Annotated in this window: 51 protein-coding genes; 28 read left to right on the top strand and 23 right to left on the bottom strand. The window is 71.6% G+C overall.

What is annotated here, in order from left to right; all coding sequences use genetic code 11:
* The first annotated feature begins 172 nt into the window (after nucleotides 1-172).
* Nucleotides 173-661, top strand: a complete 489-nt coding sequence (gene soxR, locus RM479_RS26015; RefSeq protein ID WP_274810448.1) for a redox-sensitive transcriptional activator SoxR — start codon at nucleotides 173-175, stop codon at nucleotides 659-661.
* Nucleotides 662-714: 53 nt separating this feature from the next.
* Here the strand turns inward: soxR and rnhA are convergent, their stop codons facing one another.
* Complete coding sequence (gene rnhA, locus RM479_RS26010; protein ID WP_311514325.1) at nucleotides 715-1170, bottom strand: ribonuclease HI; 456 nt, start codon at nucleotides 1168-1170, stop codon at nucleotides 715-717.
* A gap of 205 nt (nucleotides 1171-1375) precedes the next feature.
* Between rnhA and RM479_RS26005 the strand changes: the two genes are divergently transcribed.
* Nucleotides 1376-1723, top strand: a complete 348-nt coding sequence (locus RM479_RS26005) for a VOC family protein (protein WP_311514324.1) — start codon at nucleotides 1376-1378, stop codon at nucleotides 1721-1723.
* Nucleotides 1724-1782: 59 nt separating this feature from the next.
* Here RM479_RS26005 and def read toward each other — a convergent pair whose 3' ends face one another.
* Entirely contained in the window at nucleotides 1783-2442 is a 660-nt protein-coding gene (gene def / locus RM479_RS26000) for a peptide deformylase (RefSeq protein WP_311514323.1), read from the bottom strand.
* Between the two features lie 91 nt (nucleotides 2443-2533).
* Nucleotides 2534-2977, bottom strand: a complete 444-nt coding sequence (locus RM479_RS25995) for an SMI1/KNR4 family protein (RefSeq protein WP_274810452.1) — start codon at nucleotides 2975-2977, stop codon at nucleotides 2534-2536.
* A gap of 207 nt (nucleotides 2978-3184) precedes the next feature.
* On the opposite strand from RM479_RS25995, the gene RM479_RS25990 reads away from it, so the two are divergent.
* The gene (locus tag RM479_RS25990; RefSeq protein ID WP_311514322.1) at nucleotides 3185-4456 is read left to right on the top strand and encodes a sensor histidine kinase; all 1272 of its coding nucleotides are present in this window, start codon (nucleotides 3185-3187) and stop codon (nucleotides 4454-4456) included.
* On the top strand, nucleotides 4408-5055 hold the full coding sequence (locus RM479_RS25985; protein WP_311514321.1) for a response regulator transcription factor: 648 nt from the start codon (nucleotides 4408-4410) through the stop codon (nucleotides 5053-5055). The genes RM479_RS25990 and RM479_RS25985 overlap by 49 nt, the downstream gene beginning before the upstream one ends.
* A 45-nt stretch (nucleotides 5056-5100) precedes the next feature.
* On the opposite strand, the gene RM479_RS25980 is transcribed toward RM479_RS25985, so the two are convergent.
* The 5 genes from RM479_RS25980 to RM479_RS25960 all read right to left on the bottom strand — a co-directional run bounded on the left by RM479_RS25980 (nucleotide 5101) and on the right by RM479_RS25960 (nucleotide 10910).
* Nucleotides 5101-7068 (bottom strand): AMP-binding protein, encoded by a 1968-nt coding sequence (locus RM479_RS25980; RefSeq protein ID WP_311514320.1) that lies wholly within the window; start codon nucleotides 7066-7068, stop codon nucleotides 5101-5103.
* A gap of 207 nt (nucleotides 7069-7275) precedes the next feature.
* Complete coding sequence (locus tag RM479_RS25975) at nucleotides 7276-8547, bottom strand: multidrug effflux MFS transporter (RefSeq protein WP_397223191.1); 1272 nt, start codon at nucleotides 8545-8547, stop codon at nucleotides 7276-7278.
* Between the two features lie 170 nt (nucleotides 8548-8717).
* Complete coding sequence (locus RM479_RS25970) at nucleotides 8718-9158, bottom strand: DUF3037 domain-containing protein (protein WP_274810456.1); 441 nt, start codon at nucleotides 9156-9158, stop codon at nucleotides 8718-8720.
* On the bottom strand, nucleotides 9155-9820 hold the full coding sequence (locus RM479_RS25965) for a HipA family kinase (protein WP_311514326.1): 666 nt from the start codon (nucleotides 9818-9820) through the stop codon (nucleotides 9155-9157). The genes RM479_RS25970 and RM479_RS25965 overlap by 4 nt, the downstream gene beginning before the upstream one ends.
* Before the next feature lie 373 nt (nucleotides 9821-10193).
* Nucleotides 10194-10910, bottom strand: a complete 717-nt coding sequence (locus RM479_RS25960; protein ID WP_311514319.1) for a hypothetical protein — start codon at nucleotides 10908-10910, stop codon at nucleotides 10194-10196.
* Between the two features lie 154 nt (nucleotides 10911-11064).
* On the opposite strand from RM479_RS25960, the gene RM479_RS25955 reads away from it, so the two are divergent.
* The 5 genes from RM479_RS25955 to RM479_RS25935 all read left to right on the top strand — a co-directional run bounded on the left by RM479_RS25955 (nucleotide 11065) and on the right by RM479_RS25935 (nucleotide 15727).
* The gene (locus RM479_RS25955) at nucleotides 11065-12129 is read left to right on the top strand and encodes an AAA family ATPase (protein WP_311514318.1); all 1065 of its coding nucleotides are present in this window, start codon (nucleotides 11065-11067) and stop codon (nucleotides 12127-12129) included.
* Between the two features lie 7 nt (nucleotides 12130-12136).
* Nucleotides 12137-13105 (top strand): DUF58 domain-containing protein, encoded by a 969-nt coding sequence (locus tag RM479_RS25950; protein ID WP_311514317.1) that lies wholly within the window; start codon nucleotides 12137-12139, stop codon nucleotides 13103-13105.
* 34 nt (nucleotides 13106-13139) lie between these two features.
* Nucleotides 13140-14087, top strand: a complete 948-nt coding sequence (locus RM479_RS25945; RefSeq protein ID WP_311514316.1) for a VWA domain-containing protein — start codon at nucleotides 13140-13142, stop codon at nucleotides 14085-14087.
* 141 nt (nucleotides 14088-14228) lie between these two features.
* Entirely contained in the window at nucleotides 14229-14957 is a 729-nt protein-coding gene (locus tag RM479_RS25940; RefSeq protein ID WP_311514315.1) for an HAD family hydrolase, read from the top strand.
* Nucleotides 14954-15727: an NUDIX hydrolase gene (locus RM479_RS25935; protein ID WP_311514314.1), complete on the top strand. Its 774-nt coding sequence runs from the start codon at nucleotides 14954-14956 to the stop codon at nucleotides 15725-15727. Before RM479_RS25940 ends, RM479_RS25935 begins: the two co-directional genes overlap by 4 nt.
* A gap of 40 nt (nucleotides 15728-15767) precedes the next feature.
* Here RM479_RS25935 and RM479_RS25930 read toward each other — a convergent pair whose 3' ends face one another.
* A complete protein-coding gene (locus tag RM479_RS25930) occupies nucleotides 15768-17039 on the bottom strand; it encodes an APC family permease (RefSeq protein ID WP_311514313.1) in 1272 nt (423 codons plus the stop codon).
* Between the two features lie 237 nt (nucleotides 17040-17276).
* Complete coding sequence (locus tag RM479_RS25925) at nucleotides 17277-17783, bottom strand: dsRBD fold-containing protein (RefSeq protein WP_274810465.1); 507 nt, start codon at nucleotides 17781-17783, stop codon at nucleotides 17277-17279.
* 139 nt (nucleotides 17784-17922) lie between these two features.
* Here RM479_RS25925 and RM479_RS25920 point away from each other — a divergent pair, with 139 nt between their 5' ends.
* The 4 genes from RM479_RS25920 (at nucleotide 17923) to RM479_RS25905 (ending at nucleotide 21953) form a co-directional block, all read left to right on the top strand.
* Entirely contained in the window at nucleotides 17923-18573 is a 651-nt protein-coding gene (locus RM479_RS25920) for a class I SAM-dependent methyltransferase (protein WP_311514312.1), read from the top strand.
* A gap of 163 nt (nucleotides 18574-18736) precedes the next feature.
* Nucleotides 18737-19297, top strand: coding sequence for a TrmH family RNA methyltransferase (locus RM479_RS25915; protein WP_311514311.1), 561 nt, complete (start codon nucleotides 18737-18739; stop codon nucleotides 19295-19297).
* Nucleotides 19298-19563: 266 nt separating this feature from the next.
* Nucleotides 19564-20946 carry a hemolysin family protein gene (locus RM479_RS25910; RefSeq protein ID WP_311514310.1) on the top strand — a complete coding sequence of 461 codons (1383 nt, stop codon included), beginning with the start codon at nucleotides 19564-19566 and terminating at the stop codon, nucleotides 20944-20946.
* Entirely contained in the window at nucleotides 20943-21953 is a 1011-nt protein-coding gene (locus tag RM479_RS25905) for a hemolysin family protein (protein ID WP_311514309.1), read from the top strand. The genes RM479_RS25910 and RM479_RS25905 overlap by 4 nt, the downstream gene beginning before the upstream one ends.
* A gap of 183 nt (nucleotides 21954-22136) precedes the next feature.
* Here RM479_RS25905 and RM479_RS25900 read toward each other — a convergent pair whose 3' ends face one another.
* The 3 genes from RM479_RS25900 to amaB all read right to left on the bottom strand — a co-directional run bounded on the left by RM479_RS25900 (nucleotide 22137) and on the right by amaB (nucleotide 24776).
* Entirely contained in the window at nucleotides 22137-22565 is a 429-nt protein-coding gene (locus tag RM479_RS25900) for an organic hydroperoxide resistance protein (RefSeq protein WP_311514308.1), read from the bottom strand.
* Nucleotides 22566-22625: 60 nt separating this feature from the next.
* Nucleotides 22626-23093, bottom strand: coding sequence for a MarR family winged helix-turn-helix transcriptional regulator (locus RM479_RS25895; RefSeq protein ID WP_311514307.1), 468 nt, complete (start codon nucleotides 23091-23093; stop codon nucleotides 22626-22628).
* Nucleotides 23094-23231: 138 nt separating this feature from the next.
* Nucleotides 23232-24776: an L-piperidine-6-carboxylate dehydrogenase gene (gene amaB / locus RM479_RS25890; RefSeq protein WP_311514306.1), complete on the bottom strand. Its 1545-nt coding sequence runs from the start codon at nucleotides 24774-24776 to the stop codon at nucleotides 23232-23234.
* Between the two features lie 192 nt (nucleotides 24777-24968).
* Between amaB and RM479_RS25885 the strand changes: the two genes are divergently transcribed.
* Nucleotides 24969-26030, top strand: a complete 1062-nt coding sequence (locus RM479_RS25885) for a pyroglutamyl peptidase (RefSeq protein WP_311514305.1) — start codon at nucleotides 24969-24971, stop codon at nucleotides 26028-26030.
* 83 nt (nucleotides 26031-26113) lie between these two features.
* Here the strand turns inward: RM479_RS25885 and RM479_RS25880 are convergent, their stop codons facing one another.
* The gene (locus RM479_RS25880) at nucleotides 26114-26572 is read right to left on the bottom strand and encodes a hypothetical protein (RefSeq protein ID WP_311514304.1); all 459 of its coding nucleotides are present in this window, start codon (nucleotides 26570-26572) and stop codon (nucleotides 26114-26116) included.
* A 167-nt stretch (nucleotides 26573-26739) separates the two neighbouring features.
* On the opposite strand from RM479_RS25880, the gene RM479_RS25875 reads away from it, so the two are divergent.
* Both RM479_RS25875 and RM479_RS25870 read left to right on the top strand, forming a co-directional pair.
* Entirely contained in the window at nucleotides 26740-28275 is a 1536-nt protein-coding gene (locus RM479_RS25875; protein WP_311514303.1) for a polysaccharide deacetylase family protein, read from the top strand.
* 133 nt (nucleotides 28276-28408) lie between these two features.
* Nucleotides 28409-29143 carry a polysaccharide deacetylase family protein gene (locus RM479_RS25870; protein ID WP_311514302.1) on the top strand — a complete coding sequence of 245 codons (735 nt, stop codon included), beginning with the start codon at nucleotides 28409-28411 and terminating at the stop codon, nucleotides 29141-29143.
* A gap of 1 nt (nucleotide 29144) precedes the next feature.
* On the opposite strand, the gene RM479_RS25865 is transcribed toward RM479_RS25870, so the two are convergent.
* Nucleotides 29145-30602 carry an aldehyde dehydrogenase family protein gene (locus tag RM479_RS25865; RefSeq protein WP_311514301.1) on the bottom strand — a complete coding sequence of 486 codons (1458 nt, stop codon included), beginning with the start codon at nucleotides 30600-30602 and terminating at the stop codon, nucleotides 29145-29147.
* Nucleotides 30603-30657: 55 nt separating this feature from the next.
* Here RM479_RS25865 and RM479_RS25860 point away from each other — a divergent pair, with 55 nt between their 5' ends.
* The 10 genes from RM479_RS25860 (at nucleotide 30658) to RM479_RS25815 (ending at nucleotide 38535) form a co-directional block, all read left to right on the top strand.
* Complete coding sequence (locus tag RM479_RS25860) at nucleotides 30658-31278, top strand: TetR/AcrR family transcriptional regulator (RefSeq protein WP_274810478.1); 621 nt, start codon at nucleotides 30658-30660, stop codon at nucleotides 31276-31278.
* 484 nt (nucleotides 31279-31762) lie between these two features.
* Entirely contained in the window at nucleotides 31763-32986 is a 1224-nt protein-coding gene (locus tag RM479_RS25855) for a hypothetical protein (RefSeq protein ID WP_311514300.1), read from the top strand.
* A 172-nt stretch (nucleotides 32987-33158) separates the two neighbouring features.
* Nucleotides 33159-33335, top strand: coding sequence for a hypothetical protein (locus RM479_RS25850; protein WP_311514299.1), 177 nt, complete (start codon nucleotides 33159-33161; stop codon nucleotides 33333-33335).
* Nucleotides 33332-33580 (top strand): hypothetical protein, encoded by a 249-nt coding sequence (locus tag RM479_RS25845; protein ID WP_311514298.1) that lies wholly within the window; start codon nucleotides 33332-33334, stop codon nucleotides 33578-33580. The genes RM479_RS25850 and RM479_RS25845 overlap by 4 nt, the downstream gene beginning before the upstream one ends.
* Before the next feature lie 289 nt (nucleotides 33581-33869).
* On the top strand, nucleotides 33870-34262 hold the full coding sequence (locus RM479_RS25840) for a GatB/YqeY domain-containing protein (protein ID WP_311514297.1): 393 nt from the start codon (nucleotides 33870-33872) through the stop codon (nucleotides 34260-34262).
* A 179-nt stretch (nucleotides 34263-34441) separates the two neighbouring features.
* Nucleotides 34442-35272, top strand: a complete 831-nt coding sequence (locus RM479_RS25835; RefSeq protein WP_311514296.1) for a SecDF P1 head subdomain-containing protein — start codon at nucleotides 34442-34444, stop codon at nucleotides 35270-35272.
* A 178-nt stretch (nucleotides 35273-35450) separates the two neighbouring features.
* Nucleotides 35451-35828 (top strand): VOC family protein, encoded by a 378-nt coding sequence (locus RM479_RS25830; RefSeq protein WP_311514295.1) that lies wholly within the window; start codon nucleotides 35451-35453, stop codon nucleotides 35826-35828.
* 254 nt (nucleotides 35829-36082) lie between these two features.
* Nucleotides 36083-36721, top strand: a complete 639-nt coding sequence (locus tag RM479_RS25825; protein WP_274810490.1) for a CHRD domain-containing protein — start codon at nucleotides 36083-36085, stop codon at nucleotides 36719-36721.
* A gap of 314 nt (nucleotides 36722-37035) precedes the next feature.
* The gene (locus RM479_RS25820) at nucleotides 37036-37872 is read left to right on the top strand and encodes a metal-dependent hydrolase (protein WP_311514294.1); all 837 of its coding nucleotides are present in this window, start codon (nucleotides 37036-37038) and stop codon (nucleotides 37870-37872) included.
* A 252-nt stretch (nucleotides 37873-38124) separates the two neighbouring features.
* The gene (locus RM479_RS25815) at nucleotides 38125-38535 is read left to right on the top strand and encodes an ester cyclase (protein WP_311514293.1); all 411 of its coding nucleotides are present in this window, start codon (nucleotides 38125-38127) and stop codon (nucleotides 38533-38535) included.
* Nucleotides 38536-38737: 202 nt separating this feature from the next.
* On the opposite strand, the gene RM479_RS25810 is transcribed toward RM479_RS25815, so the two are convergent.
* From RM479_RS25810 to RM479_RS25775, 8 genes are all read right to left on the bottom strand, one after another.
* The gene (locus tag RM479_RS25810) at nucleotides 38738-39373 is read right to left on the bottom strand and encodes a maleylpyruvate isomerase family mycothiol-dependent enzyme (RefSeq protein ID WP_311514292.1); all 636 of its coding nucleotides are present in this window, start codon (nucleotides 39371-39373) and stop codon (nucleotides 38738-38740) included.
* A 178-nt stretch (nucleotides 39374-39551) separates the two neighbouring features.
* Entirely contained in the window at nucleotides 39552-42128 is a 2577-nt protein-coding gene (locus tag RM479_RS25805) for an ABC transporter permease (protein ID WP_311514291.1), read from the bottom strand.
* Nucleotides 42125-42943, bottom strand: a complete 819-nt coding sequence (locus tag RM479_RS25800; protein ID WP_311514290.1) for an ABC transporter ATP-binding protein — start codon at nucleotides 42941-42943, stop codon at nucleotides 42125-42127. Before RM479_RS25800 ends, RM479_RS25805 begins: the two co-directional genes overlap by 4 nt.
* 1040 nt (nucleotides 42944-43983) lie before the next feature.
* Nucleotides 43984-45204, bottom strand: coding sequence for a fumarylacetoacetase (fahA, locus tag RM479_RS25795; protein WP_311514289.1), 1221 nt, complete (start codon nucleotides 45202-45204; stop codon nucleotides 43984-43986).
* Between the two features lie 66 nt (nucleotides 45205-45270).
* Nucleotides 45271-46116 carry a hypothetical protein gene (locus RM479_RS25790; RefSeq protein ID WP_311514288.1) on the bottom strand — a complete coding sequence of 282 codons (846 nt, stop codon included), beginning with the start codon at nucleotides 46114-46116 and terminating at the stop codon, nucleotides 45271-45273.
* Nucleotides 46113-47318 (bottom strand): homogentisate 1,2-dioxygenase, encoded by a 1206-nt coding sequence (locus RM479_RS25785; protein WP_311514287.1) that lies wholly within the window; start codon nucleotides 47316-47318, stop codon nucleotides 46113-46115. Before RM479_RS25785 ends, RM479_RS25790 begins: the two co-directional genes overlap by 4 nt.
* A gap of 31 nt (nucleotides 47319-47349) precedes the next feature.
* Nucleotides 47350-49026, bottom strand: coding sequence for an FAD-dependent monooxygenase (locus tag RM479_RS25780; RefSeq protein WP_311514286.1), 1677 nt, complete (start codon nucleotides 49024-49026; stop codon nucleotides 47350-47352).
* 164 nt (nucleotides 49027-49190) lie between these two features.
* Nucleotides 49191-50153 carry an MBL fold metallo-hydrolase gene (locus RM479_RS25775; protein WP_274810501.1) on the bottom strand — a complete coding sequence of 321 codons (963 nt, stop codon included), beginning with the start codon at nucleotides 50151-50153 and terminating at the stop codon, nucleotides 49191-49193.
* Nucleotides 50154-50628: 475 nt separating this feature from the next.
* Here RM479_RS25775 and RM479_RS25770 point away from each other — a divergent pair, with 475 nt between their 5' ends.
* Nucleotides 50629-51168: a MarR family winged helix-turn-helix transcriptional regulator gene (locus RM479_RS25770; RefSeq protein ID WP_274810502.1), complete on the top strand. Its 540-nt coding sequence runs from the start codon at nucleotides 50629-50631 to the stop codon at nucleotides 51166-51168.
* 120 nt (nucleotides 51169-51288) lie between these two features.
* Entirely contained in the window at nucleotides 51289-52341 is a 1053-nt protein-coding gene (locus RM479_RS25765) for an aminotransferase class V-fold PLP-dependent enzyme (protein WP_311514285.1), read from the top strand.
* Nucleotides 52342-52377: the final 36 nt, after the last annotated feature.

The raw sequence follows: 52377 nt of genomic DNA, 5'->3' as shown, positions 1-52377 counted from the left end.
ACCCACACCCACACCGCCGACCGCGTCCTGCTCCTGCACCGCGGACGCGTCGCCGAGAGCGGCACCCACCACCAGCTCCTGGTCCGCGGCGGCGCCTACGCCCGCCTGTACGCCCTGCGCGGCACCCACCGCCCCTGACGCCCCGGGCCCAGAACGCCCTAGGATGAGGACCGTGCCGCCCATCGTCAAGGAACTCACCGTCGGACAGGTGTCCCAACGCTCCGGCGTCGCCGTCTCCGCCCTGCACTTCTACGAACGCCAGGGGCTCATCCACAGCCGCCGCACCGCCGGCAACCAACGCCGCTACCGCCGCGACACCCTGCGCCGCGTCTCCTTCATCCGCGTCTCCCAACGCGTGGGCATCCCCCTGGCCCGCATCCGCCAGGCCCTGGACCGGCTCCCCGACAACCGCACCCCCAACCGCGCCGACTGGGCACTGGTCTCCGAACAGTGGCGCGACGAACTCGACGCCCGCATCGCCCAACTCGTCCGCCTGCGCGACGACCTCACCGGCTGTATCGGCTGCGGGTGCCTGTCCCTGGAATCGTGCGTGCTGTTCAACCCCGACGACGCCCTGGCCGCCGACGGCTCCGGACCGCGTCGCCTGCTCATCGCCGACGACCCCGAGAACCACGAGGGGGCCCGGGCCGAGACCGCCTGAGAGCACACGAAAGGGCACCCCGCCCGGGGTGCCCCCTACCGGTGCCGGCCGACTCAGCGCGGCGCCGCGGCCTCATCACGCCCGCGCCGGGCCAGTTCGTCGGCGCGCTCGTTGCCCTCGTCTCCGCTGTGCCCGCGTACCCACCGCCACTCCACGTCGTGCCCTGCGGCCACCTCGTCCAGCCGCTGCCACAGGTCCACGTTCTTGACCGGCTTCTTGTCCGCGGTGCGCCATCCGCGCCGCTTCCACCCCGCCACCCACGACGTGATCCCGTTGCGCACATAGGACGAATCGGTGTAGACCACCACCGGCACCGGCTTGGTCAGGCTCTCCAACGCCCGAATGGCCGCCATGAGCTCCATCCGGTTGTTGGTGGTCTGCCCCTCACCGCCGTAGATCTCCTTCTCGTGCCCGCCGTAGCGCAGCCACACCCCCCACCCCCCGGGGCCGGGGTTCCCGCTGCACGCCCCGTCGGTGTACACGATCACTTTGCGTTCCCCGTCGTTCATGCCGGGCAATCTACCGCCCCGCACGGTAACAAAAAGACCACACACCTTCCCAAAGGTGCCACTTTCAGGGCCAAAACACCCAGTGGAGCCCCACCGGACCCCCTCCCGGCCCCGAGAACCCGCCAAAGGCACCCCCGCGCACCCCCACCCGGGTCCACGCCACCCACCACCATCGAATCGAACACACGAACGAAAGAGGCCCGACATGCGGATCCACGCCCTCACCCTCGACTGCACCGACCCCCTCGCCCAGGCCCGCTTCTGGTCCGCCGCCCTCCACGCACCCCTGGCCCCCGACAGCGACGACGACGAGGCCTACATCCCCGCCCACGGCACCACCCCCGCCCTCCTCTTCGTCCGCGTCCCCGAGACCAAGACCGCCAAGAACCGCCTCCACCTCGACCTCCAGGCCCCGCCCCACTCCACCCGCGACACCGAGATCACCCGCCTGCGAACCCTGGGCGCCCGCCTCCTGGCCGACCGCCGCCACCCCGACGGCACCGGCTGGGCCGTCCTGGCCGACCCCGAGGACAACGAGTTCTGCGTCGGCTGACCCCGCACGAGAAAAGGGGCGGGGGGCCCTCAGGCCCCCCGCCCCCATGACCTCACGGACTAACCGGCGAACTCCCGCTCCAGCTCGGCCGCCCGCTCCTCACGACGCGCGAACACGTCGTGGGACATCTCGTCCATCTTCTTCAACACCCGCTTGCGCTCACGCGCCGACAACCGATCGATGTACAACCGACCCAACGTGTGATCGGTCTCGTGCTGAAGACACCGCGCGAAATACCCGCTCCCCCTCAACACGACCTCCCCACCGTCCCGGTCCACACCCCGCACCGTCGCATGCTCGGCCCGCCCCAACTCCGCGTGCGGACCCGGAACCGACAGACACCCCTCGCCCTCCACCACCACGACGTCCTCGGGGTCCCGCTCGTCCAGCACCGGATTGATCACATGCCCCACATGACGCACACCGTCGTCGTCCGGGCAGTCATAGACGAACAGGCGCAGATCCACACCCACCTGATTCGCGGCCAACCCCACACCCTCGGCCGCGTACATCGTCACGAACATGTCGTCGATCAGCCGATGCAGCTCCTCGCCGCCCAACATCTCCGCCGGCACGTCCCGATTACGACGGTGCAGCACGTCCTCACCCGTCACCGTGACCCGCCGCACCGACCCCCGCGCCGCCTCCGGCGCCAACTCCGGGAAGTCCGCCACCTCACGACCCTGAACGACGGCGGCCACCTGCGACTGATCCGGCATGTCCCACTCTCACAAAGCGATCAACGGCGGCGAACACCGCCGCACCACCCCGCAAAATAGCACGGAACACCAGGTAACCGACCACACACCGTCAACGGAACCAGGCGTTGCCCTGCAACAGACACCGCGCCAGATAGTCCCGCAGCGACACCACCACCAACCGACGACGATCCGTCTCATGATCCCACACCACGACCCCCGGACCATAGTCGGTGTGCACGTAGGCGAACTGCGGCCCCATGTCCGAATCACCGAAGAAGATCATCTCATCGAACGGCGCGTACAACTCCAGATAATCCGGCTCCTCCCGCATCGCCAGATTGTCCTCCACCAGCCGGGCAGCACTCCACACCACCGCATCCCCGTACTCGTTGACCACACCATCGGTCTCCCGCAGCAATGACGCCAACTCGAACGGCAACGGCAGCGTCAAACGCTTCTCGACCTCGGCCAAGGTCGCCTCATCGGCCGGATCACGCAGATCGGCCTCCGGATACAACTCCAGGATCAGTTCACGCCACACACTCCCGATCATCACAGGTCATGCCAACCCACGGGAAATCGCCGGCGGCGAGTTGCGCCAAAAACCCACACCCACCGAGCCCACAAACCCCCAAACCACCCCAGTCCCGACACCTCCGCACACCCGCCCGCAGGGGAGCCACCACCACCGACCACCCCGCCACCCACCCGCCACAATGAAAGAGACCACCACCCGCCACCGGAAGAGGCAGCGAACACCATGGCCACCGCACCCCACCACCGCGCAGGCCCCCTCACCACCTTCGCCCACCTCTTCCTCCTCCTCTCCCAGAACATCGCCGCCCTCCTCCTCCTCCCCCTCGTCATCGCCTCCGCCGTCCTCACCCTCATCTGGGTCGGCCTCCCCTTCGTCATCCTCACCGGACACCTCCTACGCACCCTCGCCGAAAGCCAACGCCGCACCATCGGCCACCTCCACCACCAACCCCCCATCCCCTCCGGCTACCGCCCCCTCCCCACCACCGGCATCAACCGCCGCGCCAGCACGATCATCACCGACCCCGCCACCTGGAAAGACCTCCTCTGGCTCATCACCGGCACCGTCAACATCCTCATCATCACCACCCCCGCCACCCTCCTCACCCACGGCACCTACCAGACCCTCCACGCCCTCGGCCTCCCCCCCGGCGACAACGGCCTCTACGGCACCAACATCCCCCACAACCTCACCGAACAACTCCTCCTCCTCATCCCCGCCACCCTCCTCACCACCCTCGGCATCACCCTCCTCAACCCTGCGATCCGCCTCTACACCGCCTTCAACCGACTCCTCCTCCAACCCTCCGAAAAAGCCCGACTCACCGCCCGCGTCGCCCACCTCGCCACCAGCCGCGCCAACACCATCGACACCCAGGCCTCCGAGATCCGACGCATCGAACGCGACCTCCACGACGGCGCCCAAGCCCGCCTCGTCGCCCTCGGCATGCACCTCGGCATGGCCGAACAGATCGTCGAACACGACCCCGCCACCGCCCGCACCATGCTCACCGAAGCACGCGAGACCACCCGCACCGCACTCATCGAACTCCGCGACCTCGTCCGCGGCATCCACCCACCCGTCCTCGTCGAACGCGGACTCCACGGCGCCGTCCACGCCCTCGCCCTCACCCACCACCTCCCCATCACCGTCACCATCGACCTCCCCGGCCGCCCCGCCGACCCCGTCGAATCCGCCGCCTACTTCGCCATCGCCGAACTCCTCACCAACACCGCCAAACACGCCGACGCCACCCACGCATGGGTCCACGTCAACCACGGCCGCGACCGCCTCGTCATCACCGCCACCGACAACGGCCACGGCGGCGCCGACGCCGCACCCGGCAGCGGCCTCTCCGGCATCCGCCGCCGCATCGACGCCTTCGATGGCACGATGAACATCACCAGCCCCCCGGGCGGACCCACCATCGTGACCCTGGAGATCCCATGCGCGTTGTCATCGCCGAAGACCTCGCCCTCCTCCGAGAAGGACTGATCAAACTTCTCCAATCCCACGACTTCACCGTCGTCGCCGCCGTCGACAACGGACCCGACCTCCACAAAGCCCTCACCGAACACCGACCCGACGTCGCCGTCGTCGACGTCCGCCTCCCCCCCACCTTCACCGACGAAGGACTCCAGGCCGCCATCGCCGCCCGCGCCCAGATACCCGGCCTGCCCATCCTCGTCCTGTCCCAGCACGTCGAACAGCTCTACGCCCGCGAACTCCTCTCCGACGACACCGGAGGCGTCGGCTACCTCCTCAAGGACCGCGTCTTCGACATCGGCCAATTCATCGAAGCCGTCCGCCGCGTCGCCGCCGGCGGCACCGCCATGGACCCCGCCGTCATCTCCCAGCTCCTCGCCCGCCAGAACAACCAGGGCCCCCTCGGACAACTCACCCCCCGCGAACGCGAAGTCCTCTCCGAAATGGCCGAAGGCCGCTCCAACTCCGCCATCGCCGGACGCCTCTACATCACCGAGAAAGCCGTCAGCAAACACATCAACAACATCTTCACCAAACTCGACCTCCCCCCCTCCTCCGACGACAGCCGCCGCGTCCTGGCCGTCCTCGCCTACCTCGACGGACAATGACGAAAGGGCCCCGGGACACCACGCCCCAGGGCCCTCCCCCACGAACTACTGATCCCGCCGCACCCGGTACAACCCGTCGATCTCCTCCGAGAAAGCCCGCAACACCGCGTCACTGCGCAACTCACCCGACGGATGCACCAACCCCGACTGCACCGTGAACTCCTCCGCCAACACATGGAACGACCGCACCGCCAAATGCCGCGGCACACTCCGATTGGCCTCGTACACCAACCCCTGCACCTCCCGCAGAAGATCCCGATCCCCCGCGATCTCCTCCGGCGCCATCGACAACGGCCGCCCGTTCACCAACCGCCAGTACTCCAACTGATCCCGCACCAACGTGATCAACGCACTCGCGAACGGCCGCCCCTCCACGATCACCAACACCTGACTGATCAACGGATGCGACCGCAACCGCGCCTCGAACCCCGCCACCAACTCCGCGTCCGAACGCACCTCCGGCTCCACCAACGCCGGCAACGCCTCCGTCACCGCCACATCCGCCTCGGCCACCACCTCCACCTCCGGCTCCGGGTCCGGCGCCGCCTCCACCGCGGCCACCGCCCCACCACGCCCCCCCACCGAGAACCGCCCCGGCACCTCCACCACCGACGCCTGCGGCCGCACCCGACCACGCACCGACACGAACCCGTCACCGTCCACCGACGCCGCCACCCCCGTGGCCAACCACCCCTCACGGAACGCCGACGACGTCGCCTCCCCATCCCCCCAATAACCCGAGAACACCGCACCACCCCGCACATGGGCCTCACCCTCACGCGAGACCCACACCTCACGCCCCTCCAACGCACGCCCCACCGAACCCGGCACCCGAGCCCCCACCGCGTTCGCCGCGAACACCCCCGCCGTCTCCGCCGTACCGAACACCTGCATCACCGGAACCCCCACACCCCCGTAGAAGGAGTCCAAACGATCCGACAACCCCCCACCCCAACACACCACCAAACGCACACGATCACCCAACACCTCGCGCACCTTCGCGAACTGCCAGTCGTACATCGACCGCGACAACCGCTGCCAAGCACCCTTCTTCGGCGACCGATCGAACTGCACCGCCGCCTCCACCGCCGAATTGAACGTCCCCAACGAGTCCCACCCCGTCGACCGAGCGCTCCCCCGCTCCCCCTCGAAGACCTCCTCCAACAACGAACTCCCGCACACCAACACCGACGGACGCACCACCCGCACCCGCTCCAAGAACCGACCCGAGCCCCCCAACCCCAACCGGACCCGACCCACCACACACGCCACCAACGACGCCAGACCCTGGAACTGCGACAACGACACATCCGCCAACGCCGACGCCTGACCCGAACCCGACCCCGCCACCTGCGGACCCAACCGATCCACCAGATCCGCCGCCGCGGACAACAACGCACCGTGCGACAACGCCACACCGCGCATCCACCGCGACGCCGTGCTCATCGGATACAGCACCACCGCCGCGTCCTCCGGAGCCGTCGCATCCCGACGGAACCGCACCGACGAGGCGTCCATGTACGCCCCCAACGACACGATCTCCCCCGACCCCGCCTCACAACGCCACACACGGCCCAGATCCGGCAACTCACGCTGCAACGCCGTCACCACCCGCAGCGCCCGCTCACCCTCCACCACGGCCGCGGCGGGACGCGTCTGACGCACCGCGTGCACCACACGCTCCGGCGAAGCCGACACCGGCAACGGCACCAACACCGCCCGCACCGACCACACCGCGAACGCCATCCGCACCCAGTCCAGGCGATCCGAGCACACCAACAACACCCGATCGCCCTCACCCACACCGGCGGCCACCAACCCCTTGGCCACCGCCGTCACATCCGTGGCGAACGCCCCCGCGCTCACCCGCGCCCACCGATCGCCCCGGCCACCCTCCTCCGGAACCGAGAACAACTCCGCATGCGCGTCGTCGGTCGCCATCTCGTAGACCAGGTCGCTCAACCCGGACAACCCCCGGGCCCACCCACCGGGACCGACACTCGCCTCGCCCATGACCACAGACCACTCATCCTCAAAGCCGCGTCGAAAAGCACGGACCACACTGGCCCGTACAGGAAAGACATCCCGCACCAAGGGGGGAGATAGTTCCCCTACAATGCCCAACCTCACCACCACACGGCAACATGGAGAGAACTACGAACAAAGGCCCCATGACCCCCCTCTACATGGGGTCATGGGGCCTTTCCGTGCCCGCGACCATCACACCCGAACACGCACCGCCGACCGCACCGTCCACACGTACGACACCATCGCCAACACCGCCGCGCCCAACATCACCGTCGCCATGCTCACCAACGACGCCTCACCCGACGGGGTCAACCCCGCCAACGCCGCCACACCACCACCCAACGCGAACTGCAACGCACCCATCAACGCCGACGCCGTACCCGCCACCGCCGCAGGCTGACCGTCCAACGCCGTCACCGTCGCGTTCGGCATGATGAACCCCGTGCTGAACATCATCAGCGCCAACAGACCCACCACCAACCACAACGAAGCCGCACCCACGACCGCCGACACCAACAACGCCGACACCGCACCCAACCCCAGGAGCAGACCCAACCCCAACCGCCGCAGCGTCTCCATCCGACCCACCAGGAACCCGTTCACCTGCGTACCCGCCAACATCCCCAACGAGTTCACCGCGAACAACCACGCGTACGTCTGCGCCGACACACCCAGCTCATGCTGGGCCACGAACGAGAACGCCGAAACGTACGTGAACAACATCCCGAAACTCAGACCCAACGTCAGCACCGGCCCCAGGAACCGCGACTGCCGCGCCAGGACCGCCACCGTCGACGCCAACACCCGCGGCCCCTGCGCACGACGCTCACCCACCGGCAACGACTCCGGCAGCCAGAACAGCACCAGCACGAAACTCACCGCCGACATCACCGCCAGCACCCAGAAACTCAACTGCCACGGACCCACCAGCAGCAACTGCGCACCCGCCAACGGGGCCAACAACGGCGCCAACATCATCACCAGGGCCAACCGCGAGAAGAACCGCACCGCGTCATCGCCCTTGAACAGGTCCCGCACCACCGCCCGCGAGATCACCGCACCCGCGGCACCCGCCATGCCCTGCACGAACCGCAACGCCACGAACAACGTCACGTCCGGCACGAACACGCACAACACCGACGTCACCGTGAACACCGCACCGCCCACCAGCAGCGGAACCCGCCGCCCCCAGGCGTCGCTCATCGGACCGATCACCAGCTGACCGACCGCCAACCCCAACATGATCGAGGTCAACGTCAACTGGATCTGCGCCTCGGAGGCCGACAGATCCTCCGCGATCTGCGGGAACGCCGGCAGGTACATGTCGGTCGCCAACGGACCGACCGCCGCCAGCACACCCAGCACCAGGACCAACAACACCACCGACCGCCGCGCGCGGGGCGCCGCCGCGTTCTCGACGAGCACCGGCCGGGAAGCCGTGTCGGGGGAGTTCGGGGATAGCACAGGACACTCCAAATCTCGACGGGGTCGAGCCAGAAGGAACGGGACACGGAAAAGGGCCCCGGCGCGTGGGAGCGCGCCCGGAGGGACCACTCCATACCAACACCGAGACCCGTGGAATATCTCCTCGATTAACCCCGAAAGGCCTGTGACATCCGTTACTGCACGACCCGCTACCTTACGAGCCGGTCCAGCAACCGCTCCAGCTCGGCCTCCGGATCCTCCGTCAACCCCCCGTGGATCGGCCCCGGCTGCACGATCGTGCTCCTCGGCGCCGTCAACCACCGGAACCGCCGCCCCGGCCGCTCACGACCGGCCGCACCCGCCGACGCACCGCCCCGGCACAACGCCTCCACCGCGGCCAACGCCCGACGCACCCCGTCCACGTCCACCCCGGGGTCCAACGCGGACAACCGGGCCTCGTCCAGCTCCGCCCGGGCCCCCAGGAACGCCCGCTCCTGGCAGTACACGATCACCCCGGCGTTGACGCACTCACCGCGCTCCACCCGCGGGATCACCCGCAACAGCGCGTACTCGAACACCGCCCGGTCGCGCTCCTCACCGACCCGACCCGTCGTCACCGCGTCGCTGTACCTGCGCACGCCGCCGCTCATCGACCCACCTCCGGCAACCACGAACGATCGGTCGCACGGGCCGCCAGGTGGCGCACATAGGCCTCCCGGACCTCATCGGGCGAGGCGAACCCGGGCTCCTCCGCCAACCACACGTCGGGCACCAGACCCACCACGTCGCGCAGCAGCCCCTCGGTGACCAGCGGCGCGAACGCCGCGTCGGCGGCGGCCAGATCGGGCGCGGACGACGACAGCACGTGATCGGAGGCGTCGTAGGCCCGCCCGACGAACCGGTCGGCGTTGGCCCACGAGTGGTGGAAGATCAACGTGGCCCCGTGGTCGATCAGGTACGGCGCACCGTGCCAGACCACCATGTTCGGGTTGCGCCAGGACCGGTCCACGTTGCCGGTCAGCGCGTCGAACCACAGCACCCGTCCGGCGAGGTCGGAGTCCACCTCGAAGGCGAGCGGATCGAACCCGAGCGACCCCGGCAGGAAGTCCATCCCGAGGTTGAGCCCACCGCTGGCCTTGAGCAGCTCCTGCACCTCCTGGTCGGGTTCGCCCCGCGCGATGACCGCGTCGAACTCCACCAGGGCCAGCTCGGGAACGGGCAGCCCGAGCGCGCGTCCCAGTTCGCCGGTGATGATCTCGGCGATCAGGGTCTTGCGCCCCTGCCCGGCTCCGATGAACTTCACGACGTACATGCCGAGGTCGTCGGTCTCGACGAGCCCCGGTAGCGAACCGCCCTCGCGCAGCGGCAGGACGTACCGCGTGCCCGTCACTTCTCTCAGCGCCTTCAACACGTCGACCAGCCTAGGACCTCGCCGACCCTTCCCATCACCGGCGGAGTCCGCTCCCGGGCCCGCTACGGGACGCTGAACACGTTCCAGCCCCGAACGGGGATCGGCCACGACACGCCGACACCCCTCCGGGGCGGAACCATGGGAGGGGTGTGCGGCGTAGCCGCACTCGATCTCTTTTCAGGGGCTTTTCATAGAAAAGACCCGCTGCCTTTACGACGTAGATTTAAAGACGATCACGGATGCCTCCGAAACGGGCGAGCACGCGCGCCTCCCGTCAGAGGTTGTCCTGGGGATCCTCGCCCCAGCCCTCGCCGCCCTCGCCCTCCCCCGGGGACGGGAACACCGGGACGGCGGGCTCCTCCCCCTCTCCGTCCTCCTCCGGTTCGGCGCTCGGGTCCTCCCCCGGTCCCGAGGACGGCCCCTCCTCCGGCACCGGCTGCCCCGGCGCCGGCATCTCCGGCTGCGGGAACTGCAACATGAACCAGTACAGCAGCGCCACCAGCGCCAGGATCAGCAGCAGGACCGCGCCCAGTCCGCCGATGAGCCACCAGTTGCCGCGCCCCTCCTCCACCGCGCTGTCACGCCGCCCCGACCAGGGTTCCCACGGCACCGCCGTGCCCGCACGGCTCCCCGCCCAGTGCGGCATCACCGTCGGCCCCCGGCCGGCGGTCCGCCCGGGGGTGCCGGCCTCGGTCAGGAACTCAGCGGCGTCCGGCCCCTCTCCGGCGACCGCCACCCACAGCACCGAACGGCCCTTCGTGCGCGCCGACAACACACGGGGGTCGGCGCGCACCGCGTCCGCGAACCGCTCCCTGGCCCGGGGGTCGGCCACCGCGCCCGCGTCGAGCACGGCCACCTCCACCCGCCCGCCCTCGCGATCGCGGCCCGCGTAGACCACGCCCAGCGCGGACTCGTGCACCCGGCCCTCCAGCCGGAAGGCACCGAGCTGGCGCGGGTCCCCCGCGTTCAGACCCATCAGGGGAGCCGTCACGCTCCCACCCCCTTCATCGCCCCGCGTCCGCTCCGTCCCCTTCGGCGCGTTGTGCACCGGACCGATGGTCCCGGAGCGGGTAGTCTCGCCCACAGGTGAGTGATCCACAACCTATCCGGCGTCCCGGCGGGGCGGCGGGCCTGGAAGGCGGAACATGGCACAGTCCTCACCCGGCAACGGCGCCTCCCCCCCGGGGACCGAGAGCGCCCCGGGCGAGCCCACCCGACTGCTGCGCGCCGCGCTGCACGAGGTGTCCACGGTCATCGTCGGGCAGGAGCGCATGGTCGAGCGCTCCCTGATCGCGCTGGTCGCCAAGGGCCACTGCCTCATCGAGGGCGTACCCGGCATCGCCAAGACGCTGGCGGTGTCCACCCTGGCCAAGGTCACCGGTGGCTCGTTCGCCCGCGTCCAGTTCACCCCCGACCTGGTCCCCTCCGACATCGTCGGCACCCGCATCTACCATCCCTCCACCGAGAAGTTCGACGTGGAGCTGGGCCCGGTGTTCGCCAACTTCGTGCTGGCCGACGAGATCAACCGCGCACCCGCCAAGGTGCAGTCGGCCCTGTTGGAGGTCATGGCCGAACGGCAGGTCTCCCTGGGCGGGACCACCTACCCCCTCCCTTCCCCGTTCATCGTCATCGCCACACAGAACCCGGTGGAGTCCGAGGGCGTCTACCCGCTGCCCGAGGCCCAGCGCGACCGCTTCCTGATGAAGGTGGAGGTCGGGCACCCCAAGGCGCACGAGGAGATGGAGATCCTGCGCCGGATGTCCGCCACTCCGCCCACCGCCCACCAGATCCTGGACCCGGTCACCCTGGGCGAGTTGCAGACCGACGCCGAACAGGTGCACGTCCACCAGCTCATCGCCGACTACGTGGTGCGCCTGGTCATGGCCACTCGCGAGCCGGAGGCCCACCAGATGCCCGACCTGCGGGGCGTGCTGGAGGTCGGCGCCAGTCCGCGCGCCACCCTGGGTCTGGTGGCGGCCGCACGCGCGCTGGCCCTGCTGCGCGGGCGCGACTACGTGCTGCCCGACGATGTGCGGGTGCTGGCCCGCGACGTCATCGCGCACCGGTTGGTGCTCAGCTTCGACGCCCTGGCCGACGGGGTCACCGCCGCGCAGGTGGTCGACCGCATCCTGGCGACGGTGCCGGCGCCCCGGGTGATCTGGGACGAGCCGCCCAGCGGGGAGACCGCCTCCTTCGCGCCCCAGAGGTGATGGGACCGTGACCACCCCCGTTCTGGGCTCCGATCCGCGTATCCGCGCCGCGCTGCGCCGGTTGGACCTGCGCGTCGTGCACCGGTTGGACGGTCTGCTGCACGGCGAGCACCTGGGCCTGCGGCTGGGTCCGGGCTCGGAGGCCGCCGAGGCCCGGCTGTACCAGCCGGGCGAGGACGATGTACGGCGCATGGACTGGGCGGTGACCGCCCGGACCGACACCCCGCACGTGCGCGACCTGGTCGCCGACCGTGAGTTGGAGAGCTGGACCTTGCTGGACCTGTCGGCGAGCATGGACTTCGGGACCGGGCTGCGGCTCAAACGCGAGGTGGCCGTGGGCGCCATGGTCGCCGCGAACCTGCTCACCCAACGGGTGGGCGACCGGTTCGGCGCGCACTTCCTGCACCGGGGGGTGATCCGCCGTTGGCCGGCCCGGTCGGGCAACGAGGCCCTGCTGTCGTTGTTGGCGACGGTGGCCGCGGCCCCCACCGGGGACGATCCGGACCCCGCGCCGCACCGGGCGGGGCTGGCCGACGCGATCGACGACCTGGGGCGCACCCGGCGCCGACGCGGTCTGCGGGTGATCGTCTCCGACTTCCTGGACACCCCGGCCTTCGACGGCGAGGTGCCCTGGGAGCGGCCGATGCGACAGGTGTCCTCTCGGCACCAGGTGCTGGTGGTGGAGGTGATCGACCCCCGGGAACTGGATCTTCCCGAGGTGGGCGACGTCACGTTGCGCGACCCGGTGAGCGGGATGGTGCGCGACGTGCGGTTGACCCGTTCGGTGCGCGAGCGTTACCGGGCGGCGGCCCGGGCCCAGCGGGAGCGGGTGCGCGACGCGCTGCGCGGATGCGGGGTGCACCACCTGGTGCTACGGACCGACCGCGATTGGGTACTGGACATCGCACGGTTCGTGATCCATCAGAGACGTACCGCGCATCGGCTTTCCCGGCACACGCCGGGGGTGGCGCGGTGACGGCGGGTCGTGGCTGGAGACGGGGGAACGGGCGATGACCTTCCTGGAACCGGAGCGGCTGTGGTGGCTGCTCCTGCTCGTGCCGCTGCTGGGCGCGTACGTGTTCGCGCAGACGCAGCGGCGCGAGTACACGGTGCGGTTCACCAACCTGTCCCTGTTGGACCAGGTGGTCCCGCACCGGCCGGACGTGCGCAGACACGTGCCCACGGCGTTGTTCACCCTGACGTTGGGGGTGTTGATCGCCTCGATGGCGCTTCCGGCGATGCCGGTGGAGCAGCCGCGCGAGCGTGCCACGATCATCGTCGCGGTCGACGTGTCGTTGTCCATGGCGGCCACCGACATCGAGCCGGACCGGTTGCGGGCGGCCAAGGAGTCGGCGCAGGGGTTCGTGGGGACGTTGCCGGACCGGTTCAACGTGGGCCTGGTGGCGTTCTCGGCGCAGGCGACGGTGGTCTCCTCGCCCACCCATGACCATCAGGCGGTGATCGGGTCGATCGAGAACCTCCAGCTGGGTCCGGGGACGGCGATCGGCGAGGGTGTGTTCGCCTCGCTCGACGCGATCCGCGGGTTCGACGAGGAGTCACAGGACGATCCGCCTCCGTCGGCGATCGTGCTGCTCTCGGACGGGGAGAACACCAGCGGCCGGGAGATCGCCCAGGCCTCGGCGGCGGCCCGGCAGGAGGGCGTGCCGGTGTCCACGATCGCGTTCGGTACCGGGGCGGCGATGATCGAGATCGACGGCTACCAGGTCCCGGCGGACATCGACAAGGAGGCGTTGCAGGAGTTGGCCCAGGTGACCGAGGGTCACTTCTACGAGGCCGAGAGCGAGACCGAGCTGGACGACGTCTACGAGGACATCGGGTCGTCGTTGGGGACCGAAACGGTTCACGAGGAGATCGTCACACGGTTCGTGCTGATCGCCATCCTGTTGGCGCTGGCGACGGCGGCGACCTCGTTGCTGTGGTTCCAGCGCCTTCCGTAGGCTCGTGACGTGCGGCGGATGGGGACGAACTACGCTGTTCGTGTCCTGGGTCACATCCCTTTGGGTGGGGCTTGCCCCTTTCCCGTCATCCGCACGGGTTAGCGTTGGCATGTTTTGTCATGCTCACCCAGTTGAGGAACGATGCCGAACATGCCCGCCACTCCGACCGCCATCTGCTTCGATCTGGACGACACCCTGATCGACGACGTCGCCGCGTCCTCGGCCGGGCTGCGCGCGCTCATGGAGCGGCTCGGTCACCCGGACTTCGGCGCCGCCCGAATGCTGTGGGACGTACAGACCGAGATCTCCTTCGGCGCCTACCTGCGCGGCGACCTGAGCCTGGAACAGCAGCGCCGCGACCGCGTGCGGGCCCTGGCCGTCCAGGCCGGCCACTCCGGCATCGCCGACCCGCACTGCGACGAGCTCTACCGCCTGTACCTGGACGCCCACCGCAGCGGTTGGCAGGTCTTCCCCGACACGATCCCCGCCCTCAACGCCCTGGCCTCGGCCGGGTACCGCCTGGCCGTCCTGACCAACGGCATCGAGGCCCTCCAGCACGCCAAGCTCCAGGCCCTGGAACTGACCCCCTACTTCCACACCGTGGTCTGCGCCGACACCGCGGGCGCCGGCAAGCCCGACCCCCGTATCTTCCACATCGCCGCCCAGCGCCTGGGCGTGAACACCACCGACTGCTGGCACGTGGGCGACCAGATCCAGGCCGACGGCGTGGGCGCGGTGGCCTCGCGCATGCGTCCGGTGCTCATCGACCGCCACCACGGCCGCCGCTACCCGGGCGTCACCACCGTCCACAACCTGGACGAACTGCTGCGTCTGGTCGGTCTGCCCTCCCTCGCCGCGGGGTCCCTGTGACGCCGGTCCCCGAGCCGCTCCCCCGCCGGGTCACCGTGCACCTGGTCACCGGTGGACCGGCCGGGCCGCGACTGTTCGGTGCCCGGGTGCTCTTCGGACAGGACCCGGCCGACGTCGCCCGCCGGTTGGGCGGCCTGTCCGAGGAGGCGCCGCTGATCGCCCTGGACGTGATCACCGAGATCGCCTCGACCCCCGGCCGCGTCCCGACCCCGCTGCACGTGGACCGCGTGGTCTTCGCGACCCCCGAAGCGGTCGACGCCTGGCCGGCCGTCCTGCCGCCGCACGGCATGGAACCGATGCTCGCCGAGCTGGTCGCGGAGGAGCCCGCCCCGGCCGTGGACCGACCCCGGCTGCGCCGTATGGCCTCCTACGGGATCGTCACCGACCCGACGGGCCGCATCATGCTCAGCCTCATCGCCGACGGTTTCCCGGGCGCCGGCACCTGGCACCTGCCCGGCGGCGGTGTCGACCCCGGCGAGGACGTGCGCTCGGCACTGCGCCGCGAGGTCTGGGAGGAGACCGGTCAGCAGGGCGTGGTGGGCCGGCTGATCACCGTCTCCAGCCACCACCGCGTGCCGCTCACCGGACACGAGGTGTACGCGGTGTGGGTGTTCTCCCACGTGCACGTGGCCCACCCGGGCCCGGCCCGGGTGCTGGAGGAGAACGGGTCGACCGCCGACTGCGCCTGGTTCACCCCCGACCAACTGGGGGGAGTGCGCCTGTCCGCCACGACCCGACGCGGACTGGAACACCTGGTCGGCCCGGCCTGACACGTCACGCCGCGAGGGCCCCGTCGGGCGACGGGAGGACTCAGTCGCGGGTCCGGGCGCTCAGGCGTTCGCGCACCCACCACAGGGCGGCGCCCGACGCCAGTACCACGGCCCCGACGCCGACCACGGGCAACGGCAGGCTGCACGCCAGCACGACACAGCCCACGAGGCCGCCCAGGGGCACCAGGAGCGGGGGACGGGGCTCCTCGGGTCCCAGGCGCAGCGCCGAGGCGTTGGTGATGGCGTAGTAGACCAGCGCCCCGAACGCGGAGAAGGAGATCGCGCCGGTCAGGTCGGTGAACAGCACCAGGACCACCACGACCGCGGCGATCGCCGCCTCGGCGTAGGCCGGCACCCCGTGGCGGCCGACCCTCCGGTCCAGCACCCGGGGCAGATGCCCGTCGGCGGCCATCGCCGCGGTGGTGCGCGTGATCCCCGTCAGGAGGGTGACGAGGGCGCCCAGACAGGCCACGGCCACGCCCACGGCCACGAGCGGCACCGCCCACTCCAGCCCGGCGACCCGCACCACGTCGATCATCGGGGCGGTGGAGGCGATGAGCCTCTCCCGGCCCAGGACGATGAGCGTGCCGGTGCCCACCACCAGGTAGATCAGCAGCACCCCGCCCAGGGACAGGGCGATCGCGCGGGGGATGGTGGTCTCGGGACGGCGGACCTCGCCGCCCAGCGCGGCCACCCGGGCGTACCCGGTGAACGCGAAGAAGATCATCCCGGCCGCGCCCAGCACCCCGAAGGACCCCGGCCAGGGGCCCAGACCGTCGATCTCGGCCACGGCGGCCAGACGGCCGCTCATCGACATGGCGACCACGATCCCGGCCAGGACCGCCAGGACCACGACGAGCAGGGTCTTGACCACGAACGTGGAACGTCGGATCCCCCGGTGGCCCACCGCGGTCATCACGATCACGGCGGCGACCGCCACGGGTCTCTCCCAACCGGGGAGGACGTAGGTGGCGAAGGTGAGCGCCACGGCGGCGCAGGAGGCGATCTTGCCCACCACGAACGACCACCCGGCCAGATAGCCCCACAGGTCGCCCAGACGCGCCCGCCCGTACACGTAGGCGCCGCCCGACTCGGGATGGCAGGCGGCCAGACGGGCGGAGGACACCGCGTTGCAGTAGGCGACCAGCCCGGCGATGAGGATCGCCACGGGCAGCCACGCGCCGGCGTGCTGCGCGGCGGGGGCGAACACGGAGAAGACCCCCGCTCCCAGCATCGCGCCGGCGCCGATGGCGGCCGCGTCGACGGTGCCGAGCGCCCGTGCGGGTCCGGTCTGCGGTGATGAGGTGGTCAACGGGCGTCTCCTTGCCTGATGGACGTCGATGGCGGGCGCTCGGGCCCGGGGCCTCCCTCCCGGTCGACGTTTCGAGTGTGCCCGATGCCGGTGACCGCCGAGTGCGTTCCTCCCGGGGTGAGGGTGGCCACTTCCGGTCCTGCGGGCACCCGCGGGACCGGAGCGGAGGGGCCGGACAGGGAAGGACCCCCGACCCGTGGGGTCGGGGGTCCGGTGCCTCCCGCTCGCCGCGCCCGATCAGGTGGGACGCCACGGGGTACCGGTGTTGTCGTTGATGTCCTCCGCGGCGACCTGCCGGAGCTGACGTGAGAGATCGGACAGGGCTCGGGAGACGGCGAGTTCCTCACCGATCTCGGGGACGTCCACGTCCATCGGGTGCTTGCGGGCCATGCCGTGTCCGCGCAGCGCCGTACCGTCGTCGGCGACCATGCCCACCTCGGCCCAGGTCCGCGCGGCATCGCCCTCGTTCTCCTCGGCGATGACGACGTCGACGTTCCAGCGCTTGGTCGTGTGCATCTGCGCCCCCTCCGTGATCGTCCCGGCCCCCGTGCCGGGTGGGTGTTCGATGTGCGCGTCCGGTCCCGGGTAGACCAGAGCGTCGTGTCCCCGCTCGGCGTCGAGCCAGTGCACCCGGTACGGGGGCTCTCCACCCGACCCCCGGACACCCGTGACGATCCCGGTCCGACGGTGCGTGTCGGCACGCCGGCCCTCGACGACCAGACGATCTCCTACCTGTGCTCGCATGGGTTCCCCCGCAAACCTCGGCTACCTCCATCTTCGGCACCCGCCACCGGGTCGTGGCGGGGCTTGGCGTGTCGTTTCCCGCGGCATGTGAGGTTTTTACCCGGGCCCCGACGCCCGTCGGTGCTGGTAGCGTCACGGCGTGGCCCAGCACTACTTCGACTCCGACCCGGACGCCGCCAGCCGTCCCTCCACCGCCGACCTGGTCCTGCCCGACCTGCACCTGAGGTTGCACACCGATCGCGGGATCTTCTCGCCCGACAGGATCGACCTGGGCACCCGGGTCCTGCTGGAGACGGTGCCGGCGCCCCCGCCCGAGGGTCGGCTGCTGGACCTGGGCTGCGGTTACGGTCCGATCGCCCTGACCCTGGCCTCGCGCGCCCCCGCCGCGACCGTGCTGGGGGTGGACGTCAACTCCCGCGCGGTGGGACTGGCCCGGCGCAACGCCTCCGCACACGGGCTGGACAACGCCCGGTTCGCGCTGATCACCCCGGAGGGGGAGGCCGCGGAGGACGACGGCCCCGCGCTGACCGGGCCCTTCGACGCGATCTGGTCCAACCCGCCGATCCGCGTCGGCAAGGACGTCCTGCACACCCTGCTGCGCGTGTGGTTGGGCCGGCTGTCCGTCGAGGGGGTCGCCCATCTGGTGGTGCAGCGCCATCTGGGCGCCGACTCCCTCCAGAAGTGGCTGGACGCCCAGGGGTTGCCCGCGGAGCGGGTCGCCTCCCGGGCGGGCTTTCGCGTGTTGGCGGTCCGCCGCGCCGGGACCGACGGGGACGCCGCGCCCCGGTGAGGGACCGCCCGGCGCGGCCCGCGCGGAAACCGCACCTTCGACACGTGTGCCCCGTTGTGTCCGGGCACACGTGCACGGTGGCCCCCCTGCCGGTAACCTGTGGTGCGAGCACCCGACGGGTGCCGACACCCATCCACGGATCCCGCTGAGGAACACACCGCAGTTGAGCACGCAGTTGCGCCCTACGGACGTCAAACGCCTGAACCGCCAATGGCGCAGGAGCACCGAGGGGCGCCTCGCCCTGATCGTCGAATCGGTCACCCAGCCCTACAACCTCGGCTCGATCCTGCGCACCTGCGCGACCCTCGGGGTGGACCGGCTCTGGCTCACCGGCAACAGCGCCGACCCCTTGGACCCCAAGGTCGGCAAGACCGCCCTGGGCACCGCCGCCAAGGTGGCCCACGTCCGGGTCGACTCCACCGCCGAGGCGCTGACCGCCGCCCGCGGTGACGGGTACAAGGTGGTCGCCCTCGAACTGGCCTCCGGGGCCGTGCCGTTGCACGCCGCCCCGTTGGAGGCCGACGTGTGCCTGGCCGTCGGCGCCGAGGACCACGGCTGCTCCCCCGCCCTCCTGGCGGGCGCGGACGCCATCACCTATATTCCCCAGATCGGGCGGGTGGGATCGCTGAACGTGGCCGTGGCCACCGCGATCGCGCTCGCCGAGGCCCGCCGTCGTGAGTGGGCCTCCCTCGGTGGTGAGGCCGACGCCGCGATCGGGAACTGATCGGATGAGGCGGGGAACTTTTCCCCGCCCTCCTTCGTCCTTGATCGCGGACAGGTCTCCCACCTGTCACAGCCGTACCCGAAACGGCGAAATCCTGAGCGCATGAGCGCAGAGAGAGGAACAGTGGACCCGTCCCGAAGTACCGGCGGCATCCCCAAGGGATGCTGCGGCTCCGAAACCGACGAGCCTCCTTCTCCAGGGGGCACGCGCCCTCACAGAACCGTTCCCGGTGACACCGGGAACACCTCCCAGGCGGTGCGTGTCCGATGATCGGCACCGTTCTCAGTATCGGCCTGGGGATCCTGGTGGTCTTCCTGATCACCGTGGCGACGGGATACTTCGTCGCCCAGGAATTCGGCTACATGGCCGTGGACCGCTCCCGTCTGCGGGCGCGGGCCTCGGCGGGTGACGCCGGCGCCCAACGGGCGCTGAACATCACCAACCGCACATCGTTCATGCTCTCCGGTGCCCAACTGGGCATCACCGTCACCGCGCTGCTCGTCGGCTACGTCGCCGAGCCCCTGATCGGCGAGGGCGTAGGCGAACTCCTCGGCGGCGTCGGGGTGCCCACCGGCATCGGCGTCGCGCTCGGCACCGTTCTGGCGCTGTTGTTCTCGACCGTCGTGCAGATGGTCTTCGGTGAGCTCTTCCCCAAGAACCTGGCCATCGCCCGGCCCGAACCGGTCGCGCGCGCCCTGGCCCTGTCCACGGGGATCTACCTGAAGATCTTCGGCCCGGTCATCTGGCTGTTCGACCAGGCCGCGATCCTGCTGCTCAAGCTGGCGCGGATCGAGCCGGTGGAGGACGTCCAGCACGCGGCGACCCCGCGCGACCTGGAGAGCATCATCGCCGAGTCCAAGCAGAGCGGGGACCTTCCCGCCGAGCTGTCCACCCTGTTGGACCGCACCCTGGACTTCCACGAGAGCACCGCCGGGCACGCGATGATCCCGAGGCCCGAGGTCACCACCGTGGAGGAGGGCGATCCGGTCAGCCGGGTCGTCGAGCTCATGGCCTCCGACCACTCCCGTTTCCCGGTCCTGGGCGACGGCGTCGACGACATCGTGGGCGTCATCTGCCTGCGCGACGTGCTCGCGCTGGGCGACCGGGACCTGAACGAGGTCAAGGTCAGCGAGGTGGCCCGCCCGACCGTCATGGTGCCGGCGTCGCTGCCGCTGCCGGGCGTCCTCGACCAGCTGCGCGAGGCGAACGAGGAGTTCGCGTGCGTGGTGGACGAGTACGGCGGTCTGGCCGGTGTGATCACCACCGAGGACCTGGCCGAGGAACTGGTCGGCGAGATCGCCGACGAGCACACCCCGGAGGAGGAGATCCCCGCGCACCTGGAGGCCGAGGGCTCCTACCTGGTCCCGGGCGCGCTGCACATCGACGAGGTGGAGCGGCTCATCGAGCACGAGCTGCCCGAGGGCGACTACGAGACCCTGGGCGGTCTGGTCATCCACGAGCTGCACCGGTTGCCGGAGGTGGGCGACACCGTCGAACTGGCGTTGCCGCGTCCGGGCAGCGCCCACGATGAGGACCCCGACATGGCCCTGACCCTGCGGGTGGCCTCCGTCCAGCGGCACGTGCCGCACACGGTGGAGGTCCGCCTGCACGAGGCCGGCGCCGATCAGGCCGCGGAGGTGCGCGCATGAGCGACATGAACATCTGGGTGGCGGTGACGCTGACCGTCATCATCATCGCGTTGAGCGCGTTCTTCGTCGCCATCGAGTTCGCGCTGGTGGCGGCCCGCCGGTACCGGTTGGAGGAGGCCGCCAAGACCAGTGCCTCGGCACGGGCGGCCGTCAAGAGCGCCCGGGACCTGTCGCTGTTGCTGGCCGGTTCCCAGCTGGGCATCACGCTGTGCGCGTTGGCCCTGGGCGCCATCTCCAAGCCGGCGGTGCACCACCTGCTGGAGCCGCTGTTCGGGGGTCTGCCCGGCGCGCTCGGCTATGTGGTGTCCTTCGTGCTGTCACTGATCGTGGTGACGTTCCTGCACCTGGTCGTGGGCGAGATGGCCCCCAAGTCGTGGGCGATCTCCCACCCGGAGAAGTCGGCGATCATGCTGGCGCTGCCGATGCGGGCGTTCATGTGGTTCACCCGACCGCTGCTGTTGGCCCTCAACGGGATGGCCAACTGGTTCCTGCACCGGTTCGGGGTCGAGGCCGTGGACGAGATGAGTTCGGGTCACAACCCCGAGGACGTGCGGGAACTGGTGGAGCACTCGGCCAAGGCCGGTGCGCTGGACCCCGAACGCCGTGACCAGCTGGCCACCGCCCTGGAGGTCAACTCCCGTCCGGTGAGCGAGATCGTCACCCCGAGTGGGGAGATCGCCTCGGTGGGCCCCGACGCCGGAGTGGAGGAGATCAAGCGGGTCTCCCGCGAGTCCACGCACCTGCGTCTGGTGGTCATGGACGGCGATGAGCCGGTGGGCGTGCTGCACGTGCGCGAGGCGCTCGTGGGCCCGCCCGGGACGACCGCCGCGGATCTGATGCGCCCGGTGCTGACGCTGCCGGCGAGCACGCCGATGTACTCGGCGATGAGCATCATGCGGGAGAGCCGCAGCCACCTGTCCCTGGTCGAGGAGGACGGTCGGACCATCGGTCTGGTCACCCTCCAGGACATCCTGGACCGGTTGCTGCTGCTGGAGGTCGCCGCCTGACGGTGACGTCCGCGGGGGCCCTGGGTCGTACGACCCAGGGCCCCCGCTCGTACGCCCGTCCGAGGTCGGCGCCGACCCGACCTCGGCCCGGCGCGACGGGCGGCGAGGAGCCGCCGACGGTCTCGACGGCGACATGACGAGGGGAGGGCCGCCGGGCGGCGCCCCTCCCCCGTCGTCCGTCGGTCAGGAGGTCTTGACCGACAGCTTCACCTCGATGTTGCCGCGGGTGGCGCGGGAGTAGGGGCACATCTGGTGGGCGGCCTCGACCAGTTCCTCCGCCTTCGCCTGGTCGATACCGGGGATGGTGACGTCCAGCTCCACTTCCAGGTCCAGGCCCTCGTCGGACTTGCCGAGGCTGACGTGGGACTCGATGGTGGAACCGTCGACGTCCGCCTTGGCCTTGCGGGCCACGGCCTTGAGGGCGCCGTGGAAGCACGCGGCGTAGCCGACGGCGAAGAGCTGTTCGGGGTTGGTGCCGGGGCCGTCGTCGCCGCCCATGCCCTTGGGCACGGACAGGTCGACGTCGAGGCGCCCGTCGCCGGTGCTGCCGTGACCCTTGCGCCCTTCACCGGTGACGGTGGCCTGGGCGGTGTACATGACGTCGTATGCCATGGATTCCTCTCTTGACGGCCCCGCTCGACGGGGCCGATGTGACGTTGGTCCGTCGGTCCGTCATTCCCCGCAGGGGCGGCGCGCGGACAGTGCCTCGACCGAGCGGGTGAGCTCGTCGAGGGTGGCGTGCAGTTCGCGGATCCGCCCGGTGGACAGGTCCGAGGCGCGCAGGAGCCGGGCGGGGATGCCCAGGGCCCGCCCGCGAAGCGCGGCGCCGTTGTCGGTGAGACCGATCTCGACGACGCGTTCGTCGGCGGAGCTGCGGGTGCGGGTGATCAACCCGGCACCCTCCAGCCGGCGCAGCAGGGGCGACAGGGTGCCCGAATCCAGGTGCAGGACCCGGCTCAGCCCCTTGACGCTGAGGGTGCGGTGCTCCCACAGCGCGAGCATGACCAGGTACTGGGGATAGGTCAGGCCCAGGTCGCCCAGCAGTTCCCGGTAGAGCCCGGTCAGGGCGCGGGAGGCCGCGTAGAGGGAGAAGCACAGCTGGTTGTCCAGGGCGAGCGGATCGTCCTCGATGGTGGCCATGGTCCCTCCTCCGTGCTCGGGGCGGTCCCACCGTAACAGGAATCGGTTGTGTACAACAAGATTGAGTACAAATCTTTTTTCGCGCGTGCCGGGGCCCGACGGGGCGGGCCGCCCACCGGCGACCCGCCCCACCGTGCCTCACAGGAAGCGGACGCCCTGCGCCAAGGGCAGGTCACCGCTGAAGTTGACGGTGTTGGTGGCCCGGCGCATGTACGCCTTCCACGAGTCCGAACCCGACTCCCGGCCACCGCCGGTCTCCTTCTCCCCGCCGAAGGCCCCGCCGATCTCCGCACCCGAGGTGCCGATGTTGACGTTGACGATCCCGCAGTCGGACCCGGCCGCGGACAGGAACCGCTCCGCCTCCGCCTGGTCTCCGGTGAAGATCGCCGAGGAGAGCCCCTGCGGAACCCCGTTGTGCAGCTCCACCGCCTCCTCCAGCGTGCGGTAGGTCAGCACGTACAGGATCGGCGCGAACGTCTCCTCGCGCACCACCTCGGTCTGGGCGGGCATGCGCACCACCGCGGGCTCCACGTAGTAGGCGTCCTTGGCCGCCTCCTCCAGCCGCCGTGACCCGCCCACCAGGACCCGACCGCCGTCGGCCTCGGCACGGGCCAGCGCGTCGCGCATCGCCGTGTGGCCGCGCTCACCGATCAGCGGACCCACCAGGGTGTCCTCGGCGAAGGGGTCCCCGATCCGGTCCCGGAGCCGCCCGTAGGCGTCCGTGATCCGCTCGACGACCTCCTCCACCACGTCCTCGTGCACGATGAGCCGGCGCAGCGTCGTGCAGCGCTGCCCCGCCGTGCCCGCCGCCGCGAACACGCTGCCGCGCATCACCAGGTCCAGATCGGCCGAGGGGGCCACCACCGCGGCGTTGTTGCCGCCCAGCTCCAGCAGGTACCGTCCCATCCGCGCCGCGACCCGCGGCGCCACCGCCTTACCCATCGCCGTGGACCCGGTCGCCGACACCAGCGCCACCCGGGCGTCGTCCACCAGCGCCTCGCCCACCTCGCGGCCCCCCAGCACCACCCGGTGCACGTCGGCCGGGGCCCCGGTCTCCCGCGCGGCGCGCATCAGCAGCGCGTGACAGGCCGACGCCGTCAACGTCGTCAGCTCCGAGGGCTTCCACACCACCGTGTCACCGCACACCAGCGCGATACAGGTGTTCCACGACCACACCGCCACCGGGAAGTTGAACGCGGTGATCACCCCGACCACGCCCAAGGGGTGCCAGGTCTCCATGAGCCGGTGCCCGGGCCGCTCCGAGGGCATCGTCCGCCCGTACAACTGCCGGGACAGCCCCACCGCGAACTCGCAGACGTCGATCATCTCCTGGACCTCGCCCAGCGCCTCGGAACGGATCTTGCCCGCCTCAAGGGTGACCAGCTCGGCCAGGTCCTCCTTGTGCTCGCGCAGCAACTCGCCCAACCGCCGCACCAACGCCCCGCGCACCGGAGCCGGGGTGTCACGCCATGCCGGGAAGGCCCCCTGGACGGCCGTGATCGCCCGCGCCGTGGAGTCGGCGGTGTCGAACTCCACCGGGAAGAGGATCCCCCCGGTCACGGGGGTCCGAGCGGTCCCGGCCGCACCGACCGGCTCGGGCAGTCGCTCGACACCGCACCGGGCCAGCGCCTCCTCGGCGCGTTCGGCGAGGTGCCCGGTGTCGGGGAGTGCGGAAGTGTTCATGTGAGACTCTCTTCGTCGAGAGGGGGCAGGACACTCAACACCCTGTCAAGCGCGGCGCCCTCGGTCCAGCCCCATCGTCGGGTTTCACCGCACCCCCGATCCCCCTCGCCGGCCCCGGTGTCGCCGGCGTTAGACTCGGGCGCCCCTGCCCCGGCCGCCGCCGGGGCCGCCTCCGAGACAGACAGCGATCCCTTGCACCACGACATCACCCCCGAAGAGGACCGCGCCACCCTCGACGTCCCCCGGAGGATCCTCGAACGTTCGGGTTTCGGAGCCGCCGATCCCCTCTTCGGCGCCGACCTCAACGACGCCGGCGACCCGGAGGAGGCCCGCCAGACCGTCGCCTCCCACGCCTCACGCCTGTGGACGGAGGCCGCCCGCACCGACGTCGGAACGGTCGACGACCGCCCCCTGTACTGGGCACGCCTGCTCCTGGCCGCCCGACTGCGCACCTGGAAGCCGACCTTCGACCTCACCGAGGCCGACCGCTCCGGGCTGCTCCACCTCTTGGAGACCGCCTCGCGCGGCATCACCGAACTGGTCTTCCCACCCGGGGAACGGCTCCTGCGCGTCGTCGTCACCGGGTTCGACCCCTTCCGCCTGGACGAGGACCCGGCCTGCGCCAACCCCTCGGGGGCCGCCGCCCTGGACCTGAACGGGTGGACCTTCACCGTGGGCGAGCGCACCGCCGTGGTGCGCACCGCCGTCTTCCCGGTGCGCTGGAGCGACTTCGACGCCGGGCTGGTCGAGGAGGCCCTGGGCCGCGCCTACGGCGAGGCCGACGCGGTCCTCACCCTCAGCCGCGGCCGACCCGACCGGTTCGACCTGGAGGTGTGGAACGGGGTGTGGCGCGGCGGCGGGACCGACAACCTGGGCGTGGCCCGCACCGGTCGGGCCCTCGCCGCCGACGCGCCCGAATGGACCCGCTCGTCCCTGCCCCTGGACCTGATCGTCGACCGGGTCGGGGGACCCGTCGTGATCAACACGGAGGTCACCGAGGTCCCGGCCGGAGCCGAGGAACCGGTCGTACGCCCCCAGGGCCCCACCGAGGGTTCCACGGCCAGACGCGGGGGCGGCGGCGACTACCTGTCCAACGAGATCGCCTACCGCAACACGCTGCTGCGCGACCGGGCCGGCTCGTCGATCCCCGCCGGACACGTGCACCTGCCGCGGACCGACTCCATCGAGGAGCACGCGCCGGTCCTGGCCCGGGTCCGCGAGATCGTGGCGACGGTGGCGGCCGGCGTCGCCTGACACGCCGACGGGCGCGCGGCCCTCGGCCGCGCGCCCGTTCCGGCGTCCCCCGCGATCGACGCCTCCGGCGGGGAACCGCGCACCTACATGTAGGCGAGGATCCCGGTCGCGCCGTACATGATCAGGACGAGCACGAAGCCGACGGCCCCCACGGCGAACAGCACCCAGGAGATGATCGTGCACACCTTGGCGGCCTGGGGGCTGCTGGTGGCGATCGCCGCACCGATGATGCCCAGGACCAGGCCGACGACCGATATCCACGTGCACAGGCACAGGCCGATGACGTTGGCGATGATCGCACCGATGGGCGCGCCGAGACCGAAGGGCGGTTCCCGGTCTCCGTACCCCCCGCCGGGGGGAGGCGGGGGGTGACCGCCCCCGGGCGGGGGATAGCCGCCCGGACCTCCGTAGGGAGGAGGCGGGTAACCGCCCGGACCACCCGGCGGTGGTGGCGGGTACCCGCCACCACCCGCCGAAGGCGGGGGGAAGTACCCTCCGGTGCCGTTGTTCGGCGGCCAGCCGGGTCCTGGACCGTGATTCATGAGTCCCTTTCACACGTGTGCGCGGGCGTTCCCACGTCATGCCCTTGGACGCCCGTCACGGACCCGGGGTTCTGGCAGGTCCGGACTTCACCAAAAGGTGACACAGAGTCCCCATCCGGGCGCGTTCCGATTCCACCCGGGGGGTCCACCTCCGATATGGTCCCCTCGTGCTTGTCACCTCACTTCGCCGAAAAGTCGCGATCACAGCCGCCCTGGGACTGCTCCTGGTACCGGGCTGCCACGCAGCGGAACAGGCCCTGCCCTACGCGGAGGCGGTGCGCGTCCCACTCGACGCGTGGCCCGGAATGACGGTGGGCACCCGCTCGGTGACCACCGACGCCGGCACCGTCGGGTACCGCTACCCGGTCCTGGGCCCCGACCATCCGCTGACCACGGAGATCCACACCTCGATGGCCGAGCGCCAGACCGCCTTCATGGAGGACCTGCCCGACCGGGGCACGCCCGAACTGTTCCAGGACTCCACCGTCCTGGCGGCCTCACCCCGGGTCGTGGGGGTCCGCGTCACGGAGACCCTCAAGGCCGGGGTCAACGAGACCTTCGCGGCCCGCACCCTGTGGTACGACGTCGAGAACGACGCGATCGTCCCCTGGACCTCGCTGTTCCGCGACGAGGCGGCCATCGAGAGGGCCCACCTGGCCGTCGCGGCCGTGCTGGAGGAGGGCTACGACATGCCGACCGAACAGCTGCCCGGCCTGGTCGGCGAGGTGGCCCTACGCGTCACGGAGGCCGAGTCCGAACCCGAGGAGGCAGCCGCCGGCGCCTCTCCGGCGTCGGGGGACGGCGAGGGGGAGCCCCTGGACCTGTCCGATCCCGAGCAGGCGCTGCGGGCCGCCGAACTCTGGGAGGGCTCACCCCTGGCCGACCTGGCCTTCAGCACCGCCGGCGGGTTGGCGGTGCGCATGGAACCGGGCGAGGTGCCCGGCGCGGGCCGGGTCAGCGAGGTGCTGCTGCCCGTGGAGGCCGAGGCCACCGAGGACCTGCTGTCGGAGCTGGGCTACCACGCCCGCCAGGCGGCGCTGGGCGAACCCGACTTCCCCCTGGACGGCGAACTGTCCGCCGAGGGCGACTCCCTGGACTGCGTCCGACTCAAGTGCGTCGCGCTGACCTTCGACGACGGACCCGGCGAGGACACCGGTCGGCTGCTCGACATGCTCGCGGACTACGACGCGCGCGCCACGTTCTACGTGCTGGGCTCGCTGGTGGAGGAGTTCCCCGAGGTGGTGGAGCGGACCCACGCCGAGGGCCACGAGATGGGCAATCACTCCTGGAAGCACGACGACCTGGCCGGCATGTCCGAGCAGGGGGTCGCCAAGGACATCGGCCGCACCAACCAGGCGGTGCGCGCGATCACCGGGTCGGACCCGTGGACCATCCGTCCGCCCTACGGGTCGCTCAACGGGACCGTCCGCAAGGCCGTGGACCAGCCGTTGATCCTGTGGGACGTGGACACCATGGACTGGCAGAGCCGCGACACCGCCAAGGTCGCCGAGCACGCCCTGACGCACACCACCTCCGGCAGTGTGGTGCTGTTCCACGACATCCACCCCACCACGGTGGACGCCGTACCCGAGGTGCTGGCGGGACTGCACCACCAGGGGTACCACTTCGTCACCGTGACCGACCTGTTCGGTCTCCAGGCACTGTCCCCGGGCGACGTGTACACCGACGCGCGCGTGGGCTGACCGGCGGGAACGCGTGAAACCCCGCTGAGGCGGGGTTTCACGCGTTTCATTCCCCGATGAGCGCAAAGAGTGCTTCGTCACTTCATGGGGTTTTCCCTTTTCCCAGGTCATGGGCTCGCATACATTCACCTGCGTGAACGTTACGCTTCCGAAACACAAAATCGCCCTGGGAGCGACCGGCGGACTCGCCGTCGCCGCGTCCGTGCTCCTCTTCCCCGCCGCCCCCGCCGCGGCCGACACCACCCTCTCCGCCGAGGCGAAGAACCTGGACTGCGCCCAGGTCGAGTGCGTGGCCCTCACCTTCGACGACGGCCCCGGCCCGTACACCGACGAGGTCCTGGACGCCCTCGACGACCACGACGCCAAGGCCACCTTCTATGTGCTCGGCTCCAAGGTCGGCGACTTCACCGACACCGTCGAGCGCATGGCCGACGCAGGCCACGAGGTCGGCAACCACACCTGGGACCACGACGACCTGGCCACCCTGTCCGGCGACGCGATCAGGGACGACCTCGCGCGCACCGACAAGGCCATCGAGGACGTCACCGGCGAGACGCCCACCACCATGCGCCCGCCCTACGGCTCCCTGAACGACACCGCGCGCGAGGCCATCGACAAGCCCATCGTCCTGTGGGACGTCGACACCCTCGACTGGCAGAGCCGCGACAGCGACGCCGTCACCGACGTGACCCTCCAGGAGACCGACAAGGGCAGCGTCGTCCTCTTCCACGACATCCACGAGAGCACCGTGGACGCCGTCCCCGACATCCTCGACGGCCTGGCCGAGGACGGCTACCACTTCGTGACCGTCTCCGAACTCGCGGGTGAGGACATGGAGCCGGGCACCGCGATCACCGACGCCCGCTGACCTACAGCATCCGCCGCAGGATCCTCTCCTTGAGATCGGTGATCGGCGCGTAGGCGAGCCGCATGGTGTCCAACGCCAACGACTTGTCCAGCACCGACTTGACGTGCGAGAAGGTGTCGATCGACGCCGACGAGTGGTAGGCGCCCATCCCGCTCTCGCCCACCCCGCCGAACGGCAGGTCGGGCACGGCCAGGTGGGCGATGGGCAGACCGAACCCGAGGCCACCGGAAGAGGTCTCGGTGGTCAACCGGCGCTTGGTGGTGTCCGACTCGGTGAACGCGTACAGGGCCAGCGGCTTGTCGCGCTCGTTGACGAAGGCGATGGCCGCGTCCAGGTCGGGGACCCGGAGCACGGGCAGGATCGGTCCGAAGATCTCCTCGGCCATGACCGGGGTGTCGGCGGTGACGTCGCCCAGGATCGTCGGTGCGAGGTACAGGTCCTCGCGGTCGCCGCGACCGCCCGCCACCACGGTTCCCCCCTCCAGCAGGGCCGTGAGCCGGTCGAAGTGGCGCTCGTTGACGATGCGCCCGTAGTCGGGGCTGGCCTTGGGGTCCTCACCGAACATCTCGGTGATGGCGGCGCCCAGCTCCTTCTGGAGGGTGTCGGCGGTGTCGCCGATGGCCAGCACGTAGTCGGGGGCCACACAGGTCTGGCCCGCGTTGGTGAACTTTCCCCACACCAGACGGCGGGCCGTGGTCGCCAGGTCCACACCGGGCTCCACGATCGCGGGGCTCTTACCGCCCAGCTCCAGGGTGACCGGGGTCAGGTGCTTGACCGCGGCGGCCATGACGATACGGGCCACCTGGGCGTTGCCGGTGTAGAAGATGTGGTCGAAGTGCTGCTCCAGAAGGGCGGTGCTCTCGGGCACCCCGCCCTCGATCACGGCGATCGCCTCGGTGTCCAGGTAGCGGGGCAGCAGCTCGGCCAGGAGCGCCGAGGTCGCCGGGGACAGCTCGCTGGGCTTGAGCACCACGGTGTTGCCGGCGGCGACGGCGCCGACCAGGGGGGCCAGCGCCAGGTTGATCGGGTAGTTCCACGGGCTGATGACGAGCACCGTGCCGAGCGGCTCGCGGACCGTGCGGGCCCTGGCGGGGGCCATGGCCATGGGCACCGCGACGCGCTTGGGCCGCAGCCACGAGGCGAGGTTCTTGAGGGTGTGGTCGATCTCGTTGACCACGAAACCGATCTCGGTGGTGTGGGCCTCGACGGGGCTCTTGCCGAGATCGGCCTTGAGCGCCCTCTCCAGAGCGGGGCGCTCCTCCACCAGCAGGGCGCGCAACCGCCGCAGTTGGGCGCGCCGCCAGTCGATGGGCTTGGTGCGGCCGGAGGCGAAGACGGCGCGCAGTTCGCGCACCCGCGCGGCGATCCTCTCGCCGGCGCCGTCGTCGATGGGGGCGGGGACCGCGCTCTGGATCGTGGCCTGCTGGACCGTGGGGGTGCCGGGGGTGTCGTTGGTCATGGCCGAATACTAAACGAAACCTTTTCGTTTTGAACAGGGCCCGTAGGATGTCACCATGACCACGGACCATCTGCCGGAGACGACACCCCGCCGAGGAAGGCCGAGGGACGCCGCCCGGGATCGCGCGCTGATGGACGCCACCCTGACCGAACTCCAGTTGCACGGGTACGGGGGGCTGACCACCGCCGCCGTCGCCCGCCGCGCGGGGGTCTCCACCGCCACCCTGTACCGGCGGTGGCGCTCCAAGGAGCACCTGGTGATCGGCGCCGCCGGGGTCTGGGCCGAGGATCTGGGGCCCGACCGCGACACGGGGGGCCTGCGCTCGGACCTGCGCACGCTGCTGCACGACAAGGCGACCGCCCTGGACGGGCCCTCGGGGCGGCTGCTGCGCGCCATCCTGGGCGAGGCCGCCCACAACCGGGCGCTGGCGGACGTGCTGACGCAGGAGTACGTGGCGCCGTTGCAGGACCGCGTGGCGACCCTGCTGACCCGCGCGGTCGCCCGGGGGGAGATCCCGCCCGTGGAGGACCCGGTGGTGGTGGGCGAGCTGGTGATCGGGCCGATGATCACGCACACGTTCCTGATCCCGCACACCCCCGACTCCCGACCGGGGGCGGAGGTGGCGGAACGACTGCTGCCCTACCTCCTGCGCGCCCTGGGCGCCCGGACGGAGTAGGGCCCGACTCCCCCGTCGGCCACGACACGCCGGACCCTTCCGAGGCGGGGCCGTGGAGGGGTGTGCGGCGTAGCCGCACGCGAATCGGTGGTTGTGGGTCCGTCGTTTCCGGAACCCCCACCTTTACGACGTAGATTCATTAATGTCGAGGGGGCGGCCCGTTCCGACCGCGCGGACACCCGCGGCGGCCACCTCCGGCGGCGCGCGGAACCTCAGCCCTAGTCAGGGTTCGAACATGGATATGACGTTCGGGCCCGCAACGCCCGGGATCACGCTAGGCTGCCCCCATAACTCCACCCCGTGACTCCCCCACCACGGAAAAGAGCGGGGCCGCCCGGTGCTACCAACACCGAACGGCCCCTGACCAACCGACCTGAAACCAGCAGGAAGGCGGCTAGGGATGCATCCTAGTGCCACGATGTCGTGCGCCCGGAACCGGGACACGCGAGAGACCCCTCCCCCGCGCAAACGGCCCGAGAAGGCCATGGAGGGGATCGGGTTCGTCCCGGCCATCTGGGTCCTTGAGGCCCTCAGGAAGGGGCTGTTCCCCACCACCCGCGCGCACACGGCCGCCGCGATCATCGCCGACGCGGCCGACCTCGACGGACGCTGGTGCTTCCTGCGCCTGCGGACCCTGGCCGCCCGCTCCGGCGGCACCCTCAGCGAGTCCACGGCCAAGCGCGCCCTCAAGGACCTCGTCGCGGCGGGGCTGGTGCGCAAGCTCTCCCGGGAGGAGCGCCACGCCTTCTTCGCCGCCGACCTCGCCTCCGGACGGTTCCGCGCCGACCTGCTGCCGGACGTCCTGGAACTCCTCATCCCCGCCGACGCCTTCAAGGGGCCGGTCCTGGAGGAGATCAACGAGGTCCGCGCCCGCCTGGGCGAGGAACCCCTCACCCCGCAGAGCAGGCCCGAACCCACGACAGGTCACATCGACCCGTCGCGAGAGGTCAAGATGACCTGTGGCGAGGGGTCAACATGGCCTGAGGACCCTTTCTCTTCCGACCCCTGCCCCGAAGACCCTTCTCCGACCTCCGTCCGTGGGCGCCAAACCCCAGGGCGCGCGGCCGTCGCGCCGCCGTGGGCGCTCGCCCTCCTCGCCCGGATCCCGGACGGGGCCCTGCGCTTCCCCGTCCGCGACCGCGCCGCCCTCGCCCGCCGCCTGGTCGCGCTGCGCGCCACCGGCGTCACCGAGGACGAACTCACCCGCGTCCTGACCGGCTGGGAGGACACCGTCCGGCCCTTCGCGGCCCTGCGCGAACGCCTGGCCTCACCGGAGACCGTCCGCGCCTGGAACGACCACGCCCTGGGCACGGTGATCGAGGGGGCGTTCGAGGGGGACGCGTTCTCGCGGCCTCCGACGTTCGTCCTCGACTCGACGGGCAGAGCGGCCGACACCTGCCCGGAGCATCCGAGCGTCCGCAACGTTCCGGGCGGGGCCTGCGCGCTGTGCGGCGGGGTGTGCCGAAGCGAGCCGAACGAGATCGTGCACCCACGCCGTCCGTCCGCCGGCGTGCTCGTGGGGACCTTCGGCGGAACGTCGGTGGACGACGCGTTCACGCGCCCGAAGTGCGAGGACGAACGCTGCAACGCCGACAGGACCTCGCCCCGCTACAGAACGGTGCTGCGCCTGGACCCCACGGGCGCGGGCGTCATCGCGGTGCCCTGCCCGACCTGCGGGCACCGCACGGCCTCGGAGGCGGCGGCTTGACCTCCGGCCACGCGCTCGGGGGCACCTCCGCGCACCGGAACCGGTGCCCCACCGACCGACGCCCGCCCCCCGGAAGGCCCCCACGCGGCCCACGAAGTCCCCCGGCGGGAGGGAGACGATTTGATACCGTGAGCCCACGAGCGCCCGGACAGCCCTCCGAGAGGATCCGCCGATGGAACCCCGAGCCACCGCGAACGAGGCCGAGCTGATCGCCCACGCGAGGGAACGCGCCGACGCGGGACTGGTCCCGGAGGGGTACACCATCCCGGCGGGAGAGCCCGAGGAGATGCGCGAGGAGCTCATGGCCTTGTTGCTGACCGACGCCGAGGAGAACGGCCGCGCCGCTTGAAGCGCAGCCTGACCCTGACCAACGCGGCCCGCGCCCACCTGCGGCACCTGCCCGCCCGACTGCGCATCCGCGCGGGCGAGGCCCTGCTCTCGCTGGCGGCGGCCGACGACCCCGAGGTGCCGACCATCGCGCACCCGGACCACCCGGACGACCCGTTCGTGCGCCACCTGCGCGGCGTCGGTTTCGTGTGCACCGTGCTGCTCTACGACCACCGGGTCGTGGCCGTCTCCGTCCGCCCCGACTGAGCCCGCCCCTCCCGGTCGAACGCCGCCCGCAACCCCGTCCGTGGGCCCCGCGTCTTCCCTTCCATGCCGCTGTGCTCGTCGATGAGTTCCTCCACCCTGCCGGGGAGCAGATCGCGGGGCCGCCACCACCGGCACATCTCGGTTTCCTCGAACGCGTCCGGCGACGGTCTCGAAGGGGATGTCGAAGTGGTGCCCCCACCCCGCCACATCCGAACGTCATATCCCCGAACAGCCTCATCCTTCTTTATAATCTTGCAGGAAAGGGATGTTCTGGGTATTTTTCACTACTATGAACACGCCCCCTACACCCCGACCACCCCACGACGCACAGGCGCTGCGCTCGATGATGCGCACCGACCTCGTCGCCGCGATGAAAGCCCGTGAGCCCGAGACCGTCTCCGCGCTGCGCACCGCCATCGCCGCCATCGAGAACGCCGAGGCGATCACGGCGCCCGCGCACACGGACGGCGGCGCGTCGAGCGAACACGTCGCCGGCACCCGGGTCGGCGTCGGCTCGACCGAAGTGGAACGCCGCACCCTGTCCGCCGAGGAGGTCCGGTCCCTCCTACGGGCACAGATCACGGACCGCGTCGCCGAGGCCGACCGCTACGACGCCCACGGCAGGCACGAGGCGGCGGATCGGCTCCGCCGCGAGGCCGACACCCTCGGAAAGTACGTGTAGGGGATCCGGCCCCTCCGGGATCCGGAAAGCCCACCGTCGCGCGTCGTCGGTCCGTCCCGACCGGCCCCGCACGCCCCGCGCGAAGGGCTCGCGTGTTCGACGCACTCCGGCGGGCTGTCGCGTGTTCGAGGGTTCTGGAAGGCTGAACGCACCCCCGTCCCCCGAGGAAGAGGACCCCCGTGGACCCCCACTCCCCACCGCAGCCCGCGCGTCACCCCGAGCGGACCCCCTCGCCGCGCCCACGCACCCGGCTCCACCTCGTCGTGGGCGCGGGCCTGGTCCTCCTCCTCATCGCGGGCGGCGTGGTCGGCTGGGTGCTGTGGTCGGGCAGGCCCGGGGGCGGCGAGACCGTCGAACTCCGTGTCGGAGGCGGGGAGGTCGCGGCCGACTCGGCGGAGATGGACCGGGTGGTGGAGATCCTCGGGCGGCGCATCGCCGGTATGGGACACGGCGAACCGGCGATCACCCCGGGGCCCGGGGCCGTCACCGTCGAGCTGCCGCCCGACGTGGACACCGCCGAGGCGGTCGCCCTCATGGAACGCCCCGGGGCGATGACGATCCACCCGGTGGCGGGCGTGGTCGACGAGTCGGCCGAACCGCCTTCCACCGATGAAACGGTCCTGCCCGCCCCGGACTCGTCCGAACGGTTGCTCCTGGGCCCGGCTCGGCTCGACAATGAGCGGGTCGAGTCCACCACGGCCGAGTTCAACGCGTCCTTCTCGCAGTGGGAGGTGCTCGTGGAGTTCACCGACGAGGGCATCGGGGAATGGGCGGGGGTGACGGGTGAGGCGGCGTGCCTCCCTCCCGGCGACCCGGGGCGCCGCATCGCGATCGTGGTGGACGGGGAGGTGGTCTCCGCTCCGGAGGTCGGCCCCGACGTGGCCTGCGAAACCGGTCTCACGAGCGGGGCCACGGTCATCAGCGGCGACTTCACCCGGGACGACGTGGTGACGCCGGCGAACCTCATCGGCGCGGATCCGCTGCCGGTGGAGGTCACCGAGGCGCCCTAGGAGGCGTCTCGCGGGCGGCCGGACCGCCGCGCGACGCACGGCCGCCCCAGGGCCCGAAATCTCCTTGCCCCCGCTCAGCCCGCCCGTTACGGTCCCGAGGGTGTCCTCGCCGCGGGAATCCACGCGGGTCCGCGTGCGGGCAGCCCGTCTATCCCCGCGTTGAGAGCAGGTCGCTTCCATGGCATGCCGTATCAGTGAACTCGTGCTCGAATGCCACGACCCCGAGGCGCTGGCGCGGTTCTGGTGCGAGGTCCTGGACTTCGTCGTCCTCGATCGCGAGGACGACGCCGTCGAGATCGGGCCGCGCGAAGGGTTCGGCGGCCCGCAGCCGACGATCATCCTGAGCCGCAACGACGAGCCGAAGAAGCAGGGGCTCCGGCTCCACGTCGACGTCAACGCCACCGACCGCGATCAGGACGCCGAGCTCGAACGCCTCTTGGCCGCCGGGGCCCGACCCATCGACATCGGTCAGACCGGGGAAGAGTCCTGGCACGTTCTCGCCGATCCCGAGGGCAACGAGTTCTGCCTGCTCAAGGCCCGGCTCGACCCGCTCTGACGGACCTCGGTGACGCGGGCCGCGTCCGGCTGGAAGGCGATGCGGCAGACCCGGGGGCACCGTCAGCACGGGGCACCGTGAGCACCTGGATCATCCCGGCGTCGTCCGGTGAGGGGACGGGTGCGCGTTCCTCGCTCCCTCCGGTGGGACGGAGCGACCGACACGCATGAACAATTACTCATAGTTTCAATTTAATTACATAGAGTAATGTTACGCTGTGGTCAGCCCCCTCCGTCCATCGAGAGAGGAAACCCGTGCAGATCCGTCGAGCGACCACCTGCGCCGCCCTGGCCACCGCCGTCCTGATTCCGTTGAGCGCCGTGGGCGCTCACGCCGACGACGTTCCGGGATACCCGGGGATGGAGAAGTACACCGCCGACTTGGCGCCCGTCACCGTCAACCGGTCGCAGGCCTCGGGCACGGCCACCATCTGGCTGGACGACACCACCGCCCACGTCCGGATCACCGTGGACGACGTGCTGGCCGACCACCCGCACGCCCAGCACATCCACATCGGCGGTCGCGGTGAGTGCCCCACCGACTACGACGCGGGCATCCACAACGGTAAGCGCGCCCTGAGCACCCTGGACGGGCTGGAGGCCTACGGCGGGGTGGAGACCTCCATCACCACCGAGGGCGACACCTCCGCCGCCAGCGCGCTGGCCATCGACAGGTTCCCGACGGCCCCCGACGGCATGATCGACTACGACAGGACCTTCGAACTGTCGCAGGCCGCGGCGGACGCCGTGCGCGCGGGCAACGCCGTGGTCGTCATCCACGGCATCGACTACGACGGCGACGGCACCTACGGCGACGTGCTGGGCCCCAGTGACCTGGACCCGAACCTTCCCATGGAGGCCACCAACCCGGCGGCCTGCGGACCGCTGGTCTGACACGGGCGACCGGTGGGGCGGACCTCCCCACCGGCACGAGACCGCTACGGGCGCGCTCCGACCGGGGGCGCGCCCGTAGCGGTGTGACAGGACTTCGGTGGCGTCGCACGGCGTCACGGCGATGCCGCCGTGGAGCGGCGAGGGGGATCACGACGGCGGGGCGCCGCGCCGAAAGCGCGTCCCGGTCCCGCCACCTCGGGGACCGCCGACGAACCGCCGCGCACGCCGACCCTCCACCGCACGGCCCCGCCCCGCCTCCGGGCGGACGGAAGGCGCCCGTGAAGGGGACCCGGTTCCGGGGATGTCCGTGCCGCATGGCATGTTCGTCGGCGTGGGCGGAGCGGTACCGGGTGTCCGAGAGGAACCGGGGACGCTCCCCCGCGTCCCGCCGCCCCCTGTCCCTGGAGTCGCCGATGATGGGCACCAGCCATGCCGCCACCGGGTTGTTGACGGGGGTGATGGCCGGTCTCGTGTTCGGTTCCCACGAGTGGGACGTGCTGGTGTGCGCCGCGGTCGGCGCCGGTGCGGCGCTGCTCCCCGACCTCGACGAACCGGGGAGCACGGCGGGCAGGTCGCTGGGGCCGGTGACGGAGGGCGTGTCGCGGCTGCTGCGGGCCGTGTCCCAACGCGTGTACCGGGCGACCGGCACGCCGGGGGAACTCGCGGCCGGCAGGGACGGCGGTCACCGTCACCTCACCCACACCCTTCCCGCCGTGCTCGTGTTCGGGCTGCTCGCGTGGGGCGTGTCCGCGAGCGCGCCGTTCGGCACGGGGCTGGTGGTGTTCGCCCTCTCCGCCCTGGGGCTGGGAACGTTGATCCGGCCCATGAGGTGGGCGGGGTCGCGGCGGAGAAGGTCGTTGGCCGCCTCCGTCGTCGCCCTGGTCTTCGCCGGGGCCGCCGTGGTGTCGGAGGGCGGCGCCCCCTGGCTGGTCGGCCTGACGGTGGGCGTCGGCGCCTTGACGCACCTTCTCGGGGACTGGCTGACGAAGAGCGGCGTGCCGCTCGCCTGGCCGTTCACGGTGCGGGGCAAGAGGTGGTGGATGTTCCACTCGCCGGTCCCGTTCCGCACCGGGGAGAGCATGGTGGAGAACGCGATCCGCTGGGGCTGCCTCGTCGGCTCACCGGCCATCGTGGCTCTGACCTGGGGCTGAGAGAGGAATGCCCGACCTCGACAGGCCGACGGGACGGACCCTCCCCGAACCGCCCCGCGTGCGCGGGGCGCACGGCCCGCCGGTCCTCGTTCCGAGGCCGGACCGGGATCGTTCCCCGCCCCTCCGGGGGAGAACATCCTGGAGCGCGTCGCCCAAAGATGACCGGAAGAGGCCATGACCTGCTTCGATGTTCGACCCTGTGCGACGATCGAGGGTCAGGTTCCTTCACCTTCGCAGAAGGAGGAGAGTCTCATGGGTATGGCCGCCGACATCCAGCGCGCGTACTTCGAGGCCATCCGAGCAGGGGACGTGGACGCGGTCCGCGCCCTCTTCCACACCGGGTACGAGTTCGTCGACGAGGAGGGCGTCACGCACGGCGTGGACGGCTCCGTCGAGAAGGTCCGCGTCTACTCTTCCGCGTTCCCGGACATGGCGTTCGACATCCACCGCCAGCTCGAACTCGGCGACGTGTGCGTCATGGAGGCGACCGTCACCGCCACGCACACCGGAACCCTCTTCGGCGTCCCGGCGACGGGCAGGCGCATCAGTATGGAGTACTGCAACGTGATCGAGGTCCGCGACGGCCTGATCTACCGCGAGCACGACTACAACGACAACCTGGCGGTGATGCGTCAGCTCGGCGTGGTGCCCGCGCAGGCGTGATCGGCGGCGCGACCCGGGGCGACACGACCGTCGGGGTGCGCGGACGTCCGGGTGCGGCCGTGACCGCCGCCCGGCGCGGCGTCACCGCGATCGGCGACGCCGGAGAACCCGGACCCGGGAGGCGGCCGTGGCCGCCGGATCGGGGGGCCACGGCGCGTCGCCTCGTCGACGGGCGACCCCTCGATCGGCCCGTCGTCGCGGGTCACCCGTCCATACGGCCGCGCAGGACCTCCACGCCCTCGCCGGTGAGTTCGTCGAGGTGATCGGCCCGGCCCGTCATCGCCATGATCAGGGCGAGCGTGCTCCCCGACACGAGCGGCCCCTCACCCCCGGCGAACGGCCCGTCGGTGGCCTGGAGCCGCAACCCGCGCACCCGGGTCCTGGCGACGACGACCTGGTCCGACCCCCGGTAGTACTCCGCGACCCGGGTCAGGGCGTCGATCGGCCGGTCCCCTGTGATGCCCAGGGGCCGTCTGATGTCCTCTCCGTGCACGATCACCTCCCCCAGAAGGGCCGGCTTCGGCAGGGGCGGCGACGTCGTGCTCGTCACGATGGAGCGGAAGCGCGCGAGGGTGTCCGCGCCGGAATCACCCATCTGCTCCGCCAGGCGCATCGCGACCTGGGCGTCGAAGTCGAATCGGCGGCGGACCACTCCGACGAACCACTGGAACCCGTTGAGGCTCCCCGACACCGTCAGGTGGGCGAGCACCTCCCGTACCGTCAGGCCCGCGCACAGGGACGGCGTCGTCCAGCGCTCCTCGGACATCGTCGCCAGGTCCTCCGCCAGCGCCCGGCGTTCCTCGTGGATCAGCGGCCACGGGTCCGCGCGCCCGGTCATCGGTGACGTCCCGGTACCGGAGGGGAAGGTGATGTCATGCGCCGCTCCTCGCACTGCGCGGGGCCGTCTCGGTGAGGCCCGCAGGGATACGGCGATCATCTCCCCCGCCACCGACGAACGGGGGAACGCGAAGCGCCGTTCCCCGTGCGTCGGTGGCGGGGGCCCGCCGCGCGTGCCCTCACCGGGTCTCCGGGGCGGGCACGGGGTCGGTGCGGGCGGCGTCGCGGGCCGGGACGAGGGCGGCCAGGGCGCCCGCCACCGGGGCGAGCGCGATCACCGCCCCCAGCAGTCCGTAGGGGACCGCCAGCACCGTCATCCCCCGCCCTTCCAGTGCGCCCTGCACCACGGACGCGAGGAGCACGCCGGTGAGGACCCCCATGGCCCCGCCGAACGCCGAGATCACCACCGCCTCCAGCAGCACCACCCGTCCGGTCTGTCCCCGGAACATCCCCGCCGCCCGGAGCGTCCGGAACTCCCCCGCCCGTTCACGCACCGATCGGGAGAGCAGCGCGGCGGTCGCCACGAGTGCGAGTGCGACGGCCGGTACCAGCGCCCACCGGACCAGCGCGGCGCGCTCGGCCGACCACCGTTCCCCCTCCTTCGCGATCGCGTCCCGATCCAGCAGCACCACACCTTCGACCTCCCGCACCGCCTCGGCCAGCGCCTCTCCGCTCGCCCGGGCCCCGTCCGGTCCCGCGATCACGTGGACCGACGCCGTCACCGGCTCGGCGGCGCCCGCGGCCGAGCGCTCGAACGCCGCGTCGGACATCAGGTAGTCCGCTCCCAGCAGCGGGTTCGCCCGGTGGATCCCCGCGATGGTCAGTTCCGTCCAGGACCCGCCGGCGAAGGTCGCCTCCAGCCGGTCTCCGACCTCCCACCCCTCCCGGGCGGCGACCGCTCCGTCGACCAGGACCTCGCCCTTGCCGTGTCGGGCGCTCCCTTCCCGGAGGGTCCACCCGAGGGCCTCGGCGAGCCCCTCGGGGTCGGCGACCGCCAGGACACCCGGTTCGCCGTGCACCTCGATGCCGGTGGTGGCGACGGGCACGACCCGGTCCACCGCTTCGGCCTCCTCGATACCGGCCAGGAGCGCCGTGGGCAGCGGCAGCGACGTGTCCTGGGAGCGGACGAGGTGGTCGGTGCCGATCCCGTGGGCGATGCGGTCGGCGTGGGAGGCCTGTGCCGACCGGTCGAGTGTGCCGAGCAGGACGACCGTACCCGCCCCGATCATGAGCGCGGCGATGGCGGCGACGGCGCGCCGGGGGTCGTCGAGGGCGTTGGCCCGGGCCACCCGCCCCGGCACCCCGGTCACGGCGACGACCGGCGCGAAGAGCGCGCGCAGCACCGGCGCGCAGACCAGGGGGACGATGACCACGACCCCCAGGAGCACGGCGGCGGCGCCGCCGATCGCGGCGGGCAGCGCGGAGGGGCCGTCGCCGAGCAGTCCGTGAACGATGGCGGCGCCGCCCGAGACGATCAGGAGGGTTCCCGCCACCGCGTTGACGTGCGCGGACCCGGGGGCCGCGGCGGTGTCGGCGACCGGCACCGGGGGTGTCCGGGCCGCCCGGCGCCGGGAACGGTGGGCGGACGCCGCGGCGAGGACCGGACCCGTCATCGCCCCCGCGGTGATGACGAGCGGTCCGAGGACCGGGGCCCCCGCGAACGCGCCCGCCCCGAGCACCTCCATCGGTCCCGCTCCGTATCCGGCCAGGAGGATGCCGGCCGGGACCCCGAGGAGGGATCCGAGGGATCCCACGATCAGGGCCTCGGTCAGGAGGGTCCGCCGGATCCGGTCGGCGCCGACCCCGACGGAGCGCAGCAGGGCGAACTCCCGGGCGCGCCGGTGCGCGCTGCGGGAGGCGATCGCGGCGAGCAGTGTGCCGCCGACGGCCAGGGCGGTGACGGCCGCCACGATCAGGACCGTGTGGGCCAGGGCCTCCCGGTCCCCCAGTCGTGCCGCCCTTTCCTGACGGAGGCGTTCCATGGGGACGACGGCGACCTCCCCGTCCGCGCCTCCGACGGCCATCGCAGCGCCCTCGTCGGGCTCTCCCGTCTCTTGTGCGAGGCCGGTGACGATGGTGTCGGCGAGGGCGCGCTCGTCCACACCCGGTTCCCCCGCGACGAGGAGCCGGTCCGCGCGGGTGGGCGTGCCGGTCAGCAGGTTACGGGCGTTGGAGGCGCTGAGCAGCGCTCCGGTGGTGTCGTCGGGCCCGGTTCCCCCGACCTCCTGGAAGGCCCCCGTGACGGTGAGCCAGTTCTCGCGGTCGCCGACCCGCATGAGGACGGAGTCGCCGATCAGGACTCCGGAGGCCTCCACGACGGGGCTCGGCAGGGCGACCTCGCCTCTGCGTTCGGGCGCCTCGCCGGCGGTGAAGGTGTAGGGGGCTCCGGCGCGGTCGTGCCAGGAGACGGCGTCGCGGTACCGGTCGGTGTCGCCGAGGCGACGTCCGTCGTAGTCGAAGAGTTCGACGGGCGCGGACACCATCGGGTACACCTCGGCGACACCGTCCATGCGGGAGATCCGCCGGGCCAGTTCCACCTCGATGCTGTCGGGGGTGGCCCCGGCTCCGGGTCCGACGATCACCGTGATGTCGTGGTCGGCCTTCTCGACGAACGCGTCCGCTCCGCGTTGCACGCCGATACCGACGGCGAGCGCCGCGACGACACAGGCCGTGGTGAGCGCCGCCACGACCACGGCGGCGACCGTGGCCGTCCCCTGGGCGCGCAGGCCGCGCAGCGCGGCGGTCGGGGCGATCACCGCTCCGCCCGGCGGTGACGGGCGGGGGCGGCGCTCTCGGACCGACGCATCCGCAGCAGGACCTCGTGCTGGTCGGGCGCGGAGAGCCGGTCGAGGACCCGGCCGTCCCCCAGGAAGACGACGATGTCGGCGCGGGAGGCGACGTAGGGGTCTCGGGTGGCCGTGAGCACCGTCCGGCCCATGTCGGAGACGGCCAGGCGCAGGAGGGCGAGGACCTCGTCCGCGGCCCGGGTGTCCAGTCCGGCGGTGGGTTCGTCGGCGATGAGGATCTCGGGGCGGCCGATGAGGGCGCGCGCGCAGGCGGCGCGGCGCCGCTCGCCCGGGGTGAGTTCCCGGGGGCGGCGGTCGAGTCGGTTCGCCGGTCCGAAAGCGGTGATGACGCGGTTCGACCACCCGGCGTCGACGCGTCCGCGTCCGGCCAGGTCGACGGGGAGGGTGATGTTCTCCCGGACGGTGAGTGCGGGGACGAGGTCGAATCCGGGTAGGAGGAGGCCGATCCGGTCGCGGCGCAGTCGGGTCAGCGCGCGTTCGTTGAGCGTCGACAGGGAGGTCTCGCCGACGTGGATCCCGCCGGAGTCGGCGGGGGTGAGGCCGGCGGCGCAGTGGAGCAGGGTGGACTTGCCGGCGCCGGAGGGTCCGATGACGGCGACCATGGTGCCCGTGGGCACGGCCAGGTCGACTCCGCGCAGGGCCTCCACCGCCGGCCCGCCGGGGGTGCGGTGGGACTTGCGGACTCCGATGAGGCGGGCGGCGAACCGCCCGGGGGAGGCGTTCCCGAGGGCTTTGCGGGTCAGGGCGGAAGTCGTTCTGCTCATGCTCGTGCGGTCCTGTTCGGGGTCGCCTGGGGGGGTCGAAGGGCGGACACCGATGTTCGGCCTGTTCGGATGGCGCATTTCGTCGATCAATGCCGCCCGAAAAAGGAACATAGCACCGGGTGATCGAAAAATCACGCCGCTGCTATGACTCCTCTCCCAAAGAACCCTCGGGTAAAATCAGAATACCTTTACGACCACCAGCCCGAGTGGAACCCAGTTCCCCAAAAAATGCGTGAAATGCGCCACAGAGAATACGTGGGATCAACGGACGATCTTCGGTAAACCTTGGAGGCGAGGCGTTCCGTTGCGAACGATTCCCCACCGGGATCGACGAGGGAAATCGTCCCCGAAGGCCGGGAATTCACCATCCGGCGTTCTCGTAAACGACATCGGATCGGGCCACCCGGATACATCAACAGCGTTTATCCCTCCGCGCCGCCTCGGTGCGGAGATCTTTTCCCGCGCCGCCATGGAATAGGATTCGCCTCGGTCTCGCTCAGGGGGCGAGCCCGGAGATCCAGGTCCGCGCGTCCGAGGCGACGGTCGCGAAGCCCTCCGTGGCGAGGTCCCCCGGGCCCGAGGCGAACACCGGCGATCCCGGGTCCCCGTGCGTACCGGGAGGCCCCACCCGCCGCTGTCGTCACCGACCATCAGGTACCCCGGCGCGTACTCCGCCACCTCGTGGGTGGTGTCGTGCTCTTCGAGGTCGGCCGCCGCGTACACGTGCGCGCCCACCGCCGTGAGCGGTCCCTCTTCCGGCCCCACGTTCTCGGGGACGTCCTGCCCCGGGAGGCGCCCTCGTCCTCCGGGGGCCCGCCCGGACCCCGGGGCGGGACCCCGCGTTCCCCACCCACGGCAAGAAGCCGAACGCGCCCTCGGGGCCCGCCGGTGGTCGGCGACACCCCGGGAAGGCCCACGGCGGGCGCCCGACCGGGGTGTTCCGGGCGTGCGCCCGACCGCGGGCGACCGACGGCCGTGTCGCGACGGTCCCCGGAAGCCGCCCTCCGCGCGCCCGGGCCCGATGTTCCCCGGGCCCGTTCCTACCTCGCGGGCAGGATGCGCCCGGTGACCTCGCCGAAGTGGACGGTCCCCCCGTGCGCGCCCGGCGCGGTCGCCGTGATGGTGACCTCGTCCCCGTCCTCCAGGAAGGTGCGCTCGGTACCGTCCGGCAGCCGGATCGGCTCCTTTCCGCTCCAGCTCAACTCCAGGAGACAACCCCGCTGTCCCACCTCGGGCCCGCTCACCGTCCCCGAGGCGTACACGTCGCCGGTGCGCAGCGACGCCCCGTTGACGGTCATGTGGGCGAGCTGCTGCGCCGCCGTCCAGTACATCTGCGCGAACGGCGGCCTCGACACCACGTGCCCGTTGAGCCGCACCTCCAGCCGCAGGTCCAGACCCCACGGCCGCTCGCCCCTCAGATAGGGCAGCGGCTCGGGGTCCTGGACGGGCTGGTCCACCCGGGCCGCCTCCAGCGCGCCCAGCGGCACGATCCAGGGCGAGACCGACGTGGCGAACGACTTGCCCAGGAACGGCCCCAGGGGAACGTACTCCCACGCCTGGAGGTCGCGCGAGGACCAGTCGTTGAGCAGGAACACCCCGAACACGTGGTCGGCGAAGTCGTCCACGCCGACCCGCTCCCCCATCGCGCTGGGGGTGCCGACCACGAACCCGACCTCGGCCTCGATGTCCAGGCGCGCCGACGGGCCGAACACCGGGACGGGCTCGGTGGGCGGCTTGCGCTGCCCGGTGGGCCGGACGATGTCGGTGCCCGACACCACGATGGTCCCGGACCGCCCGTGGTAACCGATGGGCAGGTGCTTCCAGTTCGGGGTGAGCGGCGCCTGGTCGGGCCGGAAGATCCGGCCCACGTTCGTGGCGTGGTGCTCGGAGGCGTAGAAGTCGACGTAGTCGGCGACGGTGAACGGCAGGTGCAGCCGCACCGCGTCCCGGTCCACCAGGTGGGGGCGCACGGCCGCCTCGTGGGCGGGGTCGGTGAGCCACTCCACCAGCTCGGCGCGCACCCGCTCCCACACGGGGCGGCCGGCGGCCAGCAGCGCGTCGAGGTTCGGGGCGCCGAGCACGTCGGCGTGGGGCGAGCCCGTCGCGCGGGCGGCGGCGCCGAGGTCGAGGACGTGGGGGCCGATGGCGGTGCCGACGCGGGTGCCGGCCCCCTCATCGCCGCCGACGTCGAAGACCCCGTAGGGCAGGGTGTTCAGGTCGAACCCGGTGTCCGGGGACGGATCGATCCAGCTGTCGGGCATGGGCTGTGCTTTCTGCGTGCGGATCCGGGATGGGGCCGGTCGTCCCGGCCCCGCCCCGGACGGTGGTCAGAAGGTGAGCGCCCCGAGGACGATGAGGTCCTCCAGGGGTTCGGTGACGCTGCACGTGCCGAAGGACCGGAACCCGGCGCGGACCGCCTCCGCCTCGGCGTCGGTGAGCCCGCCGGCGCGGGCGGCCAGGGCGCGCCCGTCCCGGTCGGCGAGGGTCGCGGCGGCGTCCTCGGCCGTGCCCCCCTTGAGGAGGGTGTCGGTGGCCAGCAGCACGTTGAGGAACCCGTGCTGTTCGAACCCCTGGGCGGTGGTGTGCCGGACGGCGTGGTGCAGTCCGGCGGTGCACTTGAAGGGCGTTCCGAGTTCGACGGCGGCGTACAGGGCCCCGGCCAGTTCGGTCTCGGTGGGGTGGGCGTCGGCGGTGAGCCCACCGGTGCGGAACTTGGCGTTGCGCCCGGCCCCGGCGAGCGCCGCCAGGTCGGCACGGATCCCCTCGGCCCCGCCCTGGCGGGAGACCTCCACGTACCCTTCGACGTCGTCGGGCAGGTGGGCGTCCAGCGCGGCGGTGACGTCGGCGGTCCCGCCCGGAGTCGCCGCGACCTCCAGACCCTTGAGGCGCAGTACCGGGTCGGCCAGGACGTTGCCGACGGCGGCGGCGATCCCGTCGGCCCCGCCGGGGACGGTGACCACGACCTCCAGCGGCGGATGGCCGCCGTCCTCGCGGGAGAGCACCGCGCGCAGTTCCCCGACCCGGGCGTCGGAGACCAGGAAGGGTCCGACGTAACGCGCCCGCGCCGAGGTCCGGTGCCCGCGGTGGGCGGGCAGTGCCTCGCCCATGGGTGCGTTGCCGGGCGGGAACAGGGCCGCGTCGTCGAACAGCGCGCGGTACAGGACGTCGCTCATGACCGGCGCCTCCCTCCGGCCCAGGTCCAGGCGTAGGTGCCGTCGTCGGAGGCGATGCCGCCCTCGCCCAGGTCGAGGGGACGGAAGGTGTCGACCATGACGGCGAGTTCGTCGAAGGCCTCCGCGCCGATGCTGCGCTCGTAGGCGCCGGGCTGGGGGCCGTGGGAGTGGCCGCCGGGGTGCAGGGAGATGGAGCCCTGGCCGATCCCGGATCCCTTGCGGGCCTCGTAGTCGCCCCCGCAGTAGAACATGACCTCGTCGGAGTCCACGTTGGAGTGGTAGTAGGGCACCGGGATGGCCCCGGGGTGGTAGTCCACCTTGCGCGGTACGAAGTTGCAGATGACGAAGTTGTGGCCCTCGAACACCTGGTGCACGGGCGGCGGCTGGTGGACGCGGCCGGTGATGGGCTGGAAGTCGTCGATGTTGAAGGCGTACGGGTACAGGCACCCGTCCCAGCCGACCACGTCGAACGGGTGCGTGGGGTAGGTGTAGCGGGTTCCGGAGATGCCGCCGGGCCCGTCACCGCGGTGCTTGATCAGCACGTCGACGTTCTCGCCCTCGGCCAGGAGCGGCTCGGAGGGGCCGCGCAGGTCGCGTTCGCAGTAGGGGGCGTGCTCCAGGAGCTGGCCGTACCGGGACAGGTAGCGCTTGGGCGGGGCGATGTGGCTGTTGGCCTCGACCACGTAGGCGCGCAGCGGTTCGTCGCCGGTGGGCACCCAGCGGTGGGTGGTCGCGCGCGGCAGGATCACGTAGTCGCCGCGACCGACCTCCAACAGGCCGAACACGGTCTCCACGCGGGCGCTCCCGGACTCCACGTAGACGCACTCGTCGCCGATGCCGTTGCGGTAGAGCCGCGAGGGCGCGCCGGCCACGACGTAGGAGATGCGCACGTCGTCGTTGCCCAGCACGAGGCGGCGCGACTCCACGACGTCGGCGGCCTTCCACTCCCGGTCGCCGAAGAGCGAGTGGAGCCTGAGGTGGCGCGGCACCATGGGCGCGTTGCGGGTGCGGCCCTGGTCGGGGACCTCCCACTCGGCGGCGTCGACGATGGCCGACGGGATGGCGCGGTGGTAGAGCAGGGAGGAGTCGGCGGAGAAGCCCTCCTCCCCCATCAGCTCCTCGTAGTAGAGGCCGCCCTCGGGTGTGCGGTGCTGGGTGTGGCGGGTGCGGGGCACCTCGCCGACCTGGCGGTAGTAGGCCATGACGTGTCCTTCGGCTTGTGGGCGTCGGTGGTCAGAGGGTCGGTGCGGGACGTTCGCCGGCCGGGGCGCTCGTCCGCCCCAGGCAGGTGCGCACGGCGGCGGTGACGGTCGCGGGGTCGTCCGCGCCGACGACGGCGGCGATGTGGGCGTCGGGTCGCAGGATCCACACCTGCCCGGGGTCGCAGGCCAGGGCCTTGGTGAGCGCGCCGGTGGCGTCGATGTCGGTGAGGTGGAACGCGGCGACGGGGGCGTCGGTGGCCTCCAGCGCGGCGGCCAGGGCGCGCTCGCGCAGCGCGGCGGGGTCGGTCCCGTCGGGGGCGGGGCCCAGCAGCAGGGTGAGGCCCTCGCGGAGCAGGGGGCGCAACCGGGCGGGGGCGTCCTCGCCGGGCAGGTCCACGGGGGCGTCGGGGGCGATGACACCGGGGCAGGGGGCGGGCGCCCGGCCGCGGGGCGGGCGCCCGCCGAAGGGCCGGTCCGGGCAGGGGGTGGTGAGCGCGGAGTCGACGTACCAGAAGGGTTCGGCGAGGCGGCCGGAGTCGACGTGGGCGCGGGCGTCCTCCTCGGTGAGGGCGCGTTCCAGGACGGTGAGGCGGGTGGTGTGCTCGGTCTCGTCCTGGGGGACGAGGAAGCGCATGGTGGCGCTGGTGACGTCGGCGTTCTCCAGGGCCGCCGCGTGACGCTCGGTGTGGTAGGTCTCCAGGAACTCCTCGTCGGCCCAGCCGGCGCGGACGTAGGCGATCTTCCAGGCGGCGTTCTCGGCGTCCTGGACGCCGGAGTTGAGGCCCCGGGCGCCGAAGGGGGCGACCAGGTGGGCGTTGTCGCCGACCAGGAGGACGCGACCGGAGCGCATGCGGTCCACGACGCGGGTGTGGAACCGGTACACCGAGTGCCAGACGATCTCGTAGGGTTCGTCGCCGATGATCTGTCGGATGCGGGCGTCGAGTCGACCGCTGCCCTCCTCGGCGTCCAGGTCGAAGTCGGCGGGGACCTGCCAGTCGATGCGGAACACCGAGTCGGGGCAGGGGTGGATGAGGACCTGACGGCCGGGGTTCCACTCGGGGTCGAAGTAGAAGCGGCGTTCGCGGGCCCACTCACCGAGGTCGGCGCGGATGTCGCAGATGAGGAAGCGGTCCTCGAAGCTGGTGCCGTCGAAGGTCAGGCCCAGGGCGCGGCGGACGACGCCGCCGTGGGCGCCCAGGCAGGACAGGGCGTGGGTGCCGCTCAGGCGGACGGGACCGCTGGGGGTGTCGCAGGTGACGGTGACGCCGTGCTCGTCCTGGACCAGGTCGGTGACGGTGTGGTCCCAGGAGATGTGGACGCCGGCCTCGACGAGGCGGCGGTCGAGGATCTCCTCGGTGCGGGACTGGGAGATGTTGACGAAGGGCGGCAGGGGGGAGGCGCCCGGGTCGGAGAGGCGGACGCTGAACAGTTCGCTGTCGCGGTAGAAGGTGCGGGCGGTGTCCCAGGTGAGGCCCTCCTGGGCGACCTCGCCGGCGCCCACCCAGTCCCACACGTCCAGGACGTCGCGCTGCTGGCAGATGGCCTTGGAGCCGATGGCGTCGCGTTCGGGGCGGGAGTCGACGATGCGGACGGGGACGCCGCGCCGGGCCAGCAGCAGGGCCGCGGTCTGGCCGACGGGGCCCGCGCCGAGCACCAGGACGGGCTCGGCGGAGGTGTCGGCGGGAGGGCGTGGAGCGGGAGGTCGCATGTCGGCTCCTGGGCGTCGGCGCCCCGGGGGGGCGATGGTCGTCGGTGGCTGTGTCGGGCCGTGGGGCCCGGGGTCGGTGGGCCCCGGCGGGCGCGCGGCGCGCCGCCGGGGCGGACGGCGCGGGGCGACGGGAAGGGCCGAGACGGTTCCCGCCGCCGGGGGCGTCAGCCCTGGAGCAGGTCCCAGACCTCGCGGTCGCGTTCGGCGGTCCAGATGACGGGGCGCTCGATGCCGGAGAACTCGTCCCACAGGCGGGAGACGTCGAAGGGCAGGCAGTGCTCGAAGATGGGCCAGTGGCCGTAGTCGTCGACGAGGGCGGCGTGGGTGGCCTCGAAGGCCTCCTTGAGGGTGCCGCCGCGTTCGTGGACGGCGCCGACCTCGCGGATCATGACGTCGAGGAAGCCTCGGGTCTGCTCGATGGCGGCGTCGACCTCCTCGCGCCCGCGGCTGACGGCGCCGCGTCCGCCGACGAGCATCTCGGCGCCCAGGGCCTTGACCTTGTCGAGGGTGGCGCCGGCCCAGTCCTTGTGGAAGGCGTCGCCGGTGTAGAGGGCGGCCTGGGCCTCGACGAGGTCGCCGGCGAAGAGGATCCCGTGCTTGGGCAGCCAGGCGACGATGTCGCCCTCGGTGTGGCCGCGGCCGAAGTACTCCAGGACGAGTTCGCCGCGGTCGCCGCCCAGGTCGATGGTGGTGCGGTCGGCGAAGGTCTGGGTGGGCCAGGTGAGGCCGGGGACGGAGTCGGCGTCCTTGGCCAGGCGGGGCATGCGGCCGAACTCGCTGGCCCAGTCCTCCTTGCCGCGTTCGCGGATGAGTTCGTGGGTCTTCTCGTGGGTGATGACGATCTCGGCGTCGAAGGCGCTGGCCCCCAGGACGCGGACCGCGTGGTAGTGGGAGAGCACGAGGTAACGGACGGGCTTGTCGGTGTGCTCGCGCAACGTGGCCAGCCACTCGCGGGCCGCGGTGGGGGTGGCCATGGCCTCGAACGCCACGAGGAAGTCCTCGCCCTCGATGGCGCCCACGTTGGGGTCTCCTTCGGCCGTGAGCGCGTAGACGCCGTCGGCAAGGACCTCCAGGGTCTGCTGCTTGGCCTCGGTATCGGCGGACGAGGCGAACGGCTTGGCTGCCATGGTCGTGGGGACCCCTTCACTCGCTGCGGGCGACTGCCGCCGCCCAATTGATCAAACGTTTGATGATTCGCACCATAACGTGCCCCGCGTCACCCGACCAAGAGGCGCAGAGCCATCTCATGGGTGATACAGATCACACTCTACGTCCTGCGATCGCGGTCGCCCATACTCCGACCTGCCCGTCTCCCCCACCCTTCCCCTCGACGGCACACCGTCACCGCCGCCCCACCCCGGGTCACCCACTCCCGGGACCACAGCCCGAAAAGGCTCCGACATCACCCGAAAAAGACAACAGAACACCACCGGACAACGCATGGAGAACGGAACGTCACACAACTCCCACCCGACCCCCGAGAGGCGACGCCCTCGCGATCGTCGCTATCCGTTCACCCGGCATCACTCCTGAACGACACGGGCACGGAAAAAGGAAAACAGCGGTAAACGCGGCCCGGAGTCCAGGTATTACCCTGGTCCCGTGACCCATGACACCGCTCCCCCCCATGACCTGACCTTCTGGTCGTTCGTCGACTACGCGGTGCAGAAGGCCGAACAGGAACTGCCCTCCGTCAACGCCGACGCCATGCGCATGGTCCTGACCCTCAACCGGGCCACCAGCATGGTCATCTACGACCTGGAATCCACCGTCCACCGCCCGCGCGGGCTCACCTGGCCCGGATTCCGGGTGATCTTCGCGCTGTGGCTGGCCGGACCCATGGAGGCCAAGACCACCGCCGAGATCTCCGGTATGAGCCGGGCCGCGCTGTCGGCGCTGCTCAACACGCTCGAACGCGACGGGCTCATCCTGCGCGAACGCGCCGTCCACGACCGCCGCGCCCTCCAGCTCAGCCTGACCGAGGCGGGCTACCGGGCCATCCTCGGCGGATTCCGCGCCCACAACCGCCGCGAATCCGCCTGGGCCGACGCACTGGAACCCGACGAACGTCGCGAACTGGTCCGGCTGCTCAACAAGCTCATGGCCGGCTCCACCGACGCCCAGGCCAAGTTCCGCAACTGACCCGCCTCACCCCGCCGGCCCCGACGGACACCCCTCGCGCGGCGGCACCCCCCTTCAGAGGCCAATCCCGACCGGATCGGCCCTTGAACCCGGTTCTCGGGCACTGTGAGCATGAGGGGCATGGACGATTCCACCCGTGCCCGGCTCGACACCGCACGACGGCGCTTCTCCCCCGAGACCGTCTACCTCAACACGGCCACCCACGGCCTGACCCCCGACACCGCGCTGGCGGCCACGCTCCGGCTCACCCACGATGTGGCCGGCGGCCTGTTCTCGCCCGCCGACGCGGATCCGGGCATCGAACGCGCCCGCGCCGCCTACGCCCGGCTCCTCGGGGTGCCCGCCGAACGCACCGCCATCGGATCGCACACCTCCCAGTTCGTCGGGACCATCGCCGCGTCGCTGCCGCCGGGAGCCGAGGTGCTCACCGCCGAACGCGAGTTCAGCTCGGTGGTGCACCCGTTCCTGGCCCGGGAGGACGTCACCGTCCGCGAGGTGCCGCTGGAGCACCTGGCCGAGGAGGTCGGCCCGGACACCCGACTGGTGGCGGTGTCGGCGGTGCAGTCCTCCGACGGGCGCATCGCCCCGCTGGAGGACCTGCTGGCGGCCCGCACCGCGCACGGGGCCCGGTTGATGGTCGACGTCACCCAGGCCGCGGGGTGGCTGACACCGGACGCCGACCGGATCGACTACACGGTGTGCAGCACCTACAAGTGGCTGCTGGGGTCGCGCGGCTCGGCGTTCCTCACCGGCACCGACGAGGCGCTGGCGGAGCTGTCCCCCCTGGCCGCGAACTGGTACGCCGCCGAGGACCCGTGGCGGAACCTGTACGGCGGGCCGCTGCCGCTCGCCGCGGGGGCCCGCCGCCTGGACCTGCCCCCGATATGGCCGGCGTGGGCGGGCCTGGAGCACTCCCTGGCCCTGTTGGAGGAGGTGGGGGAGGCCGCGGTGCGCGAACACGACGTCGCGCTCGGCGACCTGCTGCGCACCTCGCTGGACCTGGAGCCGACCGGGTCGGCGATCGTGTCCGTCCCGCTCCCGGCCGGCGGGATGGAACGGGTGACCGCCGAGGGCATCGTGGTGGCCGCCCGGGACGGGCGGCTGCGGGCCGCGTTCCACCTGTACAACACCGAGGAGGACGTGGACCGGCTGGTCAAGGTCCTCACCTCGTGAACGGCGGCGGCCCGCGACGCGTGCGCGTCGCGGGCC

Source organism: Nocardiopsis lambiniae, assembly GCF_031845465.1.
Taxonomy (GTDB): Bacteria; Actinomycetota; Actinomycetes; order Streptosporangiales; family Streptosporangiaceae; genus Nocardiopsis; species Nocardiopsis lambiniae.
Note: the sequence above shows the minus strand (reverse complement) of the source record. Positions and strands in the feature narration are given on the sequence as shown.

What these genes read in the sequence shown, in the direction of transcription:
- rnhA (WP_311514325.1), bottom strand. Translation starts at nt 1,170, where the DNA reads ATGAACGACGGGGAACGCAAAGTGATCGTGTACACCGACGGGGCGTGC.
- RM479_RS26005 (WP_311514324.1), top strand. Translation starts at nt 1,376, where the DNA reads ATGCGGATCCACGCCCTCACCCTCGACTGCACCGACCCCCTCGCCCAG.
- def (WP_311514323.1), bottom strand. Translation starts at nt 2,442, where the DNA reads ATGCCGGATCAGTCGCAGGTGGCCGCCGTCGTTCAGGGTCGTGAGGTG.
- RM479_RS25995 (WP_274810452.1), bottom strand. Translation starts at nt 2,977, where the DNA reads ATGATCGGGAGTGTGTGGCGTGAACTGATCCTGGAGTTGTATCCGGAG.
- RM479_RS25990 (WP_311514322.1), top strand. Translation starts at nt 3,185, where the DNA reads ATGGCCACCGCACCCCACCACCGCGCAGGCCCCCTCACCACCTTCGCC.
- RM479_RS25985 (WP_311514321.1), top strand. Translation starts at nt 4,408, where the DNA reads ATGCGCGTTGTCATCGCCGAAGACCTCGCCCTCCTCCGAGAAGGACTG.
- RM479_RS25980 (WP_311514320.1), bottom strand. Translation starts at nt 7,068, where the DNA reads ATGGGCGAGGCGAGTGTCGGTCCCGGTGGGTGGGCCCGGGGGTTGTCC.
- RM479_RS25970 (WP_274810456.1), bottom strand. Translation starts at nt 9,158, where the DNA reads ATGAGCGGCGGCGTGCGCAGGTACAGCGACGCGGTGACGACGGGTCGG.
- RM479_RS25965 (WP_311514326.1), bottom strand. Translation starts at nt 9,820, where the DNA reads ATGTACGTCGTGAAGTTCATCGGAGCCGGGCAGGGGCGCAAGACCCTG.
- RM479_RS25955 (WP_311514318.1), top strand. Translation starts at nt 11,065, where the DNA reads ATGGCACAGTCCTCACCCGGCAACGGCGCCTCCCCCCCGGGGACCGAG.
- RM479_RS25945 (WP_311514316.1), top strand. Translation starts at nt 13,140, where the DNA reads ATGACCTTCCTGGAACCGGAGCGGCTGTGGTGGCTGCTCCTGCTCGTG.
- RM479_RS25940 (WP_311514315.1), top strand. Translation starts at nt 14,229, where the DNA reads ATGCCGAACATGCCCGCCACTCCGACCGCCATCTGCTTCGATCTGGAC.
- RM479_RS25925 (WP_274810465.1), bottom strand. Translation starts at nt 17,783, where the DNA reads ATGCGAGCACAGGTAGGAGATCGTCTGGTCGTCGAGGGCCGGCGTGCC.
- RM479_RS25910 (WP_311514310.1), top strand. Translation starts at nt 19,564, where the DNA reads ATGATCGGCACCGTTCTCAGTATCGGCCTGGGGATCCTGGTGGTCTTC.
- RM479_RS25905 (WP_311514309.1), top strand. Translation starts at nt 20,943, where the DNA reads ATGAGCGACATGAACATCTGGGTGGCGGTGACGCTGACCGTCATCATC.
- RM479_RS25900 (WP_311514308.1), bottom strand. Translation starts at nt 22,565, where the DNA reads ATGGCATACGACGTCATGTACACCGCCCAGGCCACCGTCACCGGTGAA.
- RM479_RS25895 (WP_311514307.1), bottom strand. Translation starts at nt 23,093, where the DNA reads ATGGCCACCATCGAGGACGATCCGCTCGCCCTGGACAACCAGCTGTGC.
- amaB (WP_311514306.1), bottom strand. Translation starts at nt 24,776, where the DNA reads ATGAACACTTCCGCACTCCCCGACACCGGGCACCTCGCCGAACGCGCC.
- RM479_RS25880 (WP_311514304.1), bottom strand. Translation starts at nt 26,572, where the DNA reads ATGAATCACGGTCCAGGACCCGGCTGGCCGCCGAACAACGGCACCGGA.
- RM479_RS25865 (WP_311514301.1), bottom strand. Translation starts at nt 30,602, where the DNA reads ATGACCAACGACACCCCCGGCACCCCCACGGTCCAGCAGGCCACGATC.
- RM479_RS25860 (WP_274810478.1), top strand. Translation starts at nt 30,658, where the DNA reads ATGACCACGGACCATCTGCCGGAGACGACACCCCGCCGAGGAAGGCCG.
- RM479_RS25855 (WP_311514300.1), top strand. Translation starts at nt 31,763, where the DNA reads ATGGAGGGGATCGGGTTCGTCCCGGCCATCTGGGTCCTTGAGGCCCTC.
- RM479_RS25850 (WP_311514299.1), top strand. Translation starts at nt 33,159, where the DNA reads ATGGAACCCCGAGCCACCGCGAACGAGGCCGAGCTGATCGCCCACGCG.
- RM479_RS25840 (WP_311514297.1), top strand. Translation starts at nt 33,870, where the DNA reads ATGAACACGCCCCCTACACCCCGACCACCCCACGACGCACAGGCGCTG.
- RM479_RS25830 (WP_311514295.1), top strand. Translation starts at nt 35,451, where the DNA reads ATGGCATGCCGTATCAGTGAACTCGTGCTCGAATGCCACGACCCCGAG.
- RM479_RS25820 (WP_311514294.1), top strand. Translation starts at nt 37,036, where the DNA reads ATGGCATGTTCGTCGGCGTGGGCGGAGCGGTACCGGGTGTCCGAGAGG.
- RM479_RS25815 (WP_311514293.1), top strand. Translation starts at nt 38,125, where the DNA reads ATGGGTATGGCCGCCGACATCCAGCGCGCGTACTTCGAGGCCATCCGA.
- RM479_RS25810 (WP_311514292.1), bottom strand. Translation starts at nt 39,373, where the DNA reads ATGACCGGGCGCGCGGACCCGTGGCCGCTGATCCACGAGGAACGCCGG.
- RM479_RS25800 (WP_311514290.1), bottom strand. Translation starts at nt 42,943, where the DNA reads ATGAGCAGAACGACTTCCGCCCTGACCCGCAAAGCCCTCGGGAACGCC.
- fahA (WP_311514289.1), bottom strand. Translation starts at nt 45,204, where the DNA reads ATGCCCGACAGCTGGATCGATCCGTCCCCGGACACCGGGTTCGACCTG.
- RM479_RS25790 (WP_311514288.1), bottom strand. Translation starts at nt 46,116, where the DNA reads ATGAGCGACGTCCTGTACCGCGCGCTGTTCGACGACGCGGCCCTGTTC.
- RM479_RS25785 (WP_311514287.1), bottom strand. Translation starts at nt 47,318, where the DNA reads ATGGCCTACTACCGCCAGGTCGGCGAGGTGCCCCGCACCCGCCACACC.
- RM479_RS25780 (WP_311514286.1), bottom strand. Translation starts at nt 49,026, where the DNA reads ATGCGACCTCCCGCTCCACGCCCTCCCGCCGACACCTCCGCCGAGCCC.
- RM479_RS25775 (WP_274810501.1), bottom strand. Translation starts at nt 50,153, where the DNA reads ATGGCAGCCAAGCCGTTCGCCTCGTCCGCCGATACCGAGGCCAAGCAG.
- RM479_RS25765 (WP_311514285.1), top strand. Translation starts at nt 51,289, where the DNA reads ATGGACGATTCCACCCGTGCCCGGCTCGACACCGCACGACGGCGCTTC.